This window comes from Streptomyces sp. NPDC004111, from assembly GCF_042874215.1.
In the GTDB taxonomy this organism is placed as follows: Bacteria; Actinomycetota; Actinomycetes; order Streptomycetales; family Streptomycetaceae; genus Streptomyces.
Genome location: NZ_JBIAMU010000003.1, coordinates 172,311 through 228,269, shown reverse-complemented (window position 1 = coordinate 228,269; position 55,959 = coordinate 172,311). Strand labels below are relative to the sequence as shown.

At 71.2% G+C, this 55,959-nt stretch carries 51 protein-coding genes (1 of these 51 cut by a window edge); 26 read left to right on the top strand and 25 right to left on the bottom strand.

Annotation, left to right across the window (positions count from 1 at the left end):
- The first annotated feature begins 80 nt into the window (after window positions 1-80).
- Window positions 81-2,150: a glycosyltransferase gene (locus ACFYVL_RS08040; protein WP_389242003.1), complete on the top strand. Its 2,070-nt coding sequence runs from the start codon at window positions 81-83 to the stop codon at window positions 2,148-2,150.
- A gap of 255 nt (window positions 2,151-2,405) precedes the next feature.
- Here the strand turns inward: ACFYVL_RS08040 and ACFYVL_RS08035 are convergent, their stop codons facing one another.
- The gene (locus ACFYVL_RS08035) at window positions 2,406-3,071 is read right to left on the bottom strand and encodes an RNA polymerase sigma factor (protein ID WP_389242002.1); all 666 of its coding nucleotides are present in this window, start codon (window positions 3,069-3,071) and stop codon (window positions 2,406-2,408) included.
- A gap of 463 nt (window positions 3,072-3,534) precedes the next feature.
- Here ACFYVL_RS08035 and ACFYVL_RS08030 point away from each other — a divergent pair, with 463 nt between their 5' ends.
- The 5 genes from ACFYVL_RS08030 to ACFYVL_RS08010 all read left to right on the top strand — a co-directional run bounded on the left by ACFYVL_RS08030 (window position 3,535) and on the right by ACFYVL_RS08010 (window position 9,773).
- The gene (locus tag ACFYVL_RS08030) at window positions 3,535-4,296 is read left to right on the top strand and encodes an anti-sigma factor (protein ID WP_389242001.1); all 762 of its coding nucleotides are present in this window, start codon (window positions 3,535-3,537) and stop codon (window positions 4,294-4,296) included.
- Between the two features lie 145 nt (window positions 4,297-4,441).
- A complete protein-coding gene (locus tag ACFYVL_RS08025; protein WP_389242000.1) occupies window positions 4,442-5,491 on the top strand; it encodes a MerR family transcriptional regulator in 1,050 nt (349 codons plus the stop codon).
- A gap of 376 nt (window positions 5,492-5,867) precedes the next feature.
- Window positions 5,868-7,172: a lycopene cyclase family protein gene (locus tag ACFYVL_RS08020; RefSeq protein WP_389241999.1), complete on the top strand. Its 1,305-nt coding sequence runs from the start codon at window positions 5,868-5,870 to the stop codon at window positions 7,170-7,172.
- Between the two features lie 289 nt (window positions 7,173-7,461).
- A complete protein-coding gene (locus tag ACFYVL_RS08015) occupies window positions 7,462-8,226 on the top strand; it encodes a class I SAM-dependent methyltransferase (RefSeq protein WP_389241998.1) in 765 nt (254 codons plus the stop codon).
- 50 nt (window positions 8,227-8,276) lie between these two features.
- The gene (locus ACFYVL_RS08010) at window positions 8,277-9,773 is read left to right on the top strand and encodes an FAD-dependent oxidoreductase (protein ID WP_389241997.1); all 1,497 of its coding nucleotides are present in this window, start codon (window positions 8,277-8,279) and stop codon (window positions 9,771-9,773) included.
- Window positions 9,774-9,956: 183 nt separating this feature from the next.
- Here ACFYVL_RS08010 and ACFYVL_RS08005 read toward each other — a convergent pair whose 3' ends face one another.
- The 5 genes from ACFYVL_RS08005 to ACFYVL_RS07985 form a co-directional block, all read right to left on the bottom strand.
- Window positions 9,957-10,913: a DUF5914 domain-containing protein gene (locus ACFYVL_RS08005; protein ID WP_389242556.1), complete on the bottom strand. Its 957-nt coding sequence runs from the start codon at window positions 10,911-10,913 to the stop codon at window positions 9,957-9,959.
- Window positions 10,914-11,020: 107 nt separating this feature from the next.
- Window positions 11,021-12,058 carry a phytoene/squalene synthase family protein gene (locus ACFYVL_RS08000; protein WP_389241996.1) on the bottom strand — a complete coding sequence of 346 codons (1,038 nt, stop codon included), beginning with the start codon at window positions 12,056-12,058 and terminating at the stop codon, window positions 11,021-11,023.
- Complete coding sequence (locus tag ACFYVL_RS07995) at window positions 12,045-13,679, bottom strand: phytoene desaturase (RefSeq protein WP_389242554.1); 1,635 nt, start codon at window positions 13,677-13,679, stop codon at window positions 12,045-12,047. The genes ACFYVL_RS08000 and ACFYVL_RS07995 overlap by 14 nt, the downstream gene beginning before the upstream one ends.
- On the bottom strand, window positions 13,676-14,935 hold the full coding sequence (locus ACFYVL_RS07990) for a polyprenyl synthetase family protein (RefSeq protein ID WP_389241995.1): 1,260 nt from the start codon (window positions 14,933-14,935) through the stop codon (window positions 13,676-13,678). Before ACFYVL_RS07990 ends, ACFYVL_RS07995 begins: the two co-directional genes overlap by 4 nt.
- A gap of 421 nt (window positions 14,936-15,356) precedes the next feature.
- Window positions 15,357-16,889, bottom strand: coding sequence for an alpha/beta hydrolase (locus tag ACFYVL_RS07985; RefSeq protein WP_389241994.1), 1,533 nt, complete (start codon window positions 16,887-16,889; stop codon window positions 15,357-15,359).
- 842 nt (window positions 16,890-17,731) lie between these two features.
- Here ACFYVL_RS07985 and ACFYVL_RS07980 point away from each other — a divergent pair.
- Together ACFYVL_RS07980 and ACFYVL_RS07975 are read left to right on the top strand one after the other, a co-directional pair.
- Window positions 17,732-18,238 carry a TspO/MBR family protein gene (locus tag ACFYVL_RS07980; RefSeq protein ID WP_389241993.1) on the top strand — a complete coding sequence of 169 codons (507 nt, stop codon included), beginning with the start codon at window positions 17,732-17,734 and terminating at the stop codon, window positions 18,236-18,238.
- A 457-nt stretch (window positions 18,239-18,695) separates the two neighbouring features.
- On the top strand, window positions 18,696-18,866 hold the full coding sequence (locus ACFYVL_RS07975; protein WP_389241992.1) for a hypothetical protein: 171 nt from the start codon (window positions 18,696-18,698) through the stop codon (window positions 18,864-18,866).
- A 232-nt stretch (window positions 18,867-19,098) separates the two neighbouring features.
- Here the strand turns inward: ACFYVL_RS07975 and ACFYVL_RS07970 are convergent, their stop codons facing one another.
- Window positions 19,099-19,863, bottom strand: coding sequence for a hypothetical protein (locus ACFYVL_RS07970; RefSeq protein ID WP_389241991.1), 765 nt, complete (start codon window positions 19,861-19,863; stop codon window positions 19,099-19,101).
- A 147-nt stretch (window positions 19,864-20,010) separates the two neighbouring features.
- Window positions 20,011-21,045: a PHP domain-containing protein gene (locus ACFYVL_RS07965; RefSeq protein WP_389242552.1), complete on the bottom strand. Its 1,035-nt coding sequence runs from the start codon at window positions 21,043-21,045 to the stop codon at window positions 20,011-20,013.
- A 301-nt stretch (window positions 21,046-21,346) separates the two neighbouring features.
- On the opposite strand from ACFYVL_RS07965, the gene ACFYVL_RS07960 reads away from it, so the two are divergent.
- Both ACFYVL_RS07960 and ACFYVL_RS07955 read left to right on the top strand, forming a co-directional pair.
- Entirely contained in the window at window positions 21,347-21,970 is a 624-nt protein-coding gene (locus ACFYVL_RS07960; RefSeq protein ID WP_389241990.1) for a DedA family protein, read from the top strand.
- Between the two features lie 446 nt (window positions 21,971-22,416).
- Entirely contained in the window at window positions 22,417-23,157 is a 741-nt protein-coding gene (locus ACFYVL_RS07955; RefSeq protein ID WP_389241989.1) for an alpha/beta hydrolase, read from the top strand.
- Between the two features lie 728 nt (window positions 23,158-23,885).
- On the opposite strand, the gene ACFYVL_RS07950 is transcribed toward ACFYVL_RS07955, so the two are convergent.
- Both ACFYVL_RS07950 and ACFYVL_RS07945 read right to left on the bottom strand, forming a co-directional pair.
- Window positions 23,886-24,974: an urea transporter gene (locus tag ACFYVL_RS07950; protein WP_389241988.1), complete on the bottom strand. Its 1,089-nt coding sequence runs from the start codon at window positions 24,972-24,974 to the stop codon at window positions 23,886-23,888.
- Window positions 24,975-25,083: 109 nt separating this feature from the next.
- Window positions 25,084-26,013 (bottom strand): dimethylarginine dimethylaminohydrolase family protein, encoded by a 930-nt coding sequence (locus ACFYVL_RS07945; protein ID WP_389241987.1) that lies wholly within the window; start codon window positions 26,011-26,013, stop codon window positions 25,084-25,086.
- Between the two features lie 513 nt (window positions 26,014-26,526).
- On the opposite strand from ACFYVL_RS07945, the gene ACFYVL_RS07940 reads away from it, so the two are divergent.
- The 3 genes from ACFYVL_RS07940 (at window position 26,527) to ACFYVL_RS07930 (ending at window position 29,706) form a co-directional block, all read left to right on the top strand.
- On the top strand, window positions 26,527-28,002 hold the full coding sequence (locus tag ACFYVL_RS07940) for an MFS transporter (RefSeq protein ID WP_389241986.1): 1,476 nt from the start codon (window positions 26,527-26,529) through the stop codon (window positions 28,000-28,002).
- Between the two features lie 499 nt (window positions 28,003-28,501).
- Window positions 28,502-28,993 (top strand): GNAT family N-acetyltransferase, encoded by a 492-nt coding sequence (locus tag ACFYVL_RS07935; protein ID WP_389241985.1) that lies wholly within the window; start codon window positions 28,502-28,504, stop codon window positions 28,991-28,993.
- 257 nt (window positions 28,994-29,250) lie between these two features.
- Complete coding sequence (locus ACFYVL_RS07930) at window positions 29,251-29,706, top strand: DUF3592 domain-containing protein (RefSeq protein WP_389241984.1); 456 nt, start codon at window positions 29,251-29,253, stop codon at window positions 29,704-29,706.
- 145 nt (window positions 29,707-29,851) lie between these two features.
- Here ACFYVL_RS07930 and ACFYVL_RS07925 read toward each other — a convergent pair whose 3' ends face one another.
- The gene (locus tag ACFYVL_RS07925; RefSeq protein WP_389241983.1) at window positions 29,852-31,285 is read right to left on the bottom strand and encodes an NAD(P)-binding domain-containing protein; all 1,434 of its coding nucleotides are present in this window, start codon (window positions 31,283-31,285) and stop codon (window positions 29,852-29,854) included.
- A gap of 257 nt (window positions 31,286-31,542) precedes the next feature.
- Between ACFYVL_RS07925 and ACFYVL_RS07920 the strand changes: the two genes are divergently transcribed.
- The 3 genes from ACFYVL_RS07920 (at window position 31,543) to ACFYVL_RS07910 (ending at window position 33,158) form a co-directional block, all read left to right on the top strand.
- Window positions 31,543-31,917 carry an ArsR/SmtB family transcription factor gene (locus ACFYVL_RS07920; RefSeq protein WP_389241982.1) on the top strand — a complete coding sequence of 125 codons (375 nt, stop codon included), beginning with the start codon at window positions 31,543-31,545 and terminating at the stop codon, window positions 31,915-31,917.
- Between the two features lie 42 nt (window positions 31,918-31,959).
- Window positions 31,960-32,454, top strand: a complete 495-nt coding sequence (locus ACFYVL_RS07915; protein ID WP_389241981.1) for a GNAT family N-acetyltransferase — start codon at window positions 31,960-31,962, stop codon at window positions 32,452-32,454.
- Between the two features lie 248 nt (window positions 32,455-32,702).
- A complete protein-coding gene (locus ACFYVL_RS07910) occupies window positions 32,703-33,158 on the top strand; it encodes a VOC family protein (protein WP_389241980.1) in 456 nt (151 codons plus the stop codon).
- Between the two features lie 22 nt (window positions 33,159-33,180).
- Here ACFYVL_RS07910 and ACFYVL_RS07905 read toward each other — a convergent pair whose 3' ends face one another.
- The 3 genes from ACFYVL_RS07905 to ACFYVL_RS07895 are packed head-to-tail and all read right to left on the bottom strand — an operon-like array spanning window position 33,181 to window position 35,680.
- Entirely contained in the window at window positions 33,181-34,260 is a 1,080-nt protein-coding gene (locus ACFYVL_RS07905; protein ID WP_389241979.1) for an ArsO family NAD(P)H-dependent flavin-containing monooxygenase, read from the bottom strand.
- Window positions 34,257-35,375 (bottom strand): ACR3 family arsenite efflux transporter, encoded by a 1,119-nt coding sequence (gene arsB / locus ACFYVL_RS07900; protein WP_389241978.1) that lies wholly within the window; start codon window positions 35,373-35,375, stop codon window positions 34,257-34,259. The genes ACFYVL_RS07905 and arsB overlap by 4 nt, the downstream gene beginning before the upstream one ends.
- Window positions 35,375-35,680, bottom strand: coding sequence for an ArsR/SmtB family transcription factor (locus tag ACFYVL_RS07895; protein WP_389241977.1), 306 nt, complete (start codon window positions 35,678-35,680; stop codon window positions 35,375-35,377). The genes arsB and ACFYVL_RS07895 overlap by 1 nt, the downstream gene beginning before the upstream one ends.
- A 95-nt stretch (window positions 35,681-35,775) precedes the next feature.
- Between ACFYVL_RS07895 and ACFYVL_RS07890 the strand changes: the two genes are divergently transcribed.
- Window positions 35,776-36,189, top strand: a complete 414-nt coding sequence (locus tag ACFYVL_RS07890) for an arsenate reductase ArsC (protein ID WP_389241976.1) — start codon at window positions 35,776-35,778, stop codon at window positions 36,187-36,189.
- A gap of 131 nt (window positions 36,190-36,320) precedes the next feature.
- Here ACFYVL_RS07890 and ACFYVL_RS07885 read toward each other — a convergent pair whose 3' ends face one another.
- A complete protein-coding gene (locus tag ACFYVL_RS07885; RefSeq protein WP_389241975.1) occupies window positions 36,321-37,211 on the bottom strand; it encodes a sigma-70 family RNA polymerase sigma factor in 891 nt (296 codons plus the stop codon).
- Between the two features lie 74 nt (window positions 37,212-37,285).
- Between ACFYVL_RS07885 and ACFYVL_RS07880 the strand changes: the two genes are divergently transcribed.
- Window positions 37,286-38,818, top strand: a complete 1,533-nt coding sequence (locus ACFYVL_RS07880) for an MFS transporter (protein ID WP_389241974.1) — start codon at window positions 37,286-37,288, stop codon at window positions 38,816-38,818.
- Window positions 38,819-39,014: 196 nt separating this feature from the next.
- On the opposite strand, the gene ACFYVL_RS07875 is transcribed toward ACFYVL_RS07880, so the two are convergent.
- The 4 genes from ACFYVL_RS07875 to ACFYVL_RS07860 all read right to left on the bottom strand — a co-directional run bounded on the left by ACFYVL_RS07875 (window position 39,015) and on the right by ACFYVL_RS07860 (window position 42,017).
- Complete coding sequence (locus ACFYVL_RS07875) at window positions 39,015-39,575, bottom strand: DinB family protein (protein WP_389241973.1); 561 nt, start codon at window positions 39,573-39,575, stop codon at window positions 39,015-39,017.
- A gap of 158 nt (window positions 39,576-39,733) precedes the next feature.
- A complete protein-coding gene (locus ACFYVL_RS07870) occupies window positions 39,734-40,450 on the bottom strand; it encodes a cation transporter (protein WP_389241972.1) in 717 nt (238 codons plus the stop codon).
- A complete protein-coding gene (locus tag ACFYVL_RS07865) occupies window positions 40,447-40,605 on the bottom strand; it encodes a hypothetical protein (RefSeq protein WP_389241971.1) in 159 nt (52 codons plus the stop codon). Before ACFYVL_RS07865 ends, ACFYVL_RS07870 begins: the two co-directional genes overlap by 4 nt.
- A gap of 170 nt (window positions 40,606-40,775) precedes the next feature.
- Window positions 40,776-42,017: a cation:proton antiporter gene (locus ACFYVL_RS07860; RefSeq protein ID WP_389241970.1), complete on the bottom strand. Its 1,242-nt coding sequence runs from the start codon at window positions 42,015-42,017 to the stop codon at window positions 40,776-40,778.
- 581 nt (window positions 42,018-42,598) lie between these two features.
- Between ACFYVL_RS07860 and ACFYVL_RS07855 the strand changes: the two genes are divergently transcribed.
- From ACFYVL_RS07855 to ACFYVL_RS07840, 4 genes are all read left to right on the top strand, one after another.
- Window positions 42,599-43,735, top strand: a complete 1,137-nt coding sequence (locus ACFYVL_RS07855) for a serine hydrolase domain-containing protein (RefSeq protein WP_389241969.1) — start codon at window positions 42,599-42,601, stop codon at window positions 43,733-43,735.
- Window positions 43,736-44,349: 614 nt separating this feature from the next.
- Window positions 44,350-45,090, top strand: a complete 741-nt coding sequence (locus ACFYVL_RS07850; RefSeq protein ID WP_389241968.1) for a class I SAM-dependent methyltransferase — start codon at window positions 44,350-44,352, stop codon at window positions 45,088-45,090.
- Window positions 45,091-45,307: 217 nt separating this feature from the next.
- Complete coding sequence (locus ACFYVL_RS07845; protein ID WP_389241967.1) at window positions 45,308-46,036, top strand: DUF6345 domain-containing protein; 729 nt, start codon at window positions 45,308-45,310, stop codon at window positions 46,034-46,036.
- 34 nt (window positions 46,037-46,070) lie between these two features.
- Entirely contained in the window at window positions 46,071-46,904 is an 834-nt protein-coding gene (locus ACFYVL_RS07840) for a hypothetical protein (RefSeq protein WP_389241966.1), read from the top strand.
- A 141-nt stretch (window positions 46,905-47,045) separates the two neighbouring features.
- Here the strand turns inward: ACFYVL_RS07840 and ACFYVL_RS07835 are convergent, their stop codons facing one another.
- Window positions 47,046-48,011, bottom strand: coding sequence for a DUF4331 family protein (locus ACFYVL_RS07835; protein WP_389241965.1), 966 nt, complete (start codon window positions 48,009-48,011; stop codon window positions 47,046-47,048).
- Window positions 48,012-48,288: 277 nt separating this feature from the next.
- On the opposite strand from ACFYVL_RS07835, the gene ACFYVL_RS07830 reads away from it, so the two are divergent.
- On the top strand, window positions 48,289-49,245 hold the full coding sequence (locus ACFYVL_RS07830; protein ID WP_389241964.1) for an amidohydrolase family protein: 957 nt from the start codon (window positions 48,289-48,291) through the stop codon (window positions 49,243-49,245).
- A gap of 33 nt (window positions 49,246-49,278) precedes the next feature.
- Here ACFYVL_RS07830 and ACFYVL_RS07825 read toward each other — a convergent pair whose 3' ends face one another.
- The gene (locus ACFYVL_RS07825) at window positions 49,279-50,130 is read right to left on the bottom strand and encodes an alpha/beta fold hydrolase (protein ID WP_389241963.1); all 852 of its coding nucleotides are present in this window, start codon (window positions 50,128-50,130) and stop codon (window positions 49,279-49,281) included.
- Window positions 50,131-50,233: 103 nt separating this feature from the next.
- Between ACFYVL_RS07825 and ACFYVL_RS07820 the strand changes: the two genes are divergently transcribed.
- Both ACFYVL_RS07820 and ACFYVL_RS07815 read left to right on the top strand, forming a co-directional pair.
- The gene (locus ACFYVL_RS07820; protein ID WP_389241962.1) at window positions 50,234-50,647 is read left to right on the top strand and encodes a winged helix-turn-helix transcriptional regulator; all 414 of its coding nucleotides are present in this window, start codon (window positions 50,234-50,236) and stop codon (window positions 50,645-50,647) included.
- Window positions 50,648-50,967: 320 nt separating this feature from the next.
- On the top strand, window positions 50,968-51,336 hold the full coding sequence (locus tag ACFYVL_RS07815; RefSeq protein WP_389241961.1) for a peptidase inhibitor family I36 protein: 369 nt from the start codon (window positions 50,968-50,970) through the stop codon (window positions 51,334-51,336).
- 118 nt (window positions 51,337-51,454) lie between these two features.
- Here the strand turns inward: ACFYVL_RS07815 and ACFYVL_RS07810 are convergent, their stop codons facing one another.
- Entirely contained in the window at window positions 51,455-52,144 is a 690-nt protein-coding gene (locus tag ACFYVL_RS07810; RefSeq protein ID WP_389241960.1) for a YitT family protein, read from the bottom strand.
- Window positions 52,145-52,184: 40 nt separating this feature from the next.
- Window positions 52,185-53,945, bottom strand: coding sequence for an adenine deaminase C-terminal domain-containing protein (locus ACFYVL_RS07805; protein WP_389241959.1), 1,761 nt, complete (start codon window positions 53,943-53,945; stop codon window positions 52,185-52,187).
- A gap of 179 nt (window positions 53,946-54,124) precedes the next feature.
- Here ACFYVL_RS07805 and ACFYVL_RS07800 point away from each other — a divergent pair, with 179 nt between their 5' ends.
- A complete protein-coding gene (locus ACFYVL_RS07800) occupies window positions 54,125-55,024 on the top strand; it encodes a LysR family transcriptional regulator (protein WP_389241958.1) in 900 nt (299 codons plus the stop codon).
- Between the two features lie 14 nt (window positions 55,025-55,038).
- On the opposite strand, the gene ACFYVL_RS07795 is transcribed toward ACFYVL_RS07800, so the two are convergent.
- Both ACFYVL_RS07795 and ACFYVL_RS07790 read right to left on the bottom strand, forming a co-directional pair.
- Complete coding sequence (locus tag ACFYVL_RS07795; RefSeq protein ID WP_389242550.1) at window positions 55,039-55,881, bottom strand: amino acid ABC transporter ATP-binding protein; 843 nt, start codon at window positions 55,879-55,881, stop codon at window positions 55,039-55,041.
- Between the two features lie 14 nt (window positions 55,882-55,895).
- On the bottom strand, window positions 55,896-55,959 hold the end of the coding sequence (locus ACFYVL_RS07790; RefSeq protein WP_389241957.1) for an amino acid ABC transporter permease. 722 nt of this gene lie beyond the right edge of the window; only the last 64 of its 786 coding nucleotides appear in the window; the start codon falls outside the window, past its right edge; the stop codon is at window positions 55,896-55,898.

The window sequence follows — 55,959 nt, the reverse complement described above, 5'->3', positions numbered from 1 at the left end:
CGTCGTCGCGCCCGTGCATCTGGGCGGCACCCGTCGGCCGTAGTACGCAGCGTCCCGTGTTCCGTCGTGAAGGAGACCAGGTGGCCGCCGCCCCAGCCCACCAGTTGGACACCCCGGTGGTGCTGTCGTCCGAGGAAGAACCGGACCGGCTCGTCGCGGCCCGGCAGGCGTTCTTCGCCGGACCGCACACCTACGTGCCGCGCACGGTCGGCCGTCCGCCCGCCGGCTACCTAGAACGTCTTCTGGCAGCCGAGTACGGCCGGCCCCGGCCGCATTCCGTGCCGACCGCGCCGGACCGCCTGAGCCGCGAGGACGCGGCGGTGGCCTCCTTGCGCCGGTTCTGCCGTCTGCACCTCTCGCTCACCCCGGAGGCGCTGCTCGCCCACGCGCGGGGAGGCCGGCGCGCCTTCACGGTGCTCGCGGAGCTGTGGCCGGAGACGGTGCGCAGGCACGGAGCGGACCACGCCGAGGAAGTGCTGCGCGACCTGCTGCTGCGCGGTCGCTGCGACCCCGTTCGCCTGGCGTTCCTGCTGGACTGTGCCGAATCGGCCGACCTGCGCCCCCTCTCCGCCGCGGAGGCGGTCGTGCTGGTCCCGGCCGGGGACCGGACAGCCCGCCACGCACTGTGGCGCTACCTGCACCACCTTCCCGGCGGGCCCGCCCACCTGCCCGGCACCGGAACCGCCACCGACTCCTACGAACGCCTGCTCCTCGACCCCCCTGACAGGCTCACCGACGGCGAGTGGACCGGCACCGGGCTCGTCGTCGCACAGAGCATGCTCCAGGGCGGCCTCGACACCCCCGGGCAGGGAGCCAGCGGCGGGATGTCCGTCCTGCTGGGCGGGGTCGGGGACGAACTCGCCCGCACCGAAGGCATCGCCTCGGTCGTCACCGTCGTCACCGCCGGACGTGAGGACCTGCGGCGCGAACCCGCGCTGCTGCGGGCACGCCGACCGGGCCACTGGGTGCTGCGGCTGCCCGTCGACGCCCCCGGGGCACCGCAGCCCGACGAGTGGCCCGCACACCGCGCCGCGCTCGTCTGGTGGGCCGTCCGCCTCCTGCGCGCGCTGCCGCGCCCCGCCGGAGTGTTCCATCTGAGATTCGCCGACGACGGCAGCCTCGCCCTCGCGCACGCGGCGGCCCGTACCGGTGCGCGGATCTGCTTCACCGCCGCCCCGGACCCCCATCGGACGCTGGCCCGGACGTACGCAGACACGGTTCTGCCGGACGCCGGAGCGGACCGGCGCCTGCGCGCCGACCTGCACCGGGTGTTCTGCGCCGACCAGCTGGTGGACCGGGCGGACACCGTGATCGGTATCCCCGGCAGGCCCGGAACCGGCGAACTCCTGCGCCACTTCCCTGCGCTGGCCCACCGCTACGGCCTCGCCGGGCCGACCGCACCGCCCGAATGCGTCGCCTTGTACGAACCGGCGGACGACGAGCCGGTGCGCAGGCGGCGGATGCTGGACAGCCTCTACGCCGACGGCGACCGCCCGTACGCGTTGGCACCGGCCGACCGGTCGCTCCCCCTGCTGCTGTGCGTCGGCCGCCTCCATCCGGTCAAGCAGCAGGACCTGCTCGTACGGACCTGGCTCGGTACGCAGTTGTGGCGCAGGTCCACCCTGGTGCTCATCGGCGGCGGCACGGACCGGCCCACCGCGGCCGAACAGGAGATGCGCGAGGCACTGGGGACACTGCTCACCGGGCAGCACGCGGCGTCCCGACGGCTGGCGATGCTGCCGGCCATGCCGAACGACGAGGTCAGGCGGCTGGAGCGGGCGCTCGCCGACCCTGCCGGGGGCGTTCCGGCCTGGTACGTCTGCCCGAGCGCGAAGGAGGAGTTCGGGATCGCCGTGCTGGAGGCCATGGAAGCGGGCCTGCCGGCCGCGGGGCCCCTGAACGGGGGAGTGGGGCACTACCTGGCCGACGGCGTGAACGGCCTGCTGATGGACACCTCGTCCGCCGTCGGCCTCGCCCGTGGCCTGCGGCGGCTCGTCACGCTGTCGGAGACGAGGCGCGAGGCGATGGGTCGGGCCGCCCGGAGCACGGTGGTGGGCGCGTACTCGGTGACCGACATGGCCACGGCCCTGGCCCGCGAGTACCGGACTGTCGCCGAGGAGGACGCGAGGGACGCCGCGCCGCGGCCGTGATGCGACAGGTGCAGCGAGGCGGGGCGGGCGTGGCGCGGACCTGCCCCGCCGCCCGCCGCTCCCGCCGCCCGCCGCTTCCGGTGCAGGACCGGCTCCGGTGACGACCGGCTCCCGGTGAACGGCCGGTTGTCGGCGAAGGACCGGTTCTCGGTGCGGGACCGGCTGCCGTCGTCGGGCCGGAACGGCAGCCCGACCGTCACGGGTCGCCCCGTCGACGCGTAGCCCTTTCGGCGCGCGCAGCACCGCATCCGGGACTCATGCCTGGTGCGCGGGCGTCTCGCTGTCCCTGCGCAGCGCGCTCAGCGCGCGGCGGATGTGGCTCTTCACGGTTCCCAGCGGAAGTTCCGTCTCCCGGGCGATCTGAGTGTGTGTCAGGTCTCCCCAGATCGCCAGGCCCAGCAGCCGCCGCTGTACGGGGGACAGGTGGCTCAGCTTCTCCAGCAGCAGGATGCGCGTGAGCGCCTCCTCGCTCTCGTTGTGCTGCGGGTGACGCAGCGCTTCCTCCTGCTGCGCGGTGGCCATTCCGACGAGCCTGGCCCGTCGGGACCTGGCGGCGAGACCGTCGGCGATCGAGTGCCGCGTGATTCCCACCAGCCACCCGCCGAGCGAACCCTTGGCGGGGTCGTATCCGCCGCGCCCGCGCCAGGCGGCGTAGAACACCTGCTGGGTGGTGTCCTCGGCGTCCTGCGGGTCGCGCAGCGCGCGCAGGGCCAGCGAGTACACCAGAGAACCCCACCGCTCGTACGCCGCGGCCAGCGCGGCTTCCTCGCCCCGGGCCAGTCCCGCGACGATGGCCGCCTCCGCGGCGGAATCGTCCTGCGCCGGATCGGGCCCGGGAGCGGCGGGCCCGGGTGCGGCGGGAGCAGGGGCGGGGCGTGCGGCGGTCAGTGAGCAACGCCGGGACGGCAGAGCTGTGGACATGGTGCACTCCTCGCGAATCAAGCCTGGTGGCGACGTGACCAACGTTCGGCGCACCACTCCGAAGGCCCAAGTCGCATCGGTTTAGCATCGCAATTCGGTGGTCGGTGACCTGCCCTGCGGCCCGGCCCGCGCGATGCCTGCGGGCGTCCCACCGGGACCGCTTTCCGCGAACCGGTTCCGGGGCGCCCGTGGTTTCCGAGCAGCGGTTTCCGAGACGTGTTCGGGGAATCCGCATCCAGCGCCGGGCGGACACCGGTAGTACCCGGTACCGCTTGCCCGCCCCGGGCAGGCCCGTCCCGAGGGGCTCCACGATGAGCGACAGGCCGCGGTCCGGGTGCCGGTCCGCCGTCCCCACCGAGCCCCGGCCGCAGCCCTTCACGGGCCTACTCGCCGCCCGGCGGCCGAGGGCGCTCCCCCCTGAGCCCCGCCACGTCCGGCGCATCCTGCTCGCGCGGAGGCCCGCATGCCCGACCACCTGGACTTCGACGAGCTGGCCGAGATCTCCCTCGCCCCGACCGACGCCCCCGTGCTCACTCCGTACCAGCGCACCCACCTGCGACTCTGCGCCTGCTGCCGCGGCGAGCTCGACGAACTGCGTGAACTGATCCGTGCGGCACGCGGCATCACCAGGGAAGACCTGCTCGTCGAACCACCGGCGACCGTATGGCGGTCAGTTGCCGCGCGCGTCCGGCTCGACGAGGGAGCCGGGCTACCCGCGTCCCCTTCCGGCCCGGTGGGCGACGAACCGCCAACAAGCCCCGGTACGGCGGCGTCCGCGCGCTCACGCCGTACGACGCTCCTGCCGATCGCCGTGGCCCTGGCCGTCGGGATGCTGCTGGGCGGCGCGGCGGCCCACGGGTACCTCGACGACGATCCGGTACCGGCGACCGCGGGAGCCCGTCGCACCCTCGTGGCGGTCCACCCGGCACGACCGGTCGGCGGCAGCGTCCGGGTGGAGGAGGACGCCAAGAGCGGACGCCACGTCAGCTTCCAGGTGACGGGCCTGCCCAGCACCGCTGGCTACTATGAGGTGTGGCTGATGGACCCAACCCGACGGAAGCTCATCGCGATGGGTGTTCTGGGTGCCGACGGCACGGCCACCCTGCCCGTGCCCCACGCGGTGGATCTTGCCGAGTATCCCCTCTTCGACATCTCCGAGGAGCACGACGACGGCGATCCCGCGCATTCCGGCAAGAGCGTGCTGAGCGGCGGCCTGCCCCGCTGACGACGAGACCGCGGGACTGCTGCGGGGCGGCGTGCACCGGCCGGTGCGGGGGCACTTCCCCGCTCGCTCCCGTGGGCCGGCCGCTGAGCGCGACGACGGGCGGCTGTCGGGGCGGTGAGGCCGCGGCGCCGCGAACGGCCACGTCGTGAGCACGGCCGCGGAGGAGCAGGACGGCATCGGGTTCTCCACCGGTGAGGTGGCACGACGGCTGGGGGTCTCGCCCACCACCGTCCGCTCGTGGGACCGGCGTTACGGCATCGGCACCGGAGTGCGGACGCAGGGCAACCACCGCCGCTGGAGCGCGGACGACATGGCCTGCCTGGAACGTATGTGCGCGCTGACCGCCACGGGGGTGCCGCCCGCCGAAGCGGCCCGGCTGGCATCCGCCGCACCGGCCCCGGCCGATACGCGCGAGCCCGCCCCGGACGCCCGGCCGCCACTCCCGCAGGACACCCGTACGAGTGCGGGCGGCAGCCGGGCCGGAGGCGGCCTGCCACTCGGCAGCGTGCGGGCCGAATGCCGGGGCGTCGCCAGGGCCGCGTTGCGCCTCGACGCGGGCGCCCTGGACGAGTTGCTGACGGCCGTCATACGGGACCTCGGACTGATCACGGCCTGGACCGAAGTGATCATGCCCGCACTGCATGCCGCAGGGCGGAAGTGGGAGGGGGAGCCCGACAGGTACGTCGAGGTCGAGCACTTCCTGTCCTGGCACGTGTCCGGCGCCCTCCGGCGTGCCGGCCCTCCGCTCTCCCCCGGTCAGGCACGCGGCGTCGTCACCCTGCTGGCCTGCATGCCCGGGGAGAACCACACGTTGCCGCTGGAAGTCCTGGCGGCCTCCCTGACCGAACGCGCCCTTCCGGTGCGCATGTTCGGCGCCGCGCTGCCCTCCCAGTGCCTCCTCGGCGCAGTGGAGCGGACCGGCCCCGTCGTCGTGGGCCTGTGGGCACAGTCCCGGGGCACCGCCGACCGCGTCCTCGCCGAGCGCGTCGCGGGACTCCAGTGGGGGCCGCAGGGAGCGCGCCGCAACCCGGTGGTTCTCGCGCTGGGGCCCGGTTGGCCCAGCGCCTCGGGGTTCGCGCGCCCGCCGGGACTCGCGGAGGCGGTCACGGCGGTGGAGTCGCGCGTGACGGAGTACCGGGCTCGCCGCGGACGGCGCTTCGCCGCGCGCGCCGACGAACCAGGCGCGGCCGGCTGAGGGGAGGGCCCCGTTCGGCGATCCGGCTGAGGGGACGCCCCTGTTCGGCGATCCGGCTGAGGGGGCGGTCCCGTTCGGCGATCCGGCTCAAGGAGCCCACCCGGCGCTTCCGGGCGCCGCGCCCCGGGGCGGCGCGCCGGGCGGCGGCGTTGCGCCATGGCCTCGCGGCGGTCCGGGCGGCCCGGCGCGAGCCCGTACGTACGGCGTGAACACCGGGCACGACGTCGTCGGCCGACCCCTCCTGCCCCGGGCCGAGGTGGCCGAACGCGGCCGATCTTCCGCGCGCCCCGTCGATGTGCATCCGATCGGGCCTCCCGTACGGAATGCTGATCGACCGGCTCTTCGGCGCGAGAGGAACGGACGGAGGCACACCCCCTTGCACCCATCGCACCAGTCGGCCCGACGCACCCCCGAGACCCAGGACTTCGACACGGAGATCGCCGTCATCGGCGCCGGAGCGGCAGGGCTCTCCCTCGCCGACCGACTCTGCGCCCCCGACGCCGGCCGCCGCAGGCCCGAGCTGACGCTGATCGACGCGCCGCCGGGACCGTTGCGGCCACCGGAGCGCACCTGGTGCTTCTGGGAGGAGCCCGGCGGCGCGTACGACGACGTACTCACCGCCTCCTGGGACCGGCTGAGGCTCCGCGGACGCGGCGGGGACATCGTGGACTGCACCCTGGCCCCCACCCGGTACAAGATGCTGCGCTCGACGGACTTCGAACGGCTGGTGGACGCACGGCTCGACAAGGCCCCCGGGCTGCGGCGCACGGTCGCCACGGTCCACGGCATCGACGACCTGCGACCCGGCGCCGTCGTACGGGGGACCACCGCCGAGGGCACACCGCTGCGCCTGCGGGCCCGGTGGGTCTTCGACTCGCGCCCGCCGCGCACCCTCCCGCCGTACCGGACGCTGCTGCTCCAGCACTTCCGGGGCTGGTTCGTCCGCACCCGGAAGCCGCGCTTCGACCTCGCCACCGCCGACCTGATGGACTTCCGCACCCCGCAGCCCGCCCACGGGCTGTCCTTCGGGTACGTGCTGCCCCTCGGCCCCGACGAAGCACTGGTGGAGTACACCGAGTTCTCCCCGCAGCCCCTGGACGACGCGGGCTACGACCGGGCGCTCCACGACTACACCTCGCGGGTCCTGGGCCTTGGCGCGTTCGAGGTGACGGGGACCGAACAGGGGGTGATCCCCATGACGGACGCCCGCTTTCCGCGGCGCGTCGGCTCCTCGGCCTTCCGGATCGGCACCGCGGGCGGCGCCACCCGCCCCTCCACCGGCTACACGTTCGCCGCCGTGCAACGCCAGAGCAGGGCCGTCGCGGACGCCTGGGCCCGGGGCCGGCCGCTGCTGCCGCCCCCCGCCTACCCCTCGCGGGCGCGGGCCATGGACTCGGTTCTGCTGCGCGCCCTTGCCACCGGGCGGCTGGACGGGGCGCGGTTCTTCACCCAGCTCTTCCAGGGAGCGGGACCGGAGCGGATGCTGCGCTTCCTGGACGGCCGCACCTCCTGGCACGAGGACTTCGCCGTCGGACTGCGCACCCCGGTCCTGCCGATGCTGCGCACGGTGGCCGAACTGCCCCTGCTGCGCAGGCGCCCGGACGGCCGCACACGAAGGAGCCGGACCACGCGCCACGAGGGGGACGGGCCGACGCCCCCGGGAGCCGGATGCCCCGCATGACGACGTGTGCCCGCGCCTTCGGGAGCCGGACGCCCCGCATGGCGCCACGCGCTCCCGCCCTTGGGAGCCAAATGCCCCGCATGACGCCACGTGCCCGCGCCCTCGGGGACCGGATGCCCCGCATGACGATGCGTGCCTGCCCTCTCGGGAGCCGGACGCCCCGCACGACGCCACGCGCTCCCGCCCTTGGGAGCCGGATCCCCCGCACGACGACACGTGCCCGCTCCCTCGCACTCCCGCACCCACCCCGCGACCCCCGCCCCCGTACGACCACCACCGGAAGGACCGTATGAGCCTGCTCCGCGACGACACCCTGTCCGCCGCGTTCGACCTCGCCGCCCGCCACTACGACCGGCTGACGGCCGCCAACCCCGGCTATCGCGCGCACCTGCGCCGCTCCGCACGCCGGCTCGGGCTGCCCGACGGCGGAGCGGGACTGCGGCTGCTCGACCTCGGCTGCGGCACCGGAGCCTCCACCTCCGCCCTGCTGCGGGCCGCCCCGCGCGCGGAGATCGTCGCCGTGGACGCCTCCCGCGGCATGCTGGACCAGGCCCGGTCCAAGCCCTGGCCGTCGAACGTGAGGTTCGTCCACGCGCCCGCCGAAGGACTCGCGGAGGCCGGGGTGCACGGCCCCTTCGACGCCGTGCTCGCCGCCTACCTGCTGCGCAACGTGCGCGACCCGGACGCCGTCCTGGCCGCCCTGCGCGCGATCCTCGCCCCCGGCGGACGGCTCGCGGTGCACGAGTACACCCTCAGCGGCAGGCTCCTCGACCGCGCGGTGTGGAGCGCGGTGTGCCACGGCATCGTGCTGCCCGCCGGCCGGGCAACCGGCGACGGGGACCTCTACCGGCACCTGCTGCGCAGCGTGGTGGAGTTCGACACCGCCGACCAGTGCGCGCAGCGGGTGCGCCGCGCGGGCTTCAGCCACGTACGGGTTCTGCCGATGCCAGGATGGCAGGCGGGCATCGTGCACACCGTGCTCGCGGCGGCCCCGCGCGCCACCGCGCACACGGCACCGAACGCGGCTCCGGCGGACGCCGAGGCAGCCCGGTGAGCGGCCGCGACCGTGCACCGCGCAGGGGACGCGACCGCCGTGCAGAGATCGTGCCCGGCCCCGCCGGACGCTCCCGCGTCCAGGGCGAAGCACCCTCGGTGGCCGTCGTCGGCGGCGGCATCGCGGGCCTCGCCGCGGCCACCGGACTCGCCGAACGGGGCGTCCGCGTCACCCTGTACGAACGCGAGGACACCCTGGGAGGCCGGCTCGCCGGGTGGTCCACCGAACTGGCTGACGGGTCCACCGCCACGATGAGCCGGGGCTTCCACGCCTTCTTCCGCCAGTACTACAACCTGCGCGGCCTGCTCCGCCGCGTCGACCCCGGCCTCGACGCCCTCACCGCACTGCCCGACTACCCCCTGCGGCACAGCAACGGGCTGAGCGACAGCTTCGCCCGGGTGCCGCGCACCCCGCCCTGGAGCGCGCTCGGCTTCGTCGCCCTGAGCCCCGCCTTCGGCTGGGGCGACCTGCTGCGGATGAACCCGCGCGCCGCCCTGCCGCTGCTCGACGTCAGGGTGCCCGAGGTGTACGACCTCCTCGACGGGGTCAGCGCCCGGGACTTCCTCACCCGCATCCGGTTTCCGGAGGCCGCCGAACATCTGGCCTTCGAGGTGTTCTCCCGGAGCTTCTTCGCCGATCCGCGCGAGCTGTCCGCGGCCGAACTGGTCCTGATGTTCCACATCTACTTCCTCGGCTCCAGCGAGGGCCTGCTCTTCGACGTGCCACGCGAACCGTTTCCGACGGCGCTCTGGGACCCCCTCGGCCGCTATCTGGCCGGGCACGGTGTGCGACTGCGTACGGGGACGCCCGTGCTCTCGACGGCTCCGGCGCCCGGCGGAGGCGTCACCGTCAGCACGGAGTCGGCGCAGGAACGCCACGACGGGCTGGTCCTGGCCCTGGACACCGGCGGCCTCCAGCACGTGGTGGAAAACTCGCCGTCGCTGGGCGACGCCGCCTGGCGGGAGCGGATCGCCAGGCTGCGCACCGCTCCGCCCTTCCTCGTCTCCCGGCTCTGGCTGGACCGCCCCGCGGCCGCGCACCGGCCGGGCTTCCTGGGAACCAGCGGATACGGCCCACTGGACAACGTGAGCGTGCTGGACCGCTGGGAGGGCGAGGCCGCCCGCTGGGCCGCCCGCTCGGGCGGCTCCGTCGTCGAACTCCACTCCTACGCGGTCGACCCGGCCGCGGACCGGTCGACGGTCCAGGACCGGGCGCTGGCCGAGCTGCACCGCGTGTACCCCGAGACCAGGGACGCGAAGACGGTCGACGCGCGGCACGAATGGCGGGCGGACTGCCCGCTGTTCGAGGTGGGCGGCCATCGCGACCGTCCGGGTACGCGCACCCCCGACCCGGCCGTGGTCCTCGCCGGCGACCTGGTGCGGACGACCCTGCCGGTGGCACTGATGGAGCGGGCCGCCACCACCGGCTTCCTCGCCGCGAACGCGCTGCTCGGACAGTGGGGGCTGCGCGGCCAGACCCTCTGGACGGTCCCCGGCCGGGGCCGGGTGCCCGGTCTGCGGGCCCTGGCAGCCGCGGCGGGAGCCTGACCCGCAATCAGACGGGCGCCGCGGGCCGAAGCTCTCGGCCCGCGGCACCCGGCCCGAAGCGCACGGCCTGCGGCACCCGCCACGAAGCTCACGACCCGCGGCACCCGTTCCGAAGCGCACGACCCGCGGCACCCGCCCCGAACTCCGGTCCGCCCCCCAGTCCGGCAAGTACCGGACCCGGCCTCAGCCCGGAAAGCGCCCGGTCCTGCGCAGCGCCCACCGGCGCTCCGCGTAGGCGAGGTCGTCCCGCCACAGCCGCCCTGCAGCCGCCCGCATGAGAGGCCGCAACGCGGGCGCGGCGGCTCTCGCCACGGCGAAGCCCCGGCGGTCGGAGGCCGCGACGACCGCCTCCACCACCGCGGTGCGCGGGCGCCCCGAGGCGTCCGCGCCCAGCGGCGTCGCATGCGTCTCCACCACGGAGCCCGCGCCCTCGCCACGGGTGATGTGCATGACGACGGTACGGGGCTCGGGCGCGGTGAAGACCGCCCGCACCGGCACCACGGCACGCCCCGCGACCTTGAAGGACACGTCCACCACGAAGGAGTCCTCCCCGTCGTCGGCGTCCCCGTCGGCCGCCGGAGAGCCCGGTGAACCGACCACCGTCAGGTCCACGAAGGAGTACGGGTGGAACCAGGCCCCGTGCCACGGGTCGAGCCGGTTCGCCACCACGTCCTGGGGTTCGCAGCGCCCCACGACCGTACAGACCGCCGCGACCGCAGACGCCGGATCGGGCCGCACCGGCACCACCGGCTCCGCCAACGGGGCCTCGCCGCCGGTCCGGTCGAGCCGCACCCACAGCAACACCCCGTCGTCGTGCGCCGGAAAGGGCTCCCACCCGGCGAACGGTGCACCGTCCAGGGCCAGTCCGTGCCAGTGGCAGACCAGCGTGCCGCACCGCACCCGGCTGTCCTTCAGCGGCGCACCGAGGTGCGGGCACGCGCCCGCACCGGCCCGCACCGAGCCGTCCTCGCCGCGCCAGAGCACGATCTCGGTGCCCTCGACGACGCGCCCCAGCGGCCGGTCGGCCGGAAGGTCCCCGGAACCGCCCACCACGTACCAGTTGCCCGAGGGGCGGGCCTGCGCCCGCTTCAGGGCGTCGGCGATCACACCGGGCGAGGCGTCGCGCCAGGTGGGCCGCATGCGTTCCCAGGGCACCGGGCTGCGCCGCAGCCGCAGCGGAAAACGGCCGCCGGGCGGCGGTCCGCCGGCACCACGGGGTTGAGCGCCGTCGGGACGGATCTCGTCGGTCACACCGCCTCCTTTCGAACCTGTCCGCCACGTGCCGGGGAAGTCCTGGGGACCTCCGTCGGAGGGGGAGACGCCGGGGCGCGGCCATGGTGTGGACGTGCCCCGGCCGAGCGGGTCCGGGCCACGGCGAGGCGCACCAGACCGTCGGCGGCCACCACCGCCCTCCGCCGCCGGGACACCACGGCCCGCCGGTGCAGCACCTGGTACCCGTCGGCCCTGACGGCGTCCAGGATCGCCCCGTACAGCACGAAGGCGGTCCGGATGCACGGGCGTGCCAACGGGTCGAGCTGCGCCAGCCCCGGTGCCGCCTCCCGGTACACGGCGCGGGTCAGTTCGGCGGCGTTCTGCAGCGCGGCGGTGATCCGCCGGTCGCGGAGGCCGGTCAGCCGACTCCAGGCGAGCAGCTCGCGGTCGACACCGTGGGCGGCGAGCAGGTCGGCGGGCAGGTAGACCCTTCCCCGGTCCAGGTCCTCGCCCACGTCCCGCAGGAAGTTCGTCAGCTGGAAGGCCACGCCCAGCGCGGCGGCCTGCGGGGCCGCCTCCGCGCGCGGTACGACGGTCCCCAGAACGGGCAGCATCTGAAGTCCGATCACCGCCGCCGACCCGTGCATGTACGCGCGCAGGTCCTCATAGGTCGGATAGTCGGTGACGACGAGGTCGCTGCGCATGGAGGCCATGAAGTCGGTGAAGTGGCTGTGCTGGATGTCGTACCGGGCGGCGGTGTCCGCCAGCGCGCGCACCACGGGCTCGTCGCTCCGCTCTCCGGCCAGGCCCCCCTCCAGGCACGCCTGGAGGGCGTCGAGCGCCGCCGCGCGACGGCCGGTGGTGGTGGGGGAGTCGAGGTCGTCGACGATGTCGTCGGCCCAGCGGGCGAAACCGTACAGCGCGTGGACGGCCGGTCGGCGTTCCACCGGCAGCAGCCGGGTGGCCAGGAAGTAGGTGCGCCCGTGCCGGGCGTTGAGCCTCCGGCAGTGGTGGTACGCCGCGCGCAGCCCGGGGTCGGTGATGCCGGCGGCGTCGAGTTCACGGTCGGTCATGCAGGGGCGCCTTTCGGACTGCGGGGTCGGGCGTGCGGGACGGACGGGAGGGGCCGGGCATGCGGACGGAGCGGGCCGGGCGGGCGGGGCCGGTGATCCGGGCGGCGGCGAGCTTCCCCGAGATCAGAACGGTCGGCACGCCCACGCCGGGGGTGGTGCCGCAGCCGGCGAGGACCGCGTTCTCGGTGCCGCGCACCAGGTTGCGCGGGCGGAAGGGGCCGGTCTGCGGGAAGGTGTGGGCGGCGGAGAACGGCGTACCGGCCGCGTGGCCGTCCGCGGCCCAGTGCGCCGGTGTCACGAGGCACTCCTCCTCGATCGCCGCGCCGAACCCCTCCAGGCCGCGGGAGGCGAGGGTGCGTAGGAGGCTGTCGCGGTAGCGGGGCCCGAGGTCCGCCCACTCCCGGACGTCCGGGCCGACGACGGTGTTGGGGCAGGGCGCCAGCACGTAGTGCAGATGACGGCCGGGCGGCGCGAGCGAGGGATCGGTGGCGGTGGGGCGGGTGATCAGCAGAGAGGGGTCCGACATCAGGTCCCCGCTGCGGGTCAGCTCCCGGAAGGTCTCCTTCCAGGCAGCTCCGAAGGAGATCGTGTGGTGCCCCAGCTCCGGCCACGTGCGATCGGTGCCCGCGTGCAGGATCACCGCGGACGGCGAGTACCGCAACGGCGCCGGGCGGCGCGGGTTCCGCCCGAGCAGCCGGTAGACGACCGGCAGGTCGGGGGTGAGGACCACGGCGTCGCACGGGATGCGTCCCTGATCGGTGATGACGGCGGTGACGCGTTCGCCGGTCGCCGAGCGCTCCAGCCGCGTCACGTCGTGCCCGTAGCGGAAGTCGGCGCCCGCCTCGGCGGCGGAGTCCGCCAGGGCGCGCGGCAGCGCGTGCATACCGCCGCGCGGGAAGTACACGCCGGCCACCGTGTCCATGTAGGCGATCACCGCGTACGCGGCCAGGGCCCGCTCGGGCGGCACACCGGCGTACAGGGCCTGGAAGGTGAAGACGCGCCGCAGCCGTTCGTCGCTGAGGAAGCGGCCGATCCTTGCATCCATCCTGCCGAACCCGCCGAGGGCGGCCAGCCTGGCCAGGTCGGGGTGCAGGAGCTGGAGCGGGGAGTCGAAGTTGGCGTCGATGAAGCGGCGCATCTGGACCTCGTACAGCTTCTTCAGCCAGGCCCGCAGCCGCCGGTAGCCGAGGGCCTCGCGCGCCCCGGCGAACCGGGCGATCTCCGCCTCCATCTCCGCGCCCCCGGTGTGCACGTCCAACGCGCTGCCGTCGGCGAACCGGGCCCGGTAGGCGGGGTGCAGCGGCAGCAGCTCCAGCCGCCCCTCCATGGAGTGGCCGACGGCGGCGAACGCCTCCTCGACGAGTTCCGGCATGGTGAGGACGGTGGGGCCGGTGTCGATGCGGTAGCCGCCGCGGTCCAGCAGCCCCGCCCGGCCGCCGGGCTCCGTGCCCCGCTCCACGACGGTGACCCGGCGTCCCGCACCGAGCAGGTGCAGGGCGGCGGACAGCCCCGACAGCCCGGCACCGACCACGACGACGTGCTCGGTGGGCCCGCTCAGCGACCGTGGCGCCAACGTCGCCCTCCTCGCCGACGGCCCGCTTGCCTGACCCGGGCGCTTCATCGGGCCCATGCGACGGCCTCCTTGGGGGACTCCGCCCGGCGGGGGCCGTCGGGCAGACCGGACTGGCCGGCCGTGGGCAGGCGCACGGCGGTCACCGAGCCCAGCAGGTCCCGCAGCCGCCCCTCCGCCCGCGGGACCAGGGACGCCGACGCCAGATGCCGGTGGGCCACGGCGACCAGACGTACGATCTTCGCCTCCACCAGAGCGCGGGCACCGGTGGTGACCAGCACGTCCCTGACGCGTTCCAGGCCCTCGTCGCTCAGCGCGGCGTCTCCCAGGGAGGTGTCGAGGAGGGCGGTCGCGGCCCGGTCGCCGGAAGCCTCGGTGCGCGCCCTGGCGATGGCCGTCAGATAGGTGAGCTTCCCGTCGCGGAGGTCGTCACCGGACGGTTTGCCGGTCTCGCGGGGGTCGCCGAACACCCCGAGCAGGTCGTCGCGGAGCTGGAAGGCGATGCCCGCGCACCGGCCCGCGGAACACAGCGCCGCGCTGGTCCGCGCGTCCGCCCCGGCGACGGCTGCTCCCAGGGCCAGCGGCCGTTCCACCGAGTACAGGGCGCTCTTGAGCGTCGCGGTGCGGATCGCGGCGCTCACCGCACGGGAGCCGGTGACCTGGCCGTGCAGGTCCAGGTACTGCCCGGCCACCATCTCGGTGCGCATGGCCCGCCACAGGGAGCGGACCCGTGCGCGGACGTCCGTGGGCACCGCGGTCACGTCCCAGGCTTCGGCCACCACGTCGTCGGCCCAGCTCAGGGCCAGGTCCCCGGCCAGCACGGCCGCGGCCCTGCCGAACTCCGCGCCGGGGCCGTCCGCGCCGGAACCGCCGTAGCGCGCGCCCAGCGCGACGTGCAGGGCCGGCCTCCCCCGGCGGACCGCGGAGCCGTCCATCACGTCGTCGTGCACCAGTGCGCAGGTCTGGATGAGCTCCAGCCCTGCGGCGAGCCGCAGGGCGACATCAGTCGTGTCCGCTCCCGTGCCTCCGTTGCAGGCCCGCATCCCCCACCAGAGGAACTGGGCGCGCAGCCGCTTGCCGCCGTTCAGAGTGAAGTCTGCGGTCCGCTCCGCCACGTCGGTGGCGAACGTGCTGTCGAGCACGGCACACTCCTGGAGCCGCTCCTGCAGCAACTCCTGGAGCACCTGCCGTACGGCCCCCGAAACGTCCGCGTCGACCGTACGGGCGGCGACGACCCGGCCGGGACGTACGAAGGGTGGGCCGTGGGCCGCCGGTGTGCGCGCCGAGGAGGCCGGCCTCCCGTGCACCGTTCCCGGGCGGAGCCGTTCACTGCCCGGGGAACTCTCGCCCGTCTCCGTACCGTGCATCGCTCTGCCTTTCGTGGGCGTCCGCAGCGTCAGTCCTGGTTATTCACCCCGGCCCCCCTGTTCGGATGCATCGGAGCCCGAAATTCCGGCGAATGCTCCGGCGAATGCCCTGGATGCGTGGCGAGCAGCCGCCAGGAACCCGGAAGACATGACCGGAATCGGGCGGGTCTTCCGTGGTCGGTAGAAGCGGCAGCGGCGACGCATCGGCAGCGGCGACGCAGACGACGCATCGGCATCGGCATCGGCATCGGAAATGCCCAGCACCCCCGAGGGGCGCTGGGCACAGGGATTCCGAGGCGGCGGGCGGTGGCACGGACCTACGGCCGGCCGACAATCCACCGCCGCCGAACCCGACGACCTCTCATCGGCCGCAGGTCAGGTCCTTCGCCGGCAGCCGACCCGTGGTCAGGTACCGGGTGACGACGGCGTCCGCGCAGGACGGGCCGGCCACCACGACGCCGTGGCCCTGGCCGCCGGACACCGTGACCATCCGCGCGCCGTGCAGTGCCCGCCGCATGCCCTTGGCCATGGCCAGCGTCGCCTGCGGGTCCCACTCGTTCTGCACGATCAGGGCGTTGACGTGGTTGCTGACCACGGGGGCCGGCTGGCTCGCCGCCCTCTTCCAGAAGGCGCACGGCTGAATGTTGCCGCCCATGTCGCCGACCAGCGGGTACTTCACCCGGTCCCGGACCGCGTCCCGGCGGTACTGCTCGGGGTCGCGCGGCCAATCGCGTGCGTCGCCGCAGAAGACGGCCCACACGACGGCGGTCATGTTGTCCTGCGGAACCTCCGCTCCGAACGCCTTGGCCTTCGTGCCCGCGGACCTGGCCGGGGCGGATTCGGGCGCCGCCGATGCGCTGAGCGCGGTCGGCGCGGGCGCGCCGCCCGAGGCCGCGGCCTTCAGCGCGACGATCCACGGAGTGACGGCCTCGACCTGGACGAACGCACGGTACTGGCCACGGATGGCGTCGCCGTTGAGCGCCCCTCCCTCTGCCGGGACGGGCACCTGGTCGGCGCGGGCGATGAGGTCCCAGTACGTCTTGCGGACCTCGGCCGGGGTCCGGCCCAGCCCGTACGTGGCGTCGCGCGCGGCGGCCCACTCGGTCCACCGGGTGAAGGCGAGTTCGGCGCCAGCCGACCAGCCCCGGAAGAGCCCTCGCCACGCCAGCTTCGGGTCGAGCGCGCTGTCGAGCACGAACCGGTCCGCACGCCGGGGGAACATCTGCGTGTAGACGGCGCCCAGGTAGGTGCCGTACGAGTGCCCGAAGTAGGAGATCTGCCGCTCGCCGAGGGCCGCCCGGACGACGTCCATGTCCCGTGCCGTGTTGCGCGTGGTGATGTGCGGCAGCAGGTCGCCCGCCTTGGCCCAGCACTTGTCCGCCACCGACCGGGCCCGAGCCACGTCCTTGGCGAACGTCCCGGCGCTGTAGGGGTGCTCGACGGTCTGCTCGTCGCCCGTCAGACCGCAGCCGATCGGCGAGCTCTGCCCGACTCCGCGCGGGTCGAAGCCGATCAGGTCGTACCGTGCGCGTACCTCCGCGGGTAGCAACGGCTCCATCTCCACGGGCATGGTCAGCCCAGGACCGCCAGGGCCTCCGGGGTTCATCAGCAGCACGCCGTGCCGCTCCTTCGTGCTGCCGGCCCTGATCCGCGAGATCGCAAGGTCGATCTGCCGGCCCTTGGGGTCGCTGTAGTCCAGCGGCACCTTGACCTTCGCGCACTCGAACGCCGCGGACCGGTCAGTGTCGCAGCGCTCCCAACGCAGTTTCTGCTGCGCGTACGGCTGGAGCGGATCTCCCGCCGCGAAAGCCGGAGCGGGGGCGAGCGCTGCCAGCACACTCGTCACCGCGCCGACCGTCAGTGCGGAGATCGTGCGTCCACCTCTAAGAACCATGCCAGTCCCTTGTTCGCAATCAGTGCCTCGGATTGCCTCAAGTCTGGGTTCCGCGCCGCTCCCACCTCGTAGTCCGTGGGGATGGGCTCATGATCCAACCTCTGGCCGAAGACGACGTGCCGAGCTCCTGCTGGAGACCTGCCCACTTCCGTTGACGGGTCAGGGTGGTTGGCCGACCGGCCACGCGACGGCCGCCGTGCTGCGAGCCCGCGAACCCGCGCACAGTGACGACAGGGGAGGGCGACAGTGCGGTCGGCGCGGTCGACCGTCGCGCACTCCTGCCCTGGGCGGCTGCCGGTGGACACGATCCCCGCAACCCGGCATCCGGCCAACCGGGCGAGGCCGTCCACCGACTCGCGCATCAGGCCGGCAGGACCGCCGTTCGTACCACCCATGTCGCACTGACAGGAGAGCTCAACTGCACTGCTGTAGAAGGCAATTGAAGACCTACTGCCGACCGCCGGCACATGCGAAGAACCTCGGCCCGGCGCGCTCGGACCAGCCAAGCCCTGGGGAGCGATGGGGGTCGAGTGGAGCGGGGGCGAACGTCCCGCAGCGGCCAATTTCCCGTCGCTGACGCGCTCTTCAGCCACCGACGCGGCAGACCGATCCGGACCGTTCACCCCGCAGCGCGGCCTCCCCTACTCCCGGGTTTGCCGGGCCGGCGCGCGTTTTTCCGCCCTTAGGGGTTGGGCGAGGGATCCCTGATGAGGACGGGTTCCCGCAGGTACGACCCGTATGGAGTGCACGGTACGGGGTATTCGGCCCGCTGCGAGTGCCATGCTGCGCAGACGGGCGTGCGGATCCTCATGGCGAAGTACGAGGAAGGAAGGGGACCTGGCATGAAGCCTGCGAAGAGGTACACGGACCCTCCGGCCCGCGGGGCGTGGCAGTCGTACGCGTTGACGGCCGCCGCGGTCACGGCGTGCGCGGTGGCGGGCGGTGCGGCCGTGGACGCCGACAGCACCTGGTACCGCAGTCTCGACAAGCCGCGCTGGCAGCCCCCGCCGTGGGCCTTCGGCGCTGCCTGGACACCGCTCTACGCCTCCCTGGCCTGGGCCGGCGGCCGGGCATTGCACCGCGCACGCGGCACGGAGCGCCGCCGCCTGGCGCTCAGCCTCGGTACGAACCTGGCGCTGAACACGGCATGGAACTGGATGTTCTTCGGCCGGCGCAGCCCCAGGGCCGGACTCCTCGGCACGCTCGTGCTGGACGCCAGCAACGCCGAGCTGATCCGCCGGACCGCGCGCACGGACACCGCCGCCGCCCGCGCCCTGATTCCGTACGCGGCCTGGTGCGGCTTCGCCACAGCGCTGAACTCCTCGCTCGCCCGGCGCAACCGGAACTAACCCGTCCTGTTGGCTCGGCGGCCGGGCGGACCGGGTCACTCGGCGGCTACCCATCAGTAGGGCGTGGTCGGCCCACCGGGCCCGACAGAAGTCCCGCGCGTCACGTGGACCCTCGCACGGAGCCGGGGCGCCTCGATCACCCGCGTGCGGCTCTCCGCTGTCGGCCGCAGTGCGGGCCTGGCCAGTTCTTTTCGACTTCTTTTCGACGGATACCGCGCTCACTGGCCTGGTATCGTCCTGCCGCGCGTACGCCCTGACGTGGGCGTCAGCGGTTGTGACGGTGATGTGGTGTGTTGGGCAGTGGGGGCAGGACCGCGGCGTTGTCGCGCTTGCCCATGAACAGTGCTCTCCCTGGGTACCTTCCCGTGGGCGCACTGCGGTGCGGTCAGCACCGCGGACCGGCTGCGCGACACAATCTCCGTGTACGGCGGAGGCCACCTAGGAAGGACTGAGCGAAATGACAGCCCCGATATCCAGCACGGAGCCGATCTACCGTGAGCTGGTCGAGGAACAGGGCGACGCTGCCGCGGCAGCCCAGGAAGCGGCCCAGAAGGTGGAACACACGGCCGCATCGGCTTTGGACTGGAGCGCCCTGCGAGCCCGCACCACGAGAGCCGTGGCTCACTGATCGCCTCGCCTCGCCCCCGCCGGACGAAGAAGCGGCCGGGACGGCCCGGCCCTGTTCTTCGGACGGTACGCGGTCGGTGAGGCGAGCGGCGGACCAGGCCGCTTTCCCGGCGGGTTCGTCGTCCTCGGCGGCGATCAGGCGCAGTAGCAGGAGGCGCAGGAGATCGTGGGCCCCGTCCGAAGCTGTCGGACGTGGCCCACGCCGACTCACCCACCGGGACCTTGTGCGCCCGTCAGGACTCGACCCCGAAATCGAGTTCGTCGTAGCGGCGCTCGGCGATCTGCTCCCGGGTTCCCGAGACGAAGGTGACGCAGTCCCCGTCGAAGACCGCGCTTTCCGGGATGGACACGAACAGCACGTCCCCGCGGTCCTCCAGCGGGTCGTGGTGGGCGGGGGAGTAGCCGCCGAGCTGAATGCCGTGGCCCCAGCGCACGGAGAGACTCGCGTTGATCTCGTCCATCAGGTTTTCCACGCGGCGGGCCCGCCCGGCGTCCCCCTCGGCGTAGTCGACGGCTTCCGCCACGTCCGACAGGTGGAGATGGGCGGGCCGGGTGACACCAGGGACCGCGTAGAGCGGGAACGCCTCGTAGGACTTCGGGCCGTCCGGCTTCGCCTCGCGAGGAGGACGTTCGACGGTCTCGGTGCCGGCCGGAATGTGGAAGGCGAAGCCTTCGTCCTGGTCCGTGATTTCGGCGAGGATCGCCACATGGCCGTCGGCGGGAAGGTCGATGTCGAGGACGCCGGTGGGTATGGCGGCGCAGTCGATGGTCACCAGGTGCGGTACGTACGCGGGCACGACGACGCCCGGCGGCAGGTGGGCGGGCCCGGCGGCCCGAGCGGCCGGGCGGGCGTTCTCCTTCAGCTCCTCCGGCAGCTGCTCGTAGCGGCACAGGTAGACGCAGGGGCGCAGGAGGCGGACGAACGCGTCGGTCACCGGCTCGGGCAGGCCACGGGCCCGTCCGGCTTCGCGGATGGTTTCACGTGCGGTTGCGGTCATGGCCATCACCGTGCCACGCCCCACTGACACCACGAGGGCGCCTGTCGTCAGGGGCGGGCCTCCCGCCGCCGTCGAAATGCCCTTCCCGGTGGGCGTATTGCGGGTGGGCGTGTTCCGGAGGGGCGGGGATCACCGGAGGGGCGGGGATCAAGTGACCGCGCGTCCGCGGTTCGCCCTGGTCCAGGACAACAGCTTGCGGGTGTCCCACGTGTTCACCACACGCTCGGCGGGCACTCCGCACTCCTCTGCCCGCGCGCACCCGATGATCTGCCAGTCCAGTTGTCCGGGGGCGTGCGCGTCGGTGTTCACGGCGAACAGGGCCCCTGCCTCCACCGCCTTGCGGATCAGACGACGGGGCGGGTCGAGCCGTTCGGGGCGGCTGCTGATCTCCACGGCCGTTCCCGCGGCCGTGCACGCCGCGAACACCGCGTCCGCGTCGAACCGCGACTCCGGCCTGCCGCGGCCGGTGACCAGGCGCCCCGTGCAGTGGCCGAGGACATCGGCCCGCGGATCGCCGACCGCGGCGACCATGCGGCGGGTCATCGCAGCCTCGTCCATCCGCAGTTTGGAGTGCACCGACACCACGACCACATCGAGCCGGTCGAGCAGTTCCGGCTCCTGGTCGAGGCTGCCGTCGTCGAGGATGTCGCACTCGATGCCCGTCAGCAGCCGAAACGGCGCCCACTGGGCGTTCAGGGCCGCCACGAGGTCCAGTTGTTCGGCCAGCCGCTCGGGCGACAGACCATGGGCAACGGTCAGCCGTGGCGAGTGGTCGGTGAGGACAGCCCAGTCGTGCCCGATGTCCCGTGCCGCGCGCCCCATCTCCGCCACGGGGCTGCCACCGTCCGACCAGTCGGAGTGCAGATGACAGTCGCCCTTCAGCAGGGCACGCAACGTGCTGCCGGCCTCGCCTGCGACGAGCGGAGACAGTGCCTCTTCTTCGAGGCGTTGCAGATAGCCGGGGACCTCACCGGCCAGAGTTTCCCCGATCACGCCCGCGGTGCGCGGGCCGATGCCCTTGAGCGATTCGAGCGTTCCGCGTTCCGCACGCTCGGCCAGCTCGGCGGACGCCAGCTCGCGAACCACCGCCGCGGCATTACGGAAGGCCCGTACCCGGTAGGTCGGGGCGCGATGCCGCTCCAGCAGGAACGCGATGCGCTCCAACGCCTCCACGGGCTCCATCACCACCTCCAGCCACGGCCGCGAAACCGGCACGCGCGTCGGACTTCCAGCCTCCCCCGAAACGCACAGCGCGGCACCTCGGCACCTCGGCGCCACCGAGACCGAACCGGCTGCCCACTCACGGCGACGATCGGGCCGTCCGGACAACGCCCGGGGGGGCCACCTGCCGATGAGGCAGCGCGAAGGCGATGAGACCTGAGTACTGGTCCGATCTCCTCCTGCGGTATGACCGTTTTGCTGCATCGCCGGGCTGGACTGATAGCACCGCACCCAGCGGAAACGCCAGAGGAGGACGAAGCACGTGTCATGGTTTGCGCAGGCCCTGGACGCATTGGGCAGCTTGCCACCGGCGGCGGTGCTGGGAGCGGCGGGCGCGTTCAGCGCCGCCGAGTCGGGCCTGGGCATCGGCGTCGTCGTGCCGGGCGAGACAGCGGTCCTGATCGCCGGCGCGGCGGTCGACGGCCGGGCCCTGCTGATCGCGCTGTTCGTCGTGGTCGCCCTGGCCGCCAGCTGCGGCGATCACGTGGGCTACGTACTGGGGCGCCGTTACGGTGACCGGCTGCGCGGTATGGCCCTGCTGCGGCGCATCACCGACGCGCAGTGGGACCGCGCTGTCGCCGCACTGCACCGGCGCGGCGCCTGGGCGGTCTTCCTCACCCGCCTGCTGCCGGTGATCCGGACGCTGACCCCTGCGGCGGCGGGCATGGCCAAGGTGCGCTACGCCCACTTCCTGCCCGCATCCCTGGCGGGCGCGGCCATGTGGTCGGCCCTGTACGTCTTCGGAGGGGCACTGGCGGGTGCCTCCGCAGGGAAACTGGGCGAGCATCTGGGCACGGTGGGGTGGGTCGTGGTCGGAGTGCTCGGTGTGCTGGCCGGTGTGTTCTGGTCCCTTCGTCGGCGGCGAAAGGCCCGGCGGGCGGCCTGAGCCCGGTGCGGCACCGGGCTGGGGTGGCGCGGGCGGTTGGTGCCGCCCAGCGGCAGGAAGGACGGGCCAGCGCTATCGGTACGTACACCAGTGACGCCTCCCGTTCCTGCTGAGGCATCTGCAACGTGCGGCTCGCTGAGCGCGGGCCGTGCCGTCCCGCGCTCAGTGAAAGCCGCCCTGCGAGTGCCATGGCTCAGCCCAGAGCCAGAAGGCCGGACAGCGGCCCGGCCACAGATGGCCACGCACCTGCCCGTGCCGTGCGGGCCCGAGCCCCGCTTCGCCCAGGACCGATCGCTGCCGCCTGCTACGCTCTGGAAGGCCGTGCACATATTCGAGGAGGTGGTACCCGTGAACGTATCGACGTGGGTGCTCTCCTTCGAGGTCACGGTCGGGCGATAGGTCGTCGTCCGGGAGCGCCGTTCTGTGCACTCCCGAAAGGCACGACCATGCATTTCACCTCTGAACAGCGTCTCGACGACGGTGTCCTTGAGCGCGAATTCACCCTCGGTGAGGTCCCCGGCATCCTGTGGACGCCCGCATCGGCGTCCGCGTCGGCACCGGCGTCCCCGATCCTGCTCGGCCCCCCTCCCGTCGGACTGCGCAGGGCGTACCACCGACTGGTGGGACGAGCCCGGCACGCAGCGGCGGACGGCTTCGCCACAGCCACCATCGAACTCCCCGGAAACGGCGACCGGCCCCGCCTGCCCGGCACTGAACAGGCGGTCACCGACCTGCGCCGGGCGATCCAGGCAGGGGAGCCGGTCAGCGACGAGATCATCAACGCCCTCATCCTTCCCCTGGTCGACAAGGCGGTCCCGGAATGGCGGGCCGCCCTGGACGCCCTGCTGGCATTGCCCGAGATCGGAGGTCCGGTCGGGTACTCGGGCGGAGTGATCTCCATCGGAACCCGGCTGGCGGTGGTCGAGCCGCGTATCTCGGCAGCCGTGTTGTTCGCCGGGAGTTACATCCCGCCCGCCATTTTCGAAGAGGCGCGCCAGGTCACCATTCCGCTGCACGTCCTGCTGCAATGGGACGACGAAGGCAACGACCGGCAAGCGGCCCTGGCCCTGTTCGACGCTTTCGGCTCGAAGGAGAAGACCCTGAACGCCAACATGGGCGGGCACACGGGTGTCCCGCCGTTCGCGGGGGATGCTGCGGCCCAGTTCTTTGCCCGGCACCTCCGCTAGGGACAGCTGCCAGAACCGATGTTGATCGTCGGCTCTCACGTCAGGTGAGACGTGAGAGCTGACGTGTGGCCAGTGGGTCCGGCTTGGGCTGCTGCTGACGCGGGGCATCAGGCCGGGCCGGTCACTAGGGCATGGCCAGATTCGGTACAGATGAGACAGCCGAGCGCGCAAGCCCTGGACGCCCTGCTCTGGATGCTCGGCGCGGGAATCGGTGAACCCGGACTGTTGCGTTGTACGCGCTGCATGCTCCACCCATGAAAGTCTGAGTCGACGTCCCAGCGCGTCGCAGACGGCGAAGGAGCGCGACCTCGCGGAGTGCCCACCCGATGACCAGGAGACCTCCAGACACCAACAGCACCTCCATCGCTGCCGCCCTCTCCCGTGCAATGTGGCAATCCAGGTTCCTTCTGCCGCAGGAAGGGACGGTGCGTCGAGGGGGTGCGCTTTCTGGAGCCTTGCCGTCCGGCTTGGAGACAGGGAAGTGGCCGTGGCTCTGGCTCGACTGCTCGCGTGCTCGGGGCAGGGGGTGTTGGCCTGCTGCCCGATACCAGAGGTCGAAGGGCCACAGGTTGGCGCGCTGTTGGGAAAGTATCCGCCTGCGGGCGCGGCCCGACAGAGCCGACGCTTGTGGGGTTGCCATCGCTGTGCTGCTCTTGCTGTGCCAACGGCCCGGTGGCCCCGGACAGACGACGGTCCCGTCCGGACGGCGCCCCGGTGCCCCGCCCCGGTCACCCTCGGCTCCTGCGCAGTCCGTCACGTACCGGCCCCGCCCCACGACGCTTCCGCTCGCCCAGGCGGTCGAGCGGGAGCGGTTCCAGTGCCTTCAGGTGGTGGCTGCCCAGGACCATGGTCCAGGTGACGAGGACGAACGGGAGAGTGGCCACCGAGAGCCCGATGGGGCCGAGCAGGGCGCTGAGGGCGATGTGGACCCACCCGGTCAGGAGCGAGCCCACCAGGGCGTAGGCGACGGAAGCCGGGGAGAGCGCGAGGAGGATGCCGCCCAGGGCGACGGCCGTGAGGACGGCGTTGTAAGCGAGTGCTCCGGACTCGACCAGCGCGGCATTGTGGCCGAGTACCCAGGACGTGGTCACGGACAGCGCGGCGGCCGAGGCCGCGAGTGCCGTCGACACGCGGGAGCTGACGAGCAGGGCCAGCAGGATCAGGAATCCGAAGGCGGGATCGGCCCGGAGGAAGATCTGCGCGAAGGCGTTGCCGAACCCGCGCAGTGCCGTTCCCGCAGTGAACGGATCGGCGCCGTGGCCAGGTTCGGGGCCTATCGGCGGTACGGAGGCGAGGCTGCCGAGGTCCCGGTGGAAGGCTGCTGCCGTCATGGCCCAGAACACGATCACCACGGGGAAGGCGAGGGGCAGGAGCCCGGCCCTGGCCAGGAGCCAGGAGCATCCCGCCACCAGGGGGACGGCCAGCACCACGCCACCGAGGAAGGCCAGCGCGAGAGCGGGAACGCAGTGTTCCGGCGCGGAGGACCTCAGTACCTCGAACAGGATGCCGGCGAGTCCGCCCACGAACCCGAAGACGCCGGAGCGCACGAGGGTTTGGTCGGCGGCGAACAGCAGGGCAACGGCGCACGCCCCTGTGCAGCCGACGAGGAAGAAGAGAGCGGTCTGCCAGGACACGACGGCGAGTGCCAGCAGGACGACGGCTCCGCAGAGCGGGTTGTTCTGGAGCAGTACCTGGCTCGCGCCGCGCAGTACCAGATCGGTCCAGCCCCTGGCTCCGGGTCCCCTGGCTCCGAGCCCACTGGTTCCGAGTCCGCCTGCCGCGCGGGCGCGGTCACTGTGCCACCTGGTGGTACTCATCGGACGAACCTGACTGTGGAGGCCCCGCCACGGGGGTACGTGGACGCGCCGCACGGAAGCGGCGCGTGCGCGAGCGCCGCGGCGGGGGTGCGGCACGACGGTGGTCGGCTCAGTCGCGGCGGCTCAGCGGCTGGGTCGAGCAGCGGAAGGAGCCGCCGAGGGAGCGCGAGACGGCGAAGTCGACGTACTCGACGGTGAGGTGGCGGCGGGACAGTTCCTTGCCGATCCGGGAGAAGGCCGGGTCGGTCACGTACACCTCGGAACTGAGCGGGAGTCCGTTCGTACCGAGGGCCGCCGCCTCGTCCTCGGTGACCGTCACCCGGTCCCAGTCGCGCAGGGCGGCGGGCAGCCCCTCGGGCAGCCGGTCCTCGCAGACGAGCAGCAGGCCCTCGCGGACCAGGCCCAGGGCGCAGTCCAGGTGTAGGACGTGCGGCAGCAGGGGCACTTGCTCGACGGTGTAGCCCTGCGGGGCGAGGTACTGGGCCAGCCACCGGTGGCCAGCGTCGTCGGAGGCCAGGCCCGACCGGCCGACGAAGACGTGCTTGCCGAGCACCACCACGTCACCACCTTCCAGGAACGGACCAGGCCCGTCCGACCCTTCCGGGAACGGGCCCGGTCCGTCCGCCCCCTGCGCCCCCTGCGCCCCCTGCGTCCCGGGCAGTCCGGGCAGTTCGGGCGTGGGCAGGGCGACATAGGCGGCGTCGCTCTCCATGACCCGGTCCCGCAGTACCGGGCGGCTGGGCAGCACCTCCAGACGGCGGTGCCGGAACCGGGGACAGCCCTCGATGACGTTGCCGCCCACGGTGAACCACGGGTCGCGCACGAAGAAGTTGGCGTAACCGGCCGCGCCCGCGGCCCGCTTCTCCGCCTCCGTCAGGAGCCGCGGCCGCAGCACTTCCACGCCGTACCGCTCCAGTACGGCCCGGAAGTTCTCGCGCTCCCGCTCCCAGGCGCGCTGCTGCTCGGGGTAGGCCTCCGCGAGGGTCCTGCCCCGCATGCCGAGGATGCGCTCACGCTCGTGACCGCTCAGAAACTGCACGGCCGGATCGTCGAACCCGACAACATCCGGGGCACGGAACTCGCTCCGGGCCAGCACCACCGTCCTCAGCGGAGCGAACTCGCTCTCCGTGTAAACGGGGTGTGAAGAAATCGACCGGACAACCATTTCCCAAGTCCTTTCGTGCGGAAGTTCCGCTCGCATTCCCAAACCAACACGAACTAATTTTATTGTCAAACTTGCCGTCGGGACCAAAGGCCTTAAATTCGCGGGCGACGCATTTTCGGGGCCGAGGCCCTGATATCCCGTGTTAGCTTCGAATTGTTTCGGGGCTTTTCGGAACTCGGCTCCGTTCAGAGCCTCCACTCCGCCCCGCCTTCCTGCCTTGCCCGCGCGCGGTCCGTCGGCGCGACACGCAACTCCGTACGCGTCGAACGCGCGCTCACTTCCGTCTTTCCGTCGAGAAGGGAACGTCTCGTGCTCGGCCACCCGAATCCCCGAACGGCCACCTCACCGACCGGGAGTCAGCCGGCGCCCACGTGGAAGCGATGGGCCATGCTCGCCGTCCTCTGCGCGAGTCTGCTGGTCATCGCCCTGGACACCACCATCCTCAACGTGGCGCTGCCCTCCCTGATCGAGGACCTGCGCCCCACCGCCCTCCAACAGCTGTGGATCAACGACATCTACGGGCTGATCCTGGGCGGTCTGCTGATCACCAGCGGCGCGGTCGGCGACAGGTACGGTCGCAAGCGGCTCTTCCTCGGCGGTTTCGTCCTCTTCGGCATCGCCTCCGCCGCTGCCGCCCTGTCCACGGCCGCCTGGCAGCTGATCGCCGCCCGGGTCCTCATGGGGCTGGGCGGGGCCATGGTGATGCCTTCGACCCTGTCGCTGATCCGGAACATCTTCACCGACGCCGCGGAACGCACCCGCGCCATCGGCATCTGGGCCGCCGTCGCCGGAATCGGTGCCTGCGCCGGGCCCCTGCTCGGCGGGGTGCTCGTCCAGGGCTTCGGCTGGTCGGCGGCGTTCTGGGTCAACGTACCCGTCGTCGCCCTCACCCTCGTCGCGGGCGTCCGGCTCCTGCCGGAGTACCGCGCCTCCCAGCGCGGCAGGCTCGACCTGTTCAGTGCGGCCCTGTCCATCGCGGGCGTCGTGGGCCTCGCCTGGAGCATCAAGCACGTGGCCAAGGGCGCCCCGACGGCCGCCGACGTCCTCGTCCTGCTGGCCGCGCTCGGGCTGCTCGGCTGGTTCGCCCGGCGCCAACTGCACCAGCCGGACCCCCTGCTGGACGTACGGCTGTTCACCCACCGGCCCTTCCTGGCAGCCGCCCTGGGTACGGCGCTGGCGATGCTCGCCATCGGGGCCACGTTGTTCCTGGTCTCCCAGTGGCTCCAGTTCGTGCACGGCCACAGCCCGGCGCAAGCGGGCGTACGAACCGTTCCCGCGGCCGTCGCGACGTTCGTCGCCGCCCTGTCGGCCCCACGGCTGATGCACCGCCTCGGGGTCCGCAGGACGATGGTGACCGGCCTGACCGTACTGGCCGTCGCCGCGCTGCCGTTGGCCTTCGCGTCCCCGCCGGTCGGCTATGCCCCGGTGGCCCTGCTGCTGGTGGCCATCGGTGTGGGCGACGGCCTCGTCGTGACGACCGCGGCAGCCGTCATGGTCGCCGCCGTCCGGCCGGAACGCGCGGGCCAGGCCGGAGGCGTCTCCGAGACGGCGTACGAGATCGGAGCCGCGCTGGGTGTCGCGTGTCTGGGCAGCCTCCACGGAGCGGTCTTCTCCCACCACATGACGGGTCTGCCGCTCACCGGCGAGGCGCTTCGCACCGCCACGGAATCCATCGGCGGCGCCGCCGAGATCGCGTCCCGGCTCGACGCGGACGCAGCCGCAGAGCTGATGGCCCAGGCCAGGCTCGCCTTCGACCACGCGCTGAACCTGACCACGCTGCTGACCGTCGGCCTGGCAGTGGCCGTCATGCTGCTCGTCCTGGAGCTCGTGCCCCGGGACTTCCGGGTCGACGCGGGAGACTGACCACCGCCGATCGGCGTCCCGGAATATCCGCTCCCCGGTTCCCGGAATTGCGTGCGCGTGGGTGAATAATTCTTTCGGAATGCAGTGGAGTCCGAGTTCCGGGAACCGGATCCGAAGACGGACGGCAAAATCAGGCATTCGCCGGAAAACTGACCTGGGGCAAGTGGCGGGCCAATATGCCTCCGGGTGCGAATTGCGTATCCTCGGCCCGCGCCGCACGGAGTACGGAAAACTCCGGCAGCCAGGCGCCGGACAGCGCATTTGCCCGGTCGGCCCCGGGCACCGTCAGATCCGCCGGGCGGCCCGCACGACGAAATCCGTATCGCCGCCGACCAGGAGCTGGTTCGCCGGGCTGCAATGGCGGCCCCGCATCGCGAACCGGTGGGCGCGTGCTGCCGGACATGCGTCCACCGCGCCCGCATTGGACGGCACCACTTGGCATGGGTTGCCGAGTCCAATTGGGTAGCGCCGCTGCAAGTGCTCGGTTGAGGATGGGGTGATGGATGCGCAGAAGGTGACCTTGCGGAAGATGACACCGGCGGAGTACCGGGCGGCGGCCGAGCACCGTGAGGAGGAAGCGGTGCGTGCGCTCGTCCGCTTCATGTCGGAGGAGCTCGCGCGGGAACGGGTCCGGAGCGGCACGGCCGCCTTCCTGCCGGACGGTCCGGACACCGCCGGCCACCATCTCGTGACGGCGCACAACGGTGCGGGCGAAGCGGTGGGCAACGCGTGGATCGGTCCGGACCCGGGCCAGGCCTCGGGCACCGACAGCTCGGCGTGGCTCTACGACCTCAACGTCCACGAGCCGTACCGGCGCCAGGGGTACGGCTCCGCGATCCTGGCCGCCGCCGAGGAACTCGTCGTCAGCGAGGGCAGGACGGCGCTCGCCCTGGACGTCGTCGGCAGCAACGAAGCAGCCATCGCCCTGTACCGCAGGAGTGGTTACGAGGTGTCGTCGATGTCGCTGCGCAAGGGGCTCGGAAGGCGATAACGGGTCGCGTCGGCCGGGCAGCACAAGCGCGGGGGTTCAACGGTCAACCGGTACGTGCCGCCCGTTCCGAGGAGCCCAGGGTGCGGCGGCCCTGCCCGGCGCTCCCGGACCGGAGAAACCGTGGGACGGCACAACGTGGTCGGGAGTGGCAACCGGGACCCGGTGTCCTGTCGTCCCTTGTGGCAGTAGCTCGACAGTGCGGCCCGTGGGCCGGTAGCCGGGGGCCGGCCGCGTGAGGACCGAGGGGCGATGACTGGATGACGATCAGCGGGCTGTTCTGGTTGTTCGTCGGAGTGGTGGGACTGTTCCACGTTGCCCTCGGCGTCGTGACGTTCGTCGTCGCCGTGCGGCGGAACAAGGAGCACCACCGCATCCTCCAGGAGGGGCACACGGCCCAGGCCCAGTGTCAGGAGGTCTCCTACGTGCACCACACCTCCTCCACCGGGCAGTCCCACAGCGAGCGGCGCCAGGTCGTCGCCTTCTGGACCGGGGACGGCCGGCCGGTACGCACCAAGGTCGCCACCCGGATCCCGTGTGCGCCCGGCGAGATCGTGCCGGTGCGCTACTTGCCCGAGCGCCCCGACCGGGCCGTGTCGGCGCGGGACGCTCCCGCGGGGTCGGTGCTCAACGGCGTCCTCGGCGCGATGATGGTGCTTCTGACCTGCTTCGGGCTGGCGGTCACCGCTGTCGGGTTCGGCATGCTCCTGTTCTAGGGCACCGCTTCCAGGGCACCGCCTCTTCCAGGGCACCGCCTGACGACCGACCGCCAAGTGTGCGAGGTCGGCGGGCAGGACGGCGCGGGCCGCGACCGGTCCCCGGTTCCGGTCGCGGCCCCGCTGACACGGCTGTCGGGGTCCGTCACGAGCCGCAGCAGCCGTCGGACTGGTCCTGCTCGGGTCCCGCTCCGGCCGGGACAGGGGCGGCGAGCGGGACGGTTACGGGCGCGGGGGCGCAGCAGCCGCCACCGTCCGCCTCCTGGGCGTCGGGGGTGTCGAACAGTCCGGCGCCGCCGCAGACTCCGGTCTCGGGCAGGGTGAGTTCGACGCGGTCGGCGGAGTCGAGGTCCCCGGCGAGGGCGGCGGCGACGGAACGTACCTGCTCGTAGCCGGTCATCGCCAGGAACGTCGGGGCGCGGCCGTAGGACTTCATGCCGACCAGGTAGACGCCCTGTTCGGGGTGGGAGAGCTCGCGGTGGCCGTGCGGGTAGACGGTGCCGCAGGAGTGCTGGTTGGGGTCGATCAGCGGCGCCAGCGCGACCGGTGCCTGGAGGCGTTCGTCCAGGCCCAGGCGCAGTTCGTCGAGGAAGGACAGGTCGGGCCGGAAGCCGGTCAGCACGATCACCTCGTCGACCGCGTCCAGCCGGCGCCCGTCCTCACCGACCAGGACCAGGCGGCCGTTGCCGTCACGCTCGATCGCCTCGGTGCGGAAGCCGGTGACCGCGTCCGCGTGCCCCTCGTCGACGGCCGCCTTCGCCGCCAGGCCGAGGGCGCCGCGCGCCGGGAGCTGGTCTGCGGTTCCGCCGCCGAAGGTGGAGCCGGAGATGCCCCGGCGCAGGATCCACACTCCCTTGGTGCCGGTGCCGGTGCCGGTGCCGGTGCCGGTGCCGGTGCCGTCCTCGGAGGTGGCCAGGTCGGCGAGGTCGGCGAGGGCGGTGAAGGCGGAGGCGCCGGAGCCGATCACGGCGGTGCGCCTGCCCGCGTACCGGGCGCGGACGGCCGGGTCCTTCAGGTCCGGGACGCGGTAGGTGATCCGGTCGGCCGCGGCCTTCTCGCCGAGGGCGGACAGCCCGCTGCCGCCGGCCGGGCCGGGCGTGCTCCACGTACCGGAGGCGTCGATGACGGCGCGGGCGAACAGACGCTCCTCACCGCCGTCGGTGCGGGTCAGGTGCACGACGAACGGCTGCTGCTCGCGGTCGGCGTCCACGATGCGATCGCGGCCGGTGCGGGAGACGCCGGTGACGGTGGTGCCCGTACGGACACGGTCGCCGAGGGCGTCGGCGAGCGGCTGGAGGTAGCGGTCGGCCCAGTCGCCGCCGGAGGGGTACGTGGCCGGATCCGGGCGTGTCCAGCCGGTGGGGGCAAGGAGCTTCTCGGCAGCGGGGTCGACGACCTCGCCCCAGGTGGAGAACAGGCGTACGTGCGCCCACTCGCGCACCGCTGCACCGGCCCGGTGACCGGCTTCCAGGACCAGGGGTTCGATGCCTTGCCCGACGAGGTGGGCGGCGGCGGCCAGACCGGTGGGCCCGGCCCCGATGACGACGACGGGCAGCTCGGTGGTGGTGGGCGCGTTCACGGCGACTCCTTGCGTGTTTCGACGTCTGTCGATGGCTTGCGCGGCTCAGCATGGCAGCTGTATCGATGGGCGTCAACATAGACATGTATCGAATTAGAGGGCTTGGTGGTGGAGCGCGCCGAGGTCTCTGTCTCCGGCGGCGGCCGGTGTTCCAGAGTCGCCCGCACGCCGTCGCGGGCGGCTCTGGCCGCCGACCGCTACCCGGCCTCCGGGTGCGACCCGCCCCGTACTGGTTCGACGTGTGTCAACATAGACGTATGTCGAATGCGAAGGTGCTGCCGCTGCTCGGGTCGGCCGAAGGCCAAGGTGTGGCGCCGTGCTGCCCGCCGCTGACCGAGCGCCCGATGACGGCCGGGGAGGCCGAGACCGCCGCGCGGATGTTCAAGGCGCTCGGTGACCCCGTCCGGCTGCGGCTGTTCTCGGCCGTGGCCTCGCACGAGGGCGGTGAGGCGTGCGTGTGCGACATCTCCGATGTCGGTGTCTCCCAGCCCACCGTCTCCCACCACCTCAAGAAGCTCAAGGAGGCCGGTCTGCTGGCCTCCGAGCGGCGCGGGACCTGGGTGTACTACCGGGTCGAGCCGTCCGTCCTGGCGGCGATGGGCAAGCTGCTGACGATGCCCGGCGCGGCCTGACCAACGACGCGACCAGGAGGGGGAACAGTGACGCACGGGCCGTTGAGCGCAGTGATCGTGCCGTTGACGGCGGAGCACGCGGATCAGGTGATCGCGATCTACCGGGCGGGGATCGACGAGGGCAACGCGACCTTCGAGACAAGTCCGCCGACCTGGGAGGCGTTCGACTCGGCGAAGCTTGCCGAACACCGCTTCGCCGCGCTCGACGAGAGCGGTGCGGTGCTCGGCTGGGTCGCCGCGAGCACCGTCTCCGACCGCTGCGCGTACGCGGGCGTGGTCGAGCACTCGGTCTACGTCGACCCTGCGGCCCGGGGTCGCGGCGTCGCTTCCGCTCTGCTCAAGGCCCTGGTCGACTCCACCGAGCAGGCCGGGATCTGGACGATCCAGTCCGGGATCTTTCCCGAGAACACCGCCAGCCTCGCCGTGCACGCCCGTGCGGGGTTCCGTGTGATCGGCACCCGCGAGCGCATCGGCAGGCACCACGGTGTGTGGCGCGATGTGGTCCTGGTCGAGCGGCGCAGCCCTGTCGTGTCCTGACGCTCCCGGGGCGGCGAACTCGGCGGAAGGCTGGGGGTGTTGTCCGTGAGGGCGGGGGACGTCCCGGGCGGTGACAGCCACCGACGGGGCCCGTGATGTAGCGGCCCGCTTCCCGCGAAGAAGGCCAACGCGGAAGCCCAGAACGAAGCCCAGAACAAGGCAGGCCGTCGGGACGCCGACGAGGCTGCCCTGTTCCGGCTTGCCTTCAACTCCTGTGCCTGTGGGGCGATGTGCTCGATCATGAGTGAATGACTGCCTTCTACCATGTGTGCTTCGTCGTCCCGGACATCGAGCGGGCGATGCAGGATTTTCGGCGTGCGGCCGGGGTCAACTGGAGCGATCCTCTGGCCGACCGGCTCGGTGAGTGGGACTACCGCATCGTCTTCACCACAGGCGGGCCGCCTTTCATCGAGCTCATCGAAGGGCCGTCAGGCAGCCCTTGGGACGCGTCGAAGGGGGCCAGGTTCGATCACATCGGGTTCTGGACCAGCGATGTGCGGCAAGGTTCCCGGCGTCTGGAAGACGAGGGCATGCCGGTGGACTTCTCCGGCTGCCCCTATGGCCGGCCCTTCGCCTACCACCAGGTCGACAGCATCGGGGCCCGGATCGAACTCGTCGACATCGGCAGGCAGGCCGGCTTCCTCCAGGGCTGGCATCCGGGCGGTGAGCCGATGCCCGCCATCGACGAGACGCCCACCAGCTGAGCCCGCGCCGCCTCCTCTGCCGTCACTGGGGCGGGCTCGCACCGTGCTGCCGCAGCGCGGCGATTTCCCGTACGGCGTCCCGGGCGGGGCGGCCGACGCCGATGAGGGTGGCCGATGCCGGGCCCGTCCAGTCGCCGTAACCCAGCAGGTGCAGCCGTGGCTCGTGCACCGCCCGGGTGCCCTCGGTGGGGATGCGTCCGCGTTCCCGGCGCAGGTTGAGCGGGGCGAGGTGGGAGAGGGCGGGGCGGAAGCCGGTGCACCAGATCACGGCGTCGACGTCCTCGGCGCTGCCGTCCGGCCACCGCACACCGTGCGTGGTGAGCCGGTCGAACATCGGCTTCGCGTCCAGGAGTTGGGCGTCGCGAGCGGCGCGTACCGGGGGTACGGCGACGATGTCGCCGAGTGCGGCCACTCCACCGGTGTCGGGGAGGCCCGCTTCCAGCGCCTGGCGGCGGGCGGTGGCCACGTCGAAGAGAGCGCGGCCGTCGATGGCGTCGGGCAGCAGGCGCGGTGGGCGCTGTGTCACCCACGTCATGCGGGCCCGGCCGTCGAGAGCGAGGTCGGCGGCGATCTGGGCACCGGAGTTTCCGCCCCCGACCACCACCACGTGCTGTCCGGCGAACTCGGCGGGGGACCGGTAGCGCACGGTGTGCAGCTGGCGTCCGGCGAAGTCCGCACGGCCCGGGGCGGCGGGCAGGAAGGGGCGGGACCAGGTGCCGGTCGCGCTGATCACCGCCGCTGCCCGCCAGGTACCGGTGTCCGCCTCGACGAGGAGCCCGCCGCCGTCACGGCGTACGGCCTCGACACGGGTGCCGTGCTGTACGGGCAGGTCGTACCGCTTCTCGTAGTCGCCCAGGTAGTCGACCACATGCCGGGCATCGGGGTACGTCTCGCCTGCCTGGGCGGGCATGAGCCGGCCGGGCAGGGAGGAGTGCTCGGCCGGGGAGAAGAGGTGCAGCGAGTCCCACATGTGCTGCCAGGAGCCGCCCGGCGACGCCTCGGCGTCCAGGACCACGAAGCTCAGGTTCCGTCGGCGCAGGTGGTACCCGGCGGCGAGCCCCGCCTGCCCGCCGCCGATCACCACCACGTCCAGGACCGTCATGACGGTGTGGTCACCTTGTCCGCGGCGAACTTCCCCCGCCAGGCCAGCGCCACGTAGACCAGGCCGATGAGGACGGGTACCTCGATGAGCGGGCCGACGACCCCGGAGAGAGCCTGGCCGGAGGTGACGCCGAAGGTGGCGATGGCGACCGCGATGGCCAGCTCGAAGTTGTTGCCCGCCGCAGTGAAGGCGAGGGTCGCGGTGCGGTCGTACGCCAGGCCCATGCCCTTGCCGAGGAGGAAGGTGCCGAAGAACATCACCGCGAAGTACACCAGCAGCGGCACCGCGATGCGTACGACGTCCAGCGGCTGGGAGGTGATCGTCTTTCCCTGGAGGGCGAAGAGGACGACGATCGTGAACAGCAGGCCGTAGAGCGCCCAAGGACCGATCCTCGGCAGGAACTTCGCCTCGTACCGCTCGCGGCCCATCCTCCGCTCGCCGAGGCGGCGGGTGAGGAACCCGGCCAGCAGCGGGATGCCGAGGAAGATGACGACGTTCAGCGCGATGTGCCACACGGAGACGTCGAGGCCCTGGCCGTCGCCGAGGTGCAGCCAGCGGGGCAGCAGGTCGAGGTAGAACCAGCCCAGCAGGCCGAACGCCAGCACCTGGAAGACGGAGTTCAGGGCGACCAGTACGGCGGCGGCCTCCCGGTCGCCGCAGGCGAGGTCGTTCCAGACGATGACCATGGCGATGCAGCGGGCCAGCCCGACGACGATCAGACCGGTGCGGTACTCGGGCAGGTCCGGCAGGAAGATCCAGGCCAGGGCGAACATGACGGCCGGGCCGACGATCCAGTTGACGACCAGTGACGAGGCCATCAGCTTCTTGTCGCCGGTCACGCGGTCGAGCCGGTCGTAGCGGACCTTGGCGAGGACCGGGTACATCATGACGAGCAGGCCGAGCGCGATCGGCAGGGAGATCCCGCCGATCTCTATCGCGGCGAGCGCGTCGTTCATGCCCGGGACCAGGCGGCCCAGGCCGAGCCCGGCTGCCATGGCGAGCAGGATCCACACCGCGAGGTAGCGGTCGAGCGTGGAAAGCTTCTTGACCACCGAGTCCTCCCCGGCCGGGGAGGCGGTGGCGGGGCCGGTGGCGATGCGGTCGGGCGCGGCCATCAGCAGGCCCTCTTGTTCTGGGCGGCGGTGCGGGCGGACGCGCCGAGTTCGGCGAACTGCCCTGCCAGCCCCTCCAGGACCTCGGGCCTCAGCCGGTAGTAGATGAACCGCCCGCACGGCTCGGTGTCCACGAGCCCCGCCTCGCGCAGCACCTTCATGTGGTTGGAGAGGTTGGTCTGCTTCGCTCCGGTCTCCTCCACCAGGTGCGTCGTACACAAGGTCTCCCGGGCCAGCAGAGTCACGATCTTCAGGCGGAGCGGATCGCCCAGCGCCCGGATCACATCAGGATCGACTGAAGTCAGCATGCGCTGATACTTTCACATCAGTCCTCGCTGATATCAGCGAGGGCTGAAGTCATCGGCGGCAGGGTTCCGCCGTGCGACCAGGGAGACCGATCACCATGGCCGACAAGCCGTCCGTCCTGTTCGTCTGCGTCCACAACGCCGGCCGCTCCCAGATGGCCGCAGCGTGGCTGACGCATCTGGCGGGGGACCGTGTCGAAGTCCGTTCCGCGGGTTCCAGCCCGGGTGATGCCGTCAATCCGGCCGCCGTCGAGGCCATGGCCGAGGTGGGCATCGACATCTCCCACGAGACACCGAAGATCCTCACGGTCGACGCGGTGAAGGAGTCGGACGTGTGCGTCACCATGGGCTGCGGCGACAGCTGCCCCGTCTTCCCCGGCAAGCGCTACCTGGACTGGAAGCTGGAGGACCCGGCCGGACAGGGCGTGGCGGCCGTCCGCCCGACCCGCGACCGGATCAAAACCCTGGTCGAGAACCTGATCGCCGACATCGCCCCGGCGAAGCGGGGATGACAGCGTGAGCGGGATACGCGACGTCGCCATCGCCGGTTGCGGCGTCGCCGGGCGCGCGGGCGTTTTCGGGATGTGAGCGGTGGGGGCCGAGCAACTCGAAAGGTCCCGGAGCTGGGCTGCTGTGGATGGGCCTACCCGAGACTGTTGATCAGTTGCTTGATGCGTGGCTGGTCGAGCAGTGAGTAGATCTGGGCGATCCGGCCCCTGGTGACCACGAAGGCCATGATGGCGACGGGCTGCTGGTTCGCATGGACGATGACGGCTGCGCAGCCGTTTGCCGTGATCGGCTCGAAAGTGGCGTGCGGAATGGCGAAGGTCGCTGCCCGCCGGGTCACGTTCTGCGGGCCGCGGATGGTGGCGGTGGCACCGGGCTTGGTGACTCCGCCGTCGGCGTGGAAGGTGATCTCGGGGTGCAGCAGAGCGAGGAGTGTGTCGAGGTCGCCGTCGCGAGATGCCGCGAAGAAGGCGTGGACCACCCTGCGTTGACTGGCGGGGTCGGTCTCGATCTCCGTCGGGTCCACGGCGTGCACGCGTTGTCGGGCACGGCTGGCGAGCTTGCGGGTCGCTTCGGTCGACTTGCCGAGCACCCCGGCGATCTCGCTGAACGGCATTCCGAAGGAGTCGTGGAGAACGAACGCGAGGCGCTCGGGCGGTGTCAGGCTCTCCAGGACGATGTGGAGTGCCAGGCCGACCTGTTCGGCAAGGAGAGTCTGTTCCTCTGGGCTCGGGGCCTGGTCGGATCGCAGGTGGAGTCCGGGACCGGTGGTGTCCGTGAGGGTTTCGGGGTGCGCGGCGCGGGCTCTGAGCCTGTTGAGGCATGTGCGTGAGACGACCGCGGTCAGCCACCCGTTGAGGTTGGTCACGGTCGTGAGATCGGTTGCGCCGGGGCGGCTGAGGCGTACCCAGGCATCCTGGACAGCGTCCTCGGCATCACCTCGGTTGCCGAGGATCCGGTGGGCCAGTGCGGTCAGCCGCTGACGGCTGGCCTCGAAGTGTCGGCTGAGCTGCTCGGCGGGGTCCATCGGTCACGTCCTCGTGTTGCGGGGTGTCAGTTCCCATGACACGCCTGCGACCGAGAACGTGACAGGAGCTCGATGTGACGACCCCGAAACGATCAGCACCCGCCCCGGATGCCCGCCGACGACGGCGGACGGCGCTCCTGGCGCTGTGTCTGGCTGGTTTCGTGATCCAGCTCGACGTCACCGTCGTCAATGTCGCCCTCCCCACGATTCAGCACGAGCTCGACGCGGCCACCGGCGCGTTGGAGTGGATCATCAGTGGTTACGCCCTCGGGCTGGCCGCGCTGGTCCCCGTGACGGGGGCACTGGGCGATCGCCTCGGACATCGCCCTGTCCTGCTGGCCGGTCTGGCCGCCTTCGGCCTCTGCTCCGCCGGAGCGGCCCTGGCCCCCAACCCTGCGGCGCTCATCGGCGCACGCGTCGGCCAAGGTGCCGGCGGAGCGGCGATCCTGGCGCTCACCCTCGCCGTTCTGAGCGACACCTACCCGCCCGCCCGGCGCGGTCACGCGATCGGCTGGTGGGCAGCCATCGGCGGCGTCGGATTCGGGGCGGGGCCGATCGTCGGCGGCCTGCTGCTCGCCGGCTTCGGCTGGTCAACGATCTTCTGGGTCAACGTCCCGATCGTCGTCCTCACGGTCGGCCTGATCCTGCGAGCGGTCCCCGGAACCGCCGCGGCCCACGCCCCGAGGCCGCTCGACGTGCCGGGCGTCGTCCTCGCGTCGCTGGGCCTGGCAGGAGTGACCTTCGGTCTGATCACCACGAGCGACGTTCCCTGGAAGCCCGTGCCGACCCTGCTTCCGCTGGTCTTCGGCGCCCTCGCCCTCGCGGCCTTCGTGCACTGGCAGCGCCGCGCCGGCGAGCCTCTCGTTCCCAGAGATGTCCGTGGCAACACAGCATTCATCAGCGCCTGCGTCCTCTACTTCCTCAGCTACCTCGCTTTCAGCGGCACGCTTTACTACGTCACCTTGATGTTCCAGAACCTTCTCGGCTGGTCCGCCCTGCGCACCGGACTGTCCTGGCTGCTGATGAACGCCCCGTTCCTCGTCGCGGCCCAGATGGCCGGAAAACTCGGCCAACACTTCACGCCACGAGCCATCGTCACCACGGGCTGCGCCACTGGAGCGCTGGGAATCGCAGCGCTGAGCACAGTGACACCCACCACCCCCTTCGCCCTTGCGGCGGTGGGATACCTGGTCGCTGGAGCCGGATTCGGCCTACTGGTTCCCGGGATCACGACCGTGGCCATGCGCGACGTCTCCGGCCCCGACACGGGTGCTGCCTCGGCGATGCTGAACTCCTCCCGCCAGCTCGGTACCGCGGTAGGACTCGCACTCGTCGCGGCCATGGGCACGGCGGTCACCCACCACAGCTGGAACGCGTCGCCCTACGGGCACACCCACACGTCCCCCGGCCCCATCCCGGTAGGAAACCTCCACGGAGTCCCACCACAGATGCGGGGCACAGCGAGCAACGCGTTCGAGCTCGGATACCACGTCGCCCTCGGAATCTGCCTCGCCAGCCTCCTGATCGCCGTATGGCTCTCAGCGCACGCGTTCACACCGCGCACCACACCCCTCGCAGCGACAGAAGCGAAAGAACCGATCCTGTGAACCACCCCAACGCCGCCCCCCACTCCGCGGCCCAACTCAAGGACGCCCAACTGGTTCGTCGGCCACGACGCCCCGGTCCGGGCAGTCGCCGCGCGATGTCAGCGCTCCTGCACCACAGCCCAAAGGTGGGACATGCCTTCGTGCAGACCGCTTCCGGGAACAAGCCGCACGGCACGCGCTGAATCAACCTCTCGGATCAGTACAGCTGGTCGGCGGCAGCCGCGTCGTCGGGCAGGGTGAGTTGGTGCCGGTGGAACGCGTAGTGCTGCGCCGGGTAGCGGTAGAGGTCGGCCACCGTCATGGTCTCGCGGAAGAACGGGTCCCAGCGGGAGGGGTAGCGCATGTCCCGGGCGAGCGCGGTCTCCGGCTCGGCGTCGAGGCGGCGGTGCAGATCGGCGATGACGCGGTCGAACCGCAGGACCATCCGCCGGTGGTTCCAGACCCGGGCACCGGCCACCGCGACCAGGAGGTTGATGACGTCGAACGGCCGGGTTCCGGCATTCAGCAGCCCCGCGAAGGACCGCCCGACACCGCGCGGCAGCCGCCCGAAGAGCCGCATCACGAACAGCAGCGGCGGGACGAGGAGGAAGCCGAAGAGCATGTGGAACAGCAACTGCTCGTTGGTCCAGCGGGTCCCCCTGGTGGGCATCCGTAGCTCCTGCGGCCGGGCGCCGTCCAGCAGCCGGCGGAAATCGGCGCGGGCGCGCTCCATCTCGTCATGGATCGCCTGACGGTCCACCGGCAGTGCACCGGGCATGGGACTTCACCGCCCTTTGATCCCCAGTCACCGACGGGTGGCTGTGTCCTTCGATGATGAGCCGCTGCGCTCCCGCGCGACAGAGCCGTATCCCCGTAGCGAAGCCTGTGCCGTCCGTCGTGACCGAAGTGCTTCCGGATCCCGTGTCCGTGCTCGTATCAGCAGCAGTCGCAGGCGGGGCGGCAGCCACAGGAGTCGCCGTTCTGATGCCGCATTGGCGGTGCGGCGGCCGGTGGTGCGCAGCAGCCCTTGCCCTGCCAGGCGTCGCGGCCTTCCTTCACGGCGAGGGCGGCGATGACGAGGGCGGCGAGGGGGTCGGCCCAGGACCAGCCGAGGGTGGCGTTGAGGAGGAGGCCCGCGAGGAGCACGGCGGACAGGTAGGTGCAGAGCAGGGTCTGTTGGGAGTCGGCGACGGCGCTGGCGGACCCGAGTTCACGTCCCGCGCGGCGTTGGGCCGAGGAGAGGAACGGCATGATCGCCAGCGACAGGGCGGCGATGACGATCCCCAGCGTGGACCGCTCCGCTTCCCCGTTGCCGGTGAGCGTGCGGACGGCGTCGACGCTGACGTAGGCGGCGAGCGCGAAGAAGGACGCCGCGATGATGCGCAGGGTCGTCCGCTCGCGGGCTTGCCGCGCACCGTGGTCGCGGGCGGAGAACTGCCAGGCGACCGCGGCGGCGGAGGACACCTCGATGACGGAGTCCAGGCCGAACCCGATCAGGGCGGTGGAGGAGGCGAGGCTGCCGGCGGTGAGCGCGACGGCGGCCTCGACGACGTTGTAGGTGATGGTGGCTGCGACCAGCAGCCGTATCCGGCGGGTGAGTACGTCCCGGCGGGCCGGGGAGGGGCCGTGGGATATCGGCAGTCCGGTGCTCATCTCAGCAGCACCCCTCGGTGCGGGTGCGGGCGGGGTTGGTGGTTTGTGGTGAGGACGGCGGGGCGGATCGGTTCGGCCGGGGCCTTTCCGACGTGGCTGGGGGCGTCGAGCCCGACGTGGCTGGGGGCGTCGAGGCCGGTGTCAGTGGAGAGCACGAACCTGACGGTACATGGAATCCTGAATTCAGGGAATGGTGAATCGTGGATGAGGTGCCAGAGCGACCGAGGTACGTGCTCCCGCCCGGTGCTGCGGCCGTCCTGGCTCGGTGCTGGGAGGATGCCCGACGGCCGCGCGCCTGCCGGTGGGGCGGAACGCTTCTGGTCCGTCAGTCCGTGGCGGCCGGTTTGGGTGCGGTTGGGGGCGAGAGCAGGTGTCGGAGGGAGCCGCCGCCGTGGAGCAGGACGCTTCCGAGCACGGTGAACGTCATGGCGTAGAGGGTGGTGTCGGCGTATTCGCCGTCGGGGAGGGCGTTGAAGGCGAGCAGGCCGAACACGATCGAGGTGGTGCCGCGCGGACCGAGTACGCCGACCAGAAGCCGTTCGCGCCAGCTGAAACCGGAGCCCAGGAAGGCGAAGAGGATGGGCAGGATCCGTACGACGGTGAGTGCGGCTCCGCAGAGCAGGAGCACGGGCCAGGGGACGCCCTCGCTGAGGGCGAGCACCACCGCGTTCCCGAAGAAGAACCACATGACCATCGTCATCATCGCGGTGGTGTCCTCGATGAGTTGGAAGTCCGAGGTCGCCGGGGGCGGCGCGCCCTGTCGGCGGACCGGTGCCTGCCGGACGTACCGGAAGGCGATTCCGCAGACGAACGCGGCCACGAAGCCGTTGCCGTCGATGGCGACCGCCGCCGTGTGCGCGACCAGAGGGGTGATCAGTACGAGCGTCCGCCGTGACTGGCCCGTCGTCCAGTCCGCGCGGTCGGCCCGGTTCATCAGCCAGGCGACCAGTGCTCCGACCATGGTGCCGACCAGAAGTGCCTTGACCGCGAACGGCACGGCCGTGCTCAGCGCCTGACCGGGTGTCTGTGCCTGGGACGTCGATCCTGCCAGCACGAGCGCGAAGACGAGGAGCGGCGAGATGATGCCGTCGTTGTAGCCGCTTTCGATGTTCAGGACGTTGCGGACCCTCGCCGGGATGCGCCGGTCCCGCAGGAGGGTCTCCGCCGGTGCGAGGTCCGTCGGTACGACGATGCACGCGATCAGCAGCAGTACGACGAGCGGCAGCCCGGGGAGCAGCCACGTGCCCAGCAGGACGGTCAGCCCCAGACTCAGCGGCATGGCGATCAGCAGCGCTCGGGCGGCGGAGCCGGGATCCTTGCCGAACAGTCGCCCGCCGGGCAGCTCGGTGGCGTCGACGAACAGCAGCACCGCCAGGATGACCTCGGCCACGTGCTGGGCGACCTCGGAGTTCATCGTGGCGGCGAGATGGCTGTGGGTGAAGACGCCGGTGAGGACGCCCGCCAGTACCAGCACCAGGGGTGCCCGTACGTTCCATCGTTCCAGCCGCCCGGCGACGAGCGACCATCCGGCGATCGCTGCGGTGACAACCATCAGGACAAAGATCATGGGTCTTCCATCAACAGGGAACGGGGGAATGCGCCGCGCGTCCGGCCGGAGGCGGAGGCGCAGACGAAGGCGGAGGTGCGGGGTGGTCGGAGGTCAGCGGGGGAGTGGTGGGGGCCGGTTCACCCTGTACGCGGGCGTCGGAGGTCCGCGCGTGCCACTGACGGGAACGGCGGAGGAGCCCGCACCCCGATGGCGGGACGAGTGCGCAACGCAGGTGCTGCGCAGACGCGCACCTCTGGACCGGAGAAACACAGAACACCCTTAATGTAGTAAATCGTAAATAGCAACTCTAAACGCCCTTTCAGGGCTTTGCGGGACGATACCGCGTGCGTGCGACGCGAACCCGCAGGCGGAAAACATCAACCGGTGCTCCACGAAGAAGTGTTGGGAACTTGCCTCTCGGGGCTGTCCCGGACCCACACCCCGGGATCGGCGGTCGCGCTTCTCGGGGGCCGGTCCGGGTGCGGAGTCCTTCTCGGTGACGACTGCCGAGGGTCGTCCGGTGCACAGGATGTGGGGCATGGCGGTGCTGCCGGTCAGCGCCGTCCCCCCCCCCGCTCGTACTGGTCCTGGAGGACTCCGTGAACCGTCGTGCCCGAACCGCCCTCGCCGCTTCCCTCGTTCTTGCCTTCTCCGCGGGCCCCCTCGCCGTTCCGGCGTTCGCCGGGGCGCGCCCCGCCGCCGTGGCCCCGGACATGGCATCCGGCCCCGACGTCGCCGCGTTGGAGAAGGCGCTGGAGGGGCTTCCCGACCAGGTGGCCACCTCGGCGGTCGTCCGGGTGGGCGGCCTCGGGAGCTGGCAGGGCAGCGCAGGGGTGCGGAACCTGCGGAACGGAGCCGAAGCCCTGGAGAACGGCCGCTTCCGGGCCGGGTCCACCACCAAGGTCGTGACCTCCGCCCTCGTACTTCAACTGGCCGCCGAGGGCCGCGTCAGCCTCGACTGCACCGTGCAGCAGTATCTGCCGGGCCTGCTCACACCCGACTTCGCGCCCGTGACCGTACGGCAGTTGCTCAACTTCACCAGTGGACTCCAGGCGGGCCGCACCTTCGGGGACACCGTCGAGGAGGAGTTCCCGCACCGCTTCGAGACGCTCACCCCGGAGGAGGTCGTCGCGTCCTCCGTGGCCAAGGGCCCCGCCCACGCGCCCGGTGCGCAGCAGGTGTACGGCAACATCCACTACCTCGTGCTCGCCATGCTCGTCGAGCGGGTGACCGGCGATTCCTACCCGCACCAGGCCCAGGTGCGGATCTTCAAGCCGCTGGGAATGCGGCACACGTCCTTCCCGTCCGGTCCGGACCCGCGCCTCCACGGCCCGCACAACCGTGGGTACGAGGAGATGGAGGGCCGGCTCGTCGACGTCACCGAGTGGAACATGTCGGACCGCAGGGGCGCCGGGGACATGATCTCCACGGTGGCCGATCTGGAGCGGCTGCTCGTGGGGTTGTTCCGGGGGAGGGTCGTGCCGCAGCCGCAGCTCCAGGAGATGTTCACGATTCCCGGCGTGCCGGGCGCGCGGATGGGCGCAGGGCTGGAGAGATTCGTGGTGAACGGCCGCGAGGTCTGGGGCAAGACGGGGGCACGGCCCGGCTACCACACGGTCCTCGCGGCTACCCGCGACCTCTCCCGCACCGTCGTGTACTCGGTGACCGCGACCGATGCCAAGAACAACGGGCTCGGCCTCGCCCAGCGCTTCGCGTTCCCGGCCTTCAACCGCTGACCCGGTCGGGGCGGGCCGCGTCACGGGTGACGCCGTGGGAAGTGAGCCGCCCTGCCGCGTGGGCGCGTGCCACCTCGGATCAATCGAGATCACCCGGCCCACCTGGGAGCCTTGTGCGCGGACCGACTCGCCGGGGCCACCTTCGCGCACCGGCTCGACGGCAGATGGATTCAAGCAGGCGCGAAAGGATTGCCACGCGTGCACCGCGCCAACGACTGTTGTCCCGGTTGTTGTTCCGGTCCAGGTCACCTTGACCTACAGCGGAGCCACATACAGCAGGTGCCTCCACTACACCCCCGGCCCGGGGGGCCGCATCGGCGTCTGCAGCATGTCGGTGACGCTCATAAGTTTGGTCTGGCGGGGCGAATGCTGAGCTGACGTGAGCGGGGGTGTCGCCCACGGGCGACGCGTCGCCCGTCCGGCCAACAGAGTCCGGGCTGCCACGGTGAGTGGTGGCCCGGACTCCGGCATGTAGGTTCCGCTCCGCGGAGAGGGCTGGCGAGAGGCGTTCGTCCGGCGGATCAGGGAGCGAACTTGGGCTCGACCGCGGCGAGGGTCGGCCAGTACTCATCATCATGTTGACCGCCCCCGGCAGGCAGTGCTGGAGTCGGCCCGTGGACAGCATCCCCGCCAACCGGCGCCTCTGGAACCAGATCAGCAGCTCCTACCAGCACGCGCACGACCCGCAGATCGGCGCCGCGCCCCGGCTGTGGGGCATGTACTCCATCCCCGACGCGCACCTGCGTGCCCTGGGCGACGTCACCGGCAAGCGCGTACTCGAACTCGGCTGCGGCGCAGGTCAGTGGTCCAGGGCGCTTGCCGCCGAGGGTGCCCGCGTGGTCGGGATCGATCTGTCAGATGCCCAACTCGCCGCAGCTGCGGGCGCGATGGGGGTGAGCCGATACCCACTGGTGCAAGGGGCCGCCGAACAACTCCCCTTCGCCGCCGACAGCTTCGACCTGGTGTTCTGCGACTTCGGCGGGCTCAGCTGGGCGCCCCCGCACCGTGCCGTCCCGGAGGCCGCACGCGTCCTGCGCCGAGGTGGACGCCTGGTGTTCAACGTCGCCAGCCCCTGGTTCGAGGCCTGCTACGACGAAGCGGCCAGCCGCGTGACCACGACGCTGCGGAAGAACTACTTCGGGCTGAACACCATCGCCGAGGGCGACGGCGCGACCAGCTACCAACTCACCTACGGCGACTGGGTCAGGGCCCTGCGCGGTGCGGGTCTCGTCATCGACGACCTCATCGAGCCGCGCCCCGAACCCGGAACACCCAACGGCTACAACGAGACCGACCCGCCCGACTGGGCGCACCGCTGGCCAGCGGAACTGCTCTGGGTGACCCACAAACCGTGAGTTCCGTTGCGTGAACCGATCGGCCGAGCCCCTTTCCGTCGGCTCTTCTGGAGGAGCGCTGCCCAAGTGGTACCGAGGCGCGCGCGGGCGTTGCCGCCCACCCGAGCGAAGAGCACGATGGGAGGGAGTCGCCGAAGCTGATCCGGCGACGGTGTGGGGGAGTTCCGCTGCCCGGGAGATGCAGGGGGGAATTCTGGTGCGGTTTTCTACGGGTGCTGTGCGCGACTACATTCCCAACGGGTGCGGGGGCCCGGACCTTCCGGCCACCGTTCCGGAAGCCCGTGCTTTCGCCACGGTCTTCGAGCTGGCCGGACATCGGCTCTTCAGTCACTGGGAGAACAAGGACGTCTGGGGTTCCGACTTCCGCGAGGCGCGCGGCGGGGACCTCGAACCGCAAGGCGGCAGCGACCTCGTCGAGCTCTACTTCTTCGCCGGCCACGGGATCTGCCAGCGGTCGCCCAAGGCCACCGACCCGGACTTCCTGGTGGTGTGCAGTCCGTCCGGGCAGCCGAACGTCGTCACCATCGGCAGCGAAGTGCGTTGGGGGAACGCGCGGAACGGTATCCAGTACGCGGTGATCGACGCGAGCTGCCCGATGGACCTCGTCTCGTTGCCGAACTCCTGGTTCCCGGTCTTCCGGGGCATGCACATCGCGCTCGGGCACTCGGGAAACCTGTCGGCGGACACCCTGGACAGCATCGACCGGGGATTCGCCTTCGCTGTCCGCGCCGCCGGAGGCTTCTGGCTCTTCCCCCACCAGAGTGTCGGCGACGCCTGGATGGACGCGGGCACGATCGACATCCAGCCAGGGTGCAGCGCGGTGGCGCTGGCAGCCGGTGAGTCCCGTGAGGACGCCATCTGGCGGCGGGACAACGAAACGATCGGTGTGCACAGCACCTTCAACTTCACCCCGGCCTGGTTCGCCTGGAAGTGGCGGACCCGATGACCGGCACACCAGCCGCAATCGTGGAGGTGGGACGATGACGCCGGCGGATGCCCACGACGACAGTGACGAGGCGGACATCGCGGAGCTGTGCCAACTCGGCGAGTCGGCACTGGGGCTGAACTTCGAGGCGGTGGAGCGCACCGGAGGCATCCAGAACATGTTCGGCATCCGCACCCGCAACCTCCTCTTCAGCAGGCGCCTGGACTCGTTGACCTACTTCGTGCAGGACGACCGATTCGGTGTCGGCCGCGAGCTGGGCGTCTTCGAAGGGCCCGAGGAGGAACTGCTGCGCACCTGCCGTACGGTGCTCACCTCCCTCGGGGTCCCCGAGGCGGAGATCGCCCGTCAGGGCATCGTGCGCGAGCAGACCCAGGTGGCCCGGTACGACGCGGAGTCCGGCCGTCCCGAGGTCGAGGAGCCGCAGCCCGGCAATCGGTTCGCGCGCGTGGGCAGGTGCGTGGACGGCCACCCCGTATGGCAGTCCGGCTGTCTGCTGGGCCTGACGGCGGACGGGCGCATCGGTCATCTGCAGCTGCACTGGCCGCAGCTGCCGGGCCCGGCGGTCGAGGAACTGCGCGCTCTGGCCCGCCGGGTCGACCGGGGCTGGCGCCCCCCTGAGCTGGAGGGCGCGGAACCGGAGTCCGTGGAAGCGGGGATCACCCACTCCACGGCGGTCGGCTTCCTCCTTGACGTCTATCCCGCCATCCGGATCGTCTACGCGCCGACCACCGAAGGCCTGGGCCGCAAGCCGGTGCGGCATGTGAACCGGTACGGCGAGGACCTGCCCGCTCCCCGTACCCACGGCTGGGACCTGGAGAAGACCGTCCCGAGCACCGCACGTCCTGCCCCGACACCTCAGGAGCCGTAGGGCGCCTCCGAGCCCGCGGCCCGGCCGGGCGGGAGCTGGTGCCGGTGCCGGGGTCGGTGCCGGTCCTGATGACGGCCCACCTTGGAGACGGTGCCCTTCAAGGTGGGCCGGTCGACGTCGACGGCGCGTCGTCGGGCCCTGTCAGGCGGGCTTGTGCGGGTTCCCCAGGTAAGGGAAACCGGTGCGCAGGTCGGTGTGGGGCCGCAGTCCGTCGTGGGGCACGGTGCCGTTGCTCAGCTGGGCGATTCCCATGTTGATGACGTCGTCGGTGAGGTTGCGGCCGTTGGGGAACCCTTCGGCGCTGGTGCGGTCGTACGTCAGCAGGTCGGGCAGCAGGCTCTCCGCGAGCGCCTTGGCACGGTCCCCGGGGTGGCCCGCGTGCTCGAAGACGTACGTGAACTTGTCGAGGAAGCCCTCGCGGTCCTGGGACGGCTCCTGCTGGTTCCAGACGCGCTTGTCGTCGTCGTCCTGGTTGAAGGTGGCATCGATCGCGGGCCGCCCGGCCCGGTCGCCCTGGACCAGCCGCCCCTCGTGCGGAACCAGGACCCTGGCCCAGACGCCCACCCGCGGGCCGGGACCGAGCGCGCTGTTGGGGACCTCCAGCACGATGCCGAACACGTTCTTGTCGGCGAAGAAGTCCTGGCCGGTCCACTGGAACTTGTTCGCCGCGCCGACCGGGTCGGCGAAGAACGGGTCGCTGCGGAGCCCGGCGAAGAACCTGAAGCCGCCGGCCTCGGTGATCCGCGGCTCGGAGCCGAAGGTCACCGGTGCGTCCAGCAGGAGCGTGTCCCCCGCACCGGGGTTGGCAGCGGCCTCCCGGCCGGTCGCCAGTTGCAGCCTCGCGGTCTGCCTGTTCTCCCGCACCGGCGAGAAGCGGATGCGGAAGGCTATGTCGGTGACCGCGTCGCCGTCGGTGTCCACGCCGATCTCGTAGACCGACTCGTGGTCGACGGCGTCGTCGGTGATCGGTGAGGTCGGGTTGATGTCGACCACGAGAACGGTCCTGCTCGCGTCGCCCGGCTTCTGGAACACGTAGAGGTCGGTGATGTGGCTCCTGGGGTCCATGCTCGTGGGGCTGATGCCCAGGCCGGAGACGTGGTGTGCCATGTCGCGACTCCCATCGGGTGGCTGTGCGGACCGAGCTGCGCGGGGGTGCGGTGGAGCCGTGGCGGTTCGCCGTCCCTCAGGGCGCGAGGGACGGCGAGAGCAACGATCTGCCTGCCGTCGGCGGGTGTACATCCGTCATCAGGCGTATTCGCCGAGGACGGCAGGTGGGCGCCGGCCGAGCCTGGGGAGGGGTCCGTCTTGCCCGGGACGGGTCAGAGGCGTACGGTGACAGCGAAGCTAAAGATTAGCTTGCTAAGTAATTGAGAGGTGAAACGCCGTGACCGAGTCCGGACGCATCGACACCCACCACCACATCGTTCCGCCGCAGTACCGCGACTGGCTGCTCTCTCACGGCGAGACCGCCGGCGGGCTGCCCGTCCCGCGCTGGGACGTCGACACCGACCTCGCCTTCATGGACAGCCGGCGCATCCAGGCCGCGGTGCTGTCGGTCTCCACCCCCGGCACCCACCTCGGCGACGACGCCGAGGCCACCACCTGGGCCCGCAAGGTCAACGACTACGCCGCCGAGATCGTCAAGGACCACCCCGACCGCTACGGCTTCTTCGCCACCCTTCCCCTGCCCCACGTCGACGGTGCGCTCGACGAGGCCGCCCGCGCCCTGGACGAACTCGGCGCCGACGGCATCGTCCTGCTCGCCAACCACCGCGGCACCTACCTCGGCGACCCGGCCTTCGAACCGCTCATGGCCGAACTCGGCCGCCGCGGCACCACCGTCTTCATCCACCCGGCCGAGCTGCCCGGACCGCTCGTGCCCGGCGTACCGCCCTACGCCGCGGACTTCCTGCTCGACACCACCCGCGCCGCGATGAACCTGGTCCTGTCCGGTACCACCGCCGGCCACCCGGACATCCGCTTCGTCCTCTCCCACGGCGGCGGCTTCGTCCCGTACGCCGCCCACCGCATCGCCCTCAGCCTCGAAGGCCATCAGCAGGTCACCGGGGTCCAGCCCGTCATGGACCACGAAACGGTCCTCGCCGAACTGCGCCGCTTTTACTTCGACACCGCACTGAGCGCGAACCCCGACACGCTCCCCACCCTCCTCACCTTCGCCGATCCCACCCGGATCACCTTCGGCAGCGACTTCCCCTACGCCACCCCCGCGATCTCCCGCTACTTCACCGAGCAACTCGACGCCTACCACCTCGACGACAGCCTGCGCACCGCGATCAACCACGGCAACGCCCAGGCCCTCTTCCCCCGGCTCGCCCGCTGACAGGCGGACACCTCCCAGGCCGGAGGTTTCCGGTCATGCCGCTTGCGCGTCCTCACCCGCCAGGAACGGACGCAGCAGCGTGAGCAGGGCGCGCGGGCGGTGCAGCGGAATGATGTGGCCACAGTCCTCGATGACGTGTCCGGTGAGATCGTCGGCGACCGGGCGGAGCTGGCGCTCCAGCGCGGCACCGACGGGCCGGGCGCCCAGCGCCATCGTCGGAACCGTCAACCGGGCGGCGGCGACCGCCTGCCCGATCTGCGCCGCGCTCTCGGGCAGCGCCCGGTAGTACGCGAACGCACGGCTCAGCGCCTCGCGGCCGGTGTACGCGCGGACAAAGGCGTCCCGGAGCGCGGGACGCACCCCGTCGCCGAGGGTGCCGGAGTTCAGGAACCAGTCGACGTAAGCGGCCTCGTGGCCCTCCAGCACGGTCTCGGCCAGGCCGGGCGCGGCGGAGTGGAAGCCGAACCACCACGGCGGCCCGCCCGCGAGGAAGTCCTCGGCGCCGGGCAGCGCGCCCAGGAGGGACTCCATGACGACCAGACGCCGTACGAGGCCGGGGCGCCGCATGGCGAGCAGGAACGCCGGCGCGGCGCCCGCGTCGATGCCCACCACGGCGGTCGAGGACACCCCGAGCGCGCCGAGAAGTGCTCCGGCGTCCTCTGCCAGGGTGCCCGCGTCGTACCCGGAGGCGGCCGGACCGCTCGCGCCGAACCCGCGCAGGTCCGGCGCGATGACGCGGTAGCGGTCGGACAGATCGGCCATGACGTCCGTCCACAGTTCCCAGGTGTGCGGGAAGCCGTGCAGCAGCAGGACGGCAGGGCCCGATCCGGCGAGTGCGACGTTCAGTTCGACGCCGTGGACGGAGACGCGCCGCAGTTCAGGCATGAAGGGGCTCCAGGAGCATGGTGAGGAATGGTGACCAGGTCACGCTAGGGAACTAACCTGGTCCCTCCAAGACGGCACTTTCCCTTCAGGTGGTGAGCCCGGAGTGACCACATCAAAGCCCGGCAAGGCCGGCCGACGCCCCGGTGAGCGGGGCGACCTGCTGGATCCGCGCTGCCCGGTCCGCCAGTTGCTCGACCGGATCGGCACCAAGTGGACGTCGATGGCGGTCAAGGTGCTGGCCGAGGAGGCTCCGCACGAACTCCGTTTCGCGGAACTGCGGCGCCGTATCCCCGGCATCTCGCAGAAGATGCTCTCCGTGACCCTCCAGAGCCTGGTCCGCGACGGCCTGGCCGCACGCCGAGTGGAACCGACCGTGCCACCCGCCGTCCACTACCGCCTCACCGAACTGGGCTTGTCCCTCGAAGAACCGCTCGCCGCCCTGCGGACCTGGGCCGAGACGAACATGCCGGAGATCGACCGCCACAACCAGGTCGCGGACGAGTCGTTCTCCGTCTAGGGCCCGGACTGTACGCGCTGATCACAGCGGTCTCTTCAGAAAGCCGACAGCCACAGTGGCCGGCTTCCCGTGCGCCCACGTGAGGGTCGCCTGAGACGCGGCGGTAACCGGTCCACGTTTCGGAGCGCATGCCCGTGCCCTCCTGGTACGTACGGTGATAGCCCTCGTCCGTAAACCACGGCGGTACGTGCATACGGCGGAAGTGCCAGGGGCGGGGTAAACCCAGGACTGACGCGGTTCGGGGCCGCAGCCCTTATCTTCGAGGCCACCCACCACGATCCCGCACGCCGTGTGCGGAATTACCAAGGGAGGCACGGCATATGAAGAGGAAAGCCGCTGCGGTTGCGACCGGAATCGTCCTCGCGGGAAGCCTGCTGGCCACGGGCACGGCTCCGGCAGCCGCCGAAACCCGCGCGGCGACGGACTGCCCGTCGGGCTGGTTCTGTGTGTGGTCCGGCCAGAACTACACAGGACGTATGCAGAAGGTGGAGGGCCCGAACGACAACCTCACGGGCTTCCCGGTCTTCCAGAACTTCAAGTCCTGGTACAACCGGGGCAAGTCCTGCGACTTCAAGTGGTTCTCGCTGAGAAACGGCCAGGGTGACAGCAACGTGGTGCCGCGAGGGGTCAAGAAGACGGACAACGCATCCCACTACATCGAATCAAACAGGTGGGTCAACTGCCGTTGAGTAGAGCGGTCGTCGTCTCTGCTCAACCAGTCCTGAAGGCTGGATGTAGCCACCGGGGGCAAAGCTCGCCGGGCCCCGGAACCAATGAGTTCCAGGGCCCGGCAGGACAGCGGTGGTCTCACTTCAGTTCTGCACGCTTGCGTTTGACGGCGATGTGCTGGAACAGGAAGAAGTAGAGCTTCACGTACTGTCCGACGAGGATTCCGTTGATGATGGTGCCCTCGCGGATGAAGTGCGGGGAGCCGAGGCAGAACAGGCCGACCGCCGCCGAGGTGACCAGCAGCGTGCAGTCGAAGGCCGTTTTGATGTTGCCCCACTTCCAGCCCGTCCGCTTGAAGACGGTGTTGACGAACATGTCGATCGGCATGAGCACCAGGTTGGCCCGGATCATCAGGAACAGGCCGAACGCCAACGTCGCGTCCGCGAACACCAGGAGCAGGAACTTGGCGGCGTAGGAGTCCACCACGACCCAGTGCGTCAGCTTCAGGTTCAGGTCGAGGAACGTCGCCAGCGCGAAGGCCGGGATCAGCGACAGGAAGTTCCTGAGCTGGAAGCCCTTCGGCATGACCAGATAGGTCAGCAGAAGCATGATGAGTTCGAGGAGGAAGTTGAACGTTCCCTGACTCATCGCGGGGAACACCACGGTCATGGTGCGGGTGAGGCTGCTCTGCGGTGAGATTCCGATACTCGCCTTGATGGCGAGGCTGACGCCGAGCGTCAGCAGGTAGATGCCGATGGCGTACGTCGCCCACCGCCGCGTCAGACTTCCGGTGTCGACAACTCCGATTTCCTCTTCGTGCTGCAGCACGGACTTCTCCTCTGGCTACTGACCGGATGGGAAGCGTTCGTCAGACCATGAATCCGAAGCGGTCGAGGGAGATGAAGAGGGTCAGCAGCTTGTTGACGACCGGCTCGCCCTCGTTGCGATTGCCCAGCTTCTCCAGGGCCGCGTCGATCGAACGGGTCGCCGAGACCAGTTCGGAGAGGTCCATGTCGGCCATGACGCCGTAGATGTCCAGGGCCAGCTCGGCCCTTACCTGGCGGTCCTCGGTGACCAGGCAGCCGCCGACGAAGGTGTCCAGCTTCGTGAGGTTGTCGTGCATCTCGGCGCTGTCGTTGCCGACCACCACGAAGTACGCGAAGGGTGCCGGCCAGAACGTCGAGACCGCGCCGCGGTCGATCGACACGCCCTTGAACAGCCCGTTGACCACGTGGCGTTCCCCGTCCGCGTAGCGCTGCACGACCGAGATGCGGTTCAGCGTGACGCCGTCCACCTCGGGAACGATCAGCCCGTCCCGGAACGGAACCCAGATCTCCTGGGCGAACTTCAGGTGGCCGCGCCCGTAGACGTCGAACAGGAGGACCTTGGCCCGGGTTCCGTCGGGCGAGACCTCGATCGGTGCGAGATCCAGCTGCTCCGGTGCCAGACCGGCGAGCCCCGGCCTGGGCTCCTTCACCATGCCGGAGTAGTCCAGCTCGGCCGCCTTCAGGAGCTTGCGGTCCTGGGCGACGAGCTCGCCGCCCTTGAACACGTACCGCGGATTGATCCTGGAAAGGCTGTCGGTCAGCACGATGTCGGCGTACCGGCCCGGGGCGAGGGAGCCGAACTCGTTGTCCATGGCGAAGGACCGGGCGGAGTACAGCGTGCCCATCTTGATCGCCTGGATCGGGTTGATGCCCATCTCGACGGCCAGCGAGATCACCCAGTCGATGTGGCCCTTGGTCAGTACGCGGTCGACCGAGATGTTGTCCGCGCACAGCTGGAAGTTCTCGGCCGGCCAGCGGCGCTTCACGATGGCCCGCAGCATCGTCCTGATCACTTCGGGGCTGCCCACCCCGAACTTGATCTGGGTCCGCAGGCCGTAACGGACGCTCTTCTCGATGTCGTCCTCGTTCCAGACGTCGTGATTGTTGTGGGCTCCGATCGCGGGCATGTAGTTCAGCTCCGTGTCCGAGAGCGCCGTCACACCCCAATGGCTGTTCACCCAGCCGCCGTTCGCGCGCCCGAGCGCGGACCTGCGGAAGTCGTCGTCGTTGCCCGTCATGTACGAGAGGTGGGCGAGCTCGCCCAGTCCGATCACCGGGTCCATCTTCAGCATGGCCTCGGTCACCTCGACCGACGTCTTCTTCCCCGGCGCGAAGGCGTAGATCCGGTACGGGAGTTTCTCGTAGTCCTTGAACAGGGCCCGAGCCGCCTCGATCGCCTCGCTGCCGGCCGCGCTCGCGAAGTCCAGGGTCTCGGCGAAAATGGTCGTCGTGCCGCTCGGCACGATCGCTTCACCGAAAGCCGCCGGGTGCGCCAACTGGGCGTCGAAGTGCAGGTGCGTGTCGATGAGCCCGGGAATCGCGTACAGGCCCTGTCCGTCGAAGACTTCGCGGGCACGCACGATCGATTCGTCGGGGTTCAACGCGATGATGCGCTGCCCGTGGACGAGAATCGACCCCTGAAAGACCGACTCGCTGTGGACATCCAGAATGTACAGATTCCGCAGCAGCAGATCGGCCGTCTTCTCCCCGTGCAGGATGGCGAAGACGGTCCGGACGTGCTCGTCGTGCGCCGGTACGGAATCCGTGCGGTCGGCCTGGCTCTTCTGCTTGTTCTGGATCATGTTTTTCCTCGCCTCGTCGTGCGCCTGTTGCCAACTCCCCTGTCGGGTCCGGAAGTCGGTTCTGTGCGGTGAGGACATGGAATTGCAGAAGACCGTTGCTGACAAGCAGCCGTTTTCGCACGGACCGTACTCTTTTTGTGTACGGTCGCGTTCGGGAGGCCGTCATGCTTCACTCACGTTTGCTGCAGTACATCGACGAGGTGGCACGCTGCGGGTCCATCCGGGCGGCCGGGGCACGGCTCCACGTCGCACCGTCGGCCATCAACAGACAGCTCCTGCTCCTTGAGAAGGAACTCGGCGAGGCACTGTTCGAGCGAATGCCGCGCGGAATGCGGCTCACGCCTGCCGGTGAGGTCCTCCTCGCGCACGCGCGCAGGACCATGCAGGACTACCGCGAGGCCGTGGCCACCATGCGCGACCTCCATTCCCTGCCGAGCGGGGAGGTGGTGATCGCCACGATGACCGGGCTGGCCAGTGGGATCGTCGCTGCCGCCGCGGAGAATTTCTACGCCCGATATCCGGAGGTGCGGATCTCGATCAGGGCGATGTCGGGCCACGACATACTGCGGGCGATATTGAACGGGGAGGCCGATCTCGGACTCGGATTCAACGTGCCTTCGTCAATGCAACTGGAGATCTGCTGGCAGTTGGCCACCCGGCTGGGGGCGGTGCTCGCGCCGACACATCCGCTGGCCGCCATGGAATCCGTTCCGCTGGCGCACTGTGCGGCTCATCCACTGATCTTCGCCGACCGGTCGATGGTGATCCACGGAAATGTCGCGGACACCTTCACCGAGGCCGGGATCAGCGTGGAGCCGGTGTTTCACACCAACTCCATCGAGACGATGAAACGACTCGCCGTCTCGGGCGACGCCATTGCCTTTCTCAGCAAATTCGACATAGCCGAGGAGCGCCACAACGGAACCCTCGTGTTCCGGCCGGTCCGCGACCGGGCGTTCAGCAACAACATTCTCTCCCTCGTCCGCCGCGAAAGGCACGGACACGGGCTGGCCGCGCTGCTGTTCGCCGAGGAGGTCCTGGGGACGCTGGACTCCGTGGTCACCCGCCCGTCCGCGTGAGACCGCGCCCGTTCCTACGGCGGTGAGGCCGGCAGCGCTCCCGGAGACGCATCCCGGGTGCCGCCCTCGCTCAGCCCGGCCGCCGCCGGGTCCAGCAGGCGGGCGAGGAACGAGCGGGTACGGGCGTGCCGCGGCGAGCCGATCACCTGGTCCGGGGTGCCTTCCTCGACGATGACCCCGCCGTCCATGAAGACCACCCGGTCCGCCACCTCCCGGGCGAAGCTCATCTCGTGCGTGACGACGAGCATCGTCATCCCCTCGTCGGCGAGCGACCGCATCACCGCCAGCACGTCGCCGACCAGCTCCGGGTCGAGTGCCGAGGTGGGTTCGTCGAAGAGCATCAGCCGCGGGTCCATCGCCAGTGCGCGGGCGATCGCCACGCGCTGCTGCTGGCCGCCGGAGAGCTGCGCGGGATAGACGGACTCCTTGTCGGTGAGCCCGACGCGGGCCAGCCGGTCGCGGCCGATCCGTGCGGCCTGCGTCCTGTCCCGGCCCAGTACCCGGCGTTGCGGCAGGGTCAGGTTCTCCAGGGCGGTCAGGTGCGGGAAGAGGTTGAACGACTGGAAGACCATGCCGATGCCGCGGCGCACCTTGTCGATGTCCACGTCCGGGTCGGTGACCTCGTCGCCCGCCACCAGGACCGTGCCCGACGTGGGCTCCTCCAGCAGGTTCACACAGCGCAGCAGGGTCGACTTCCCGGAGCCCGAAGGGCCGATGACGCACACCACTTCGCCGTACGCGACGGTGAAGTCGATGCCCGACAGGACTTCCAGGGCGCCGAACGACTTGTGCAGGTCGCGCACCTCGATGGCGGGCTCAGTCCGGGGCCGGTTCTCGGGTTCCGCCGTGGACGGCATGTCGGTCACCGTGTTCACCTCGCCCTTGACGTACGTGCTTCGAGCCGGCGGACGAGATGGCCCAGCGGCAGAGTGATC

Bases quoted from the DNA above. Each gene is read 5' to 3' on its own strand.
- ACFYVL_RS07805 (WP_389241959.1), bottom strand. From the start codon at position 53,945: ATGATCCAGAACAAGCAGAAGAGCCAGGCCGACCGCACGGATTCCGTA.
- ACFYVL_RS07895 (WP_389241977.1), bottom strand. From the start codon at position 35,680: ATGCTGACTTCAGTCGATCCTGATGTGATCCGGGCGCTGGGCGATCCG.
- ACFYVL_RS07860 (WP_389241970.1), bottom strand. From the start codon at position 42,017: ATGATCTTTGTCCTGATGGTTGTCACCGCAGCGATCGCCGGATGGTCG.
- ACFYVL_RS08035 (WP_389242002.1), bottom strand. From the start codon at position 3,071: ATGTCCACAGCTCTGCCGTCCCGGCGTTGCTCACTGACCGCCGCACGC.
- ACFYVL_RS07815 (WP_389241961.1), top strand. From the start codon at position 50,968: ATGAAGAGGAAAGCCGCTGCGGTTGCGACCGGAATCGTCCTCGCGGGA.
- ACFYVL_RS07970 (WP_389241991.1), bottom strand. From the start codon at position 19,863: ATGACCGCAACCGCACGTGAAACCATCCGCGAAGCCGGACGGGCCCGT.
- ACFYVL_RS07875 (WP_389241973.1), bottom strand. From the start codon at position 39,575: ATGCCCGGTGCACTGCCGGTGGACCGTCAGGCGATCCATGACGAGATG.
- ACFYVL_RS07940 (WP_389241986.1), top strand. From the start codon at position 26,527: ATGCTCGCCGTCCTCTGCGCGAGTCTGCTGGTCATCGCCCTGGACACC.
- ACFYVL_RS07930 (WP_389241984.1), top strand. From the start codon at position 29,251: ATGACGATCAGCGGGCTGTTCTGGTTGTTCGTCGGAGTGGTGGGACTG.
- ACFYVL_RS07935 (WP_389241985.1), top strand. From the start codon at position 28,502: ATGGATGCGCAGAAGGTGACCTTGCGGAAGATGACACCGGCGGAGTAC.
- ACFYVL_RS07950 (WP_389241988.1), bottom strand. From the start codon at position 24,974: ATGAGTACCACCAGGTGGCACAGTGACCGCGCCCGCGCGGCAGGCGGA.
- ACFYVL_RS07825 (WP_389241963.1), bottom strand. From the start codon at position 50,130: ATGCCTGAACTGCGGCGCGTCTCCGTCCACGGCGTCGAACTGAACGTC.
- ACFYVL_RS07840 (WP_389241966.1), top strand. From the start codon at position 46,071: ATGACGCCGGCGGATGCCCACGACGACAGTGACGAGGCGGACATCGCG.
- arsB (WP_389241978.1), bottom strand. From the start codon at position 35,375: ATGGCCGCGCCCGACCGCATCGCCACCGGCCCCGCCACCGCCTCCCCG.
- ACFYVL_RS07910 (WP_389241980.1), top strand. From the start codon at position 32,703: ATGACTGCCTTCTACCATGTGTGCTTCGTCGTCCCGGACATCGAGCGG.
- ACFYVL_RS07835 (WP_389241965.1), bottom strand. From the start codon at position 48,011: ATGGCACACCACGTCTCCGGCCTGGGCATCAGCCCCACGAGCATGGAC.
- ACFYVL_RS08005 (WP_389242556.1), bottom strand. From the start codon at position 10,913: ATGCGGCCCACCTGGCGCGACGCCTCGCCCGGTGTGATCGCCGACGCC.
- ACFYVL_RS07965 (WP_389242552.1), bottom strand. From the start codon at position 21,045: ATGGAGCCCGTGGAGGCGTTGGAGCGCATCGCGTTCCTGCTGGAGCGG.
- ACFYVL_RS07975 (WP_389241992.1), top strand. From the start codon at position 18,696: ATGACAGCCCCGATATCCAGCACGGAGCCGATCTACCGTGAGCTGGTC.
- ACFYVL_RS07905 (WP_389241979.1), bottom strand. From the start codon at position 34,260: ATGACGGTCCTGGACGTGGTGGTGATCGGCGGCGGGCAGGCGGGGCTC.
- ACFYVL_RS07920 (WP_389241982.1), top strand. From the start codon at position 31,543: ATGTCGAATGCGAAGGTGCTGCCGCTGCTCGGGTCGGCCGAAGGCCAA.
- ACFYVL_RS08030 (WP_389242001.1), top strand. From the start codon at position 3,535: ATGCCCGACCACCTGGACTTCGACGAGCTGGCCGAGATCTCCCTCGCC.
- ACFYVL_RS07980 (WP_389241993.1), top strand. From the start codon at position 17,732: ATGAAGCCTGCGAAGAGGTACACGGACCCTCCGGCCCGCGGGGCGTGG.
- ACFYVL_RS07955 (WP_389241989.1), top strand. From the start codon at position 22,417: ATGCATTTCACCTCTGAACAGCGTCTCGACGACGGTGTCCTTGAGCGC.
- ACFYVL_RS07890 (WP_389241976.1), top strand. From the start codon at position 35,776: ATGGCCGACAAGCCGTCCGTCCTGTTCGTCTGCGTCCACAACGCCGGC.
- ACFYVL_RS08015 (WP_389241998.1), top strand. From the start codon at position 7,462: ATGAGCCTGCTCCGCGACGACACCCTGTCCGCCGCGTTCGACCTCGCC.
- ACFYVL_RS07885 (WP_389241975.1), bottom strand. From the start codon at position 37,211: ATGGACCCCGCCGAGCAGCTCAGCCGACACTTCGAGGCCAGCCGTCAG.
- ACFYVL_RS07995 (WP_389242554.1), bottom strand. From the start codon at position 13,679: ATGAAGCGCCCGGGTCAGGCAAGCGGGCCGTCGGCGAGGAGGGCGACG.
- ACFYVL_RS07985 (WP_389241994.1), bottom strand. From the start codon at position 16,889: ATGGTTCTTAGAGGTGGACGCACGATCTCCGCACTGACGGTCGGCGCG.
- ACFYVL_RS07795 (WP_389242550.1), bottom strand. From the start codon at position 55,881: ATGCCGTCCACGGCGGAACCCGAGAACCGGCCCCGGACTGAGCCCGCC.
- ACFYVL_RS08000 (WP_389241996.1), bottom strand. From the start codon at position 12,058: ATGACCGACCGTGAACTCGACGCCGCCGGCATCACCGACCCCGGGCTG.
- ACFYVL_RS07870 (WP_389241972.1), bottom strand. From the start codon at position 40,450: ATGAGCACCGGACTGCCGATATCCCACGGCCCCTCCCCGGCCCGCCGG.